Source organism: Rhizobium sp. G187, from assembly GCF_051549525.1.
Taxonomy (GTDB): domain Bacteria; phylum Pseudomonadota; class Alphaproteobacteria; order Rhizobiales; family Rhizobiaceae; genus Allorhizobium.
On the sequence record NZ_JBPUGM010000008.1, the window covers coordinates 112894 to 169602 of the forward strand.

A 56709-nucleotide genomic window follows, 5' to 3' on the forward strand; every position below is an offset into this window, starting at 1 on the left:
GCCTTCGGACTTGCGAACCAGCTGAGCATCGAGCGATCCGAAGCCGGCGACTACATCAAGAAGTATTTCGAACGCTTCCCCGGCATCAAGGATTACATGGAAGCGACAAAGGCCTTCGCCCGCGAAAACGGCTATGTCGAAACCATTTTCGGCCGCCGTGCACACTATCCGGAAATTAGGTCCTCGAACCCGTCTATGCGTGCCTTTAACGAGCGCGCCGCGATCAATGCGCCGATCCAGGGTTCCGCCGCCGATGTCATTCGCCGGGCGATGATCAAGATCGAGCCGGCTCTGTCCATGGCAGGTCTGGGCGAACGCGTCCGTATGCTGCTGCAGGTCCATGACGAACTGATCTTCGAGGTCGAGGACGAAGCAGTTGATCTCGCCTTGCCGGTCATCGTCGACGTCATGGAAAATGCCGCGATGCCGGCGGTCGACATGCGGGTGCCGCTGAAGGTCGATGCGCGTGCTGCCCACAATTGGGACGAGGCGCACTGACGCATTTCGAGCGGCCTTGCGCCGAGGAATGCGGAAATAAACAGAGATGGAGTGCAACGGTTGATCGGCTGATCGCCGCATGCGCTCAGAAACCAGACCACCACAGGAGATCTGCGCCTTGGCCTTCGCGACCATCAACGGCAATGTCATGCATTATGAACTGATCGGGGAGGCGAAAGCCAAGAACCTGATTGTCTTCTCGAATGGTCTCGGCACCGATTTTCGCATCTGGCTGCCCTTGTTCGATGAACTGGGCGAGGATGTCTCCGTGCTCCTTTACGATAGCCGTGGTCACGGTCTGTCGGGCGGTGCAGATAAGCCCTTCGGCATGGATGATCTGGTGTCGGATCTCGCCGAACTCTGCGATTTCCTCGATATCCGCAAGGCCACGTTCTGCGGCCTGTCGGTCGGTGGTCTCGTCTGCCAGGGGCTCTGGAAAAAGCGGCCGGACCTTTTCCGGAAGCTGGTGCTGTGTGACACGGCGCCGCGGATCGGTACGGCCGAAATCTGGGCCGAGCGGATGGCCGGCATCGAGAAGGGCGGACTGGAAAGTGCTGCCGACAATGCCATGCAGCGCTGGTTCACGCCGGCCTTCCACGAGGACCGTGCGGACGATCTTGCCGGCTATCGCCTGATGATGACCCGTCAGTCGGTAGCCGGCTATCTATCGACATGCGCTGCGCTGCGCGATGCTGATTTTTCCGATGTCTTGCCGACGGTCACCGTACCCACGCTCGTCGTCGTCGGAGACCAGGACGGCTCGACCCCGCCCGAAACAGTCCAGGCCGGGGCCGGTCTCATCCCAGGTGCGCGTTTCGAGGTGATTGAAGATTGCGCCCATCTTCCCTGCGTCGAGCAGCCGGAGGCGCTGGCCGAACTCATTCAAGGTTTCATGCGCAAGCAATAAGCACGACACTCAAGACACCAAAAGCAGGAAGCCGCCCGGAAAGGAGGCTTCTTTCATTTCAAGATTGCCTTGGACAGGGCCTTAATGCGCGCCGGACATGTCGCCGAGGACTTCCTTCGAAGCGACAGTCGAATCCGCATTCAGCTTGTAGACCATGGGAACGCCGGTCGCGAGGTTGACGCTGAGGATCTGTTCTTTGGTCAGCTTGTCGAGAACCATGACCAGCGAACGCAGCGAATTGCCATGCGCTGCGACCAGCACCTTCTCGCCACGCAGAACGCGCGGCAGAATCTCGGTCAGATAGTACGGCCAGACGCGGGCACCCGTGTCACGCAGGCTTTCGCCGCCCGGCGGTGGGACGTCATAGGAGCGGCGCCAGATATGCACCTGCTCCTCGCCCCATTTGGCGCGGGCATCGTCTTTGTTGAGGCCGGAAAGATCGCCGTAGTCACGCTCGTTCAGCGCCTCATCCTTGATCGTCTCGAGGCCGGTCTGGCCGACGTTTTCGAGGATGATGTTGCAGGTCTTCTGCGCGCGGGTCAAAACCGAAGTGAAGGCGATATCGAACTTGATGCCATAGTCGGCAAGCGCCTTGCCACCAGCATTGGCTTCCTGAACGCCGAGCTCTGTGAGATCAGGATCACGCCAGCCGGTAAACAGGTTTTTCAGGTTCCAGTCGCTCTGGCCATGGCGCACGAGCACGAGTGTACCGGTCATCGACAATTCCTCTCTTGACGATCAGGGGGTGGAGTTAAGCCCGAGCACGTCGAGCATGGTGTAACGGCCGGGCTTCTTGTCCCGGGCCCATGTGGCGGCCTTCAGCGCGCCACGGGCGAAAAGGGATCGGTCGCCTGCGCTGTGTGACAGAGTGACGGTCTCGCCTTCGGCGGCAAACAGCACCGAATGCTCGCCGATGACAGAGCCGCCGCGGAGCGTGGCAAAGCCGATCGAGCCTTCCTCGCGCGGCCCGGTATGGCCGTCACGAACACGCACGGAATGGTCGGCAAGATCAATCCCGCGCCCCTGAGCGGCCGCTTCACCGAGCAGAAGGGCTGTGCCGGAAGGTGCATCCACCTTGTGCTTGTGATGCATTTCGAGCACCTCGATATCCCAGCCGGAGGCTTCGAGCGCGCGAGCCGCCTGCTTGACGAGGACCGAGAGTACGTTGACGCCGAGGCTCATATTGCCAGACTTGACCACACGGGCGTGGCGGGCAGCGGCATCGATTTTGTCCTCATGCTCTGGAAGGCAGCCCGTCGTCCCGATGACGTGCACGATTCGCGCCTGTGCGGCGAGTGCCGCAAATTCCACGCTGGAGGCGGGAGAGGTGAAGTCGATCACACCGTCAGCATGCAGGAAGGCTTGTAGCGGGTCATCGGTAACAGTGACACCGAGCGGTCCAATCAAAGCGACATCACCGGCGTCCCGACCGATCGCTGCCGATCCGGCACGTTCGACAGCGGCATGCAGAACAACTCCTGGCGTGTCGTTGATCAAGCGGATCAGCGTCTGGCCCATCCGGCCGGCTGCCCCCACCACCACGAGCTTCATCGGGTTGTCCATCATGCGTCGTTCCTAGATCAGGTCCTGGCCGCCCGAGACGGTCTGGAGATTGTTAAGCCGAGCGTAGAGACCGCCCGATTGCTTCGCAAGGCTTTCATGCGTGCCTTGCTCGACCACCTGGCCGGCCTGCATCACGATGATCTTGTCGGCATTGACCACGGTGGAAAGCCGGTGGGCGATGACGATCACGGTTCGGCCGGCCATGGCCGCATCGAGCGCCTGTTGGACAAGCGCTTCCGATTCCGTGTCCAGCGCCGAGGTTGCCTCGTCGAGGAGAAGGATCGGCGCATTGCGCACCAGGGCGCGGGCAATCGACAGTCTCTGGCGCTGGCCTCCGGACAGGGTCACGCCATTTTCACCAACCGGCGTCTCGTAGCCCAGCGGCTGCTGCAGGATAAAGTCATGAGCATTGGCAAGCCTTGCGGCTTCTTCGATTTCGGCATCCGTGGCTTCAGGTCGGCCGTAGCGGATATTGTCTCGGATCGTGCCCTCGAACAGATAGGGCTGCTGCGAAACATAAGCGATGTGCTGCCGCAGCGATGTCTTTGTCACATCGGCAATATCCTGGTCATCGATCAGGATCTGACCCTCAACCGGATCATAGAAGCGCGGCACGAGTGTAATCACGGTGGACTTGCCAGCACCCGAGGGACCGACCAGTGCCGTCGTCTTGCCGCCTTCGGCAATAAAACTCACGTCTCGCAGAACTGGGCCAGTGTCACCATAGGAGAAGGTAACGTTGCGGAACTCGATCCTCGCCGGACCGACCTTGATCTGCCCGGCACCGGCCCTGTCGCGCTGATGCGGCTGCGTATCCAGGATCTCGTAGATCATCCGGGCATTGACGGCGGCACGCTCCATCTGAACCTGAAGGCGGGCAAGACGCTTTGCCGGCTCATAAGCCAGAAGCAAGGCCGTGACGAATGAGAAGAAGGCACCCGGCAACACGCCGCCATAGATCGCCTGATAGGCGGCATAGGCCATGACCCCGGCAATCGAAAGGCCTGCAAGCGATTCAGTCAGCGGGCCATTGCGTTCGCTCAGCCGCGCAATCCGGTTCGAGCGCTGTTCCGCGGCATTGATCGTCTTCTGGATCTTGCCGGCGAGCACTGGCTCCATGGTGAACGCCTTGACGATGGCAATGCCCTGAACCGTTTCCTGCATGGCGCCGAGGACATGTGCATTGAGAATGACGGCATCTTTGGTCACGCTGCGCAGGCGCTTTGAGATATAGCGCAGGCCGAGCAGCAGCGGGGGCGCGACGGTAAAGACGATCAGCGAGAGCACGATGTCCTGGTAGATCATCACCGCAAGCAACGAAATCAGAGTGACCAGATCACGGGCAAGCGACGTCACTGTCAAGTTCAGGACGTCGCGGACACCGTTGATATTCTGGTTCAGCTGGGCAGCGAGCCGACCGGAGCGGGCTTCGTTGAAATAGCCGATCGACAGTGTCATCAGATGGGCGAAGAGCCGGGTCTGGTACCGCGCCACGATATTGTTGCCGATCTTGGCGAGCGTAACGGCCTGGCCATATCCGGCAAACCCGCGCACCACAAATGCAACGAAGATCGAGCCGCAGATGATCCAGACGAGATCGGCGCGACGATTGGCGAAGGCCTCGTTGACGACGGACTCCATGATCCAGGCGGTAAAGGCGGTCGTCATCGCGACCGTCAGGAGACACAGGATCGCGAAGGCATAACCGCGCACATGTTCACGCCCATTTTCGGCGATCACCCGGCGTAGAATGTCTGTCACCTTCTCGCTGTCGGGTGTCTGCTGATCAGTGGCCTTGGCTTTCAAGAAAATCGTCCCTGCCGATTGCGCTCGCGGCGCCGTCCTTCGGCGCCGCCGCTCTATAGCCAGTCGCGGCCGGTTTGGCCATACCGGCAGCTTTGGGCGCTTCAGCGCCAGTGACGGCCCTCAGTCGCCAGACCAAAATCGGAAGGGGCGAGCGCATAGGCCGCCAATCCGTGCAGCGCGGCCTGCGGATGCGTAACCACGAAAGTCGGTATTCCGTGCAGCACAGCCTGATGCGGTGCCTTATCCTCGAAGGCCTCCCGGAATTCACCGCTTTGCAGGGCTGGCAGGATCTTCGGCGAGATCCCACCGGCGAGAAACACGCCGCCCTTCGCCATGAAGATCAGTGCGAGGTCACCCGCAACCCGCCCGAGATAGGTGGCAAACAGGCTGAGTGCCTCTCCTGCGAGTGCATCAGCGCCCGCAATGCCAGACGTAGAGACCTCTGCCGGGTCGTCATAGGCCGGTGTCCGGTTCCCTTCTGCCTTGCATAGCGCTCGATAGATATTCATGAGGCCGCGGCCAGACAGAAGCTCTTCGGCCGAGATCCGGCCGAGTTTGGCATGGGTGTCGCGCACGGGCGTCAGATGCGGCCAGATCTGGTGGTCGCGCGCCGTCCGCGGTCCAACATCCACATGTCCGCCTTCACCGGGAACCGGAAACCACATGTCGCGAGCCCTGACGAGACCCGCTACGCCGAGACCCGTGCCAGGACCGAGCACAACGCGGGACCCGAGGGGTGCCTCGCTGAGCGAGCCCAGAGGATGCCGGTCGGAGGGCTCAAGCGTTGCGGCTGCCAAGGCCTGTGCCTCGAAGTCATTCAGCAGCAGCACCTCGGCGAAACCAAGCTCCGCCATCAGCACCTTGGGGCGAACTATCCAGGGGAAGTTGGTGAGCGGAACTTCATCTCCCTTGATCGGTCCGGCGAGCGCCAGGATCAGCGAGCGAGGTTTATGGGATCCGGCTTCAAGCACGCTGACGCGGATAGCCTCGTCAATCGTTGCAAAGTCCTTGTTGACCACATTGGGAAAGCTGACGGTCTCGCCACTCTCGTCGACAATGATCGAGAACCGGGCATTGGTGCCGCCGATATCGCCGATGAGAATCGGGAAGGGGAGTTGCTGGTCGCGGAGTGTCTGGGCCATGGTGTGTCCGGTCTTGGCGCCGCTGCCTCAGGCAGTCAGGGTCTGGATCAGGATTTCGGCGGTTGCGAGGTTGAGTGCCATCGGGATGTCGTAAACAGTCGCGAGGCGCATCAACGCCTTGACGTCCACATCATGCGGCATGGGCGTCAAGGGATCGACGAAGAAGACGAGCATGTCGACTTCCCCGGTTGATATCAAGGCGCCAATCTGCTGATCGCCGCCGAGAGGCCCGCTTTTCAGTCGCGTTACATCAAGTTCGGGGCAGGCATCCTTGATCCGTCCGCCGGTCGTGCCGGTGGCGACAATCCGCCAGGGAAGAAGCTTCGCCTTGTGCCGCGTCGCGAAGCTGGCCATCTCGTCCTTCATCTGGTCGTGTGCGATCAGGGCAATGCAGGGGACGCGGGTCATGGCGGTTCGATGGCCTCTTTAAATCGATTTGATCAACCGTTTATCGCAGCCGATGCCGCTTGAAAAGGTCATCCGTTTGCGCCTCTCGCTTAGAAGCCAGCCGGCCGCGGTGGCGGGACCGGAACCCAGGCAGGCACGTTGAAGGCAGCGGAGCCATCGACGGACTGAGAGGGCGCGAAGGCCGAGGCCTGTGCTGCAAACGCACCGCCGCTCGGGCGGTAGGTCGCCTCCATTTCATCGCTGGGTGCCGGCTGGTTCAGCACGGTGGAGCAGGCGCGCGGCAGATCGGAAAGGCCCATGGCGCGTGGCGGCGGCGCAGGCTTTGCCTTCGGATCTTTCTTCGGCGCCGCCCAAGGCTCCTGTGTGAACCACCAGGCAAGCGACTTGTCACACCCGTCACCGGCGGCAACGGCAGCCTGCGGCTTGCAGCCGGTTGCCCCCTCCGGACATTTGATCCGGATGTGGAAATGCTCGTCATGGCCATAGATCGGGCGGATCTTGCCGAGCACGGCGCGATCGCCGGTCCATGTGTCGCAGAGTTTCTTCTTGATCGCCGGATTGACGAAGACGCGCTCCACCTGCGGATAACTCGCGGCCCGAACGACGACCTGTGCATGGGTTGGGGTCCAGCGCTTCTTGTCCACGGTCAGGAACTTGCTCTTGTCCAGCATCGAGGTGAACGGCATGTCCTCGCGCTGTTGCGGGCTGAGCGGCTGGGCTGGCTTTGGGGTAAACCAGATATCGGCATCGAGCCCGATCTGGTGCGAGGCATGCCCCGATAACATCGGCCCGCCGCGCGGCTGCGAGATGTCACCGATCAGGATGCCCGAACCCCAGCCGAGCGCTGCCGCATCGGTCGAAAACCGCTCCAGCAGCGATATCATTTGCGGATGGCCCCAGCGCCGGTTGCGAGAAAGGCGCATGGCCTGCCAGGTCGGTCCATCGGTCGGGATGGCAACAGCACCGGAGATGCAGCCCTTGGCATAGGATCCGTAAGGAGACGGCGCCGCCTTGCTCGGCAGTCGCATACCCCCGAAGAGTTCCTTGGCCGGGGGCGATTCTGCCATCGCCAGATCGCCCGTCGCGATCGAAAATGCCGCCGTCAGCATGACGGCCCGGGTAAAGCCGCGAGCCCAATTTGCCGCTGTCATCGTTATGCTTGTCCTCGATAGCCCGGCCCTCGGAGCCGCAGGAATCATCTGAAGATCTTATCTTGAAACCAAAATTTGGTGAATCTTCGAATGCCGACACACTCACATCTGTGTCAGCCGTCTGTATTTTGCCGTCATTTGCCCTATCCTGACCCAATGAAAACGAGGGGTATGGTGCATGAGAGCTGGTTTTTCCGCGATCGCAGAACGTTTGACTTGCTGGGCACTCGTCGGCGGGCTCGCGCTGTATGGCGCAGATGCGTCCGCGCAAGAACCGACGGAACCGTTCCGCCACGCCGTGGCGATCATTGGAGACCCGAAATATCCAGCGGATTTTGCGCATCTCGATTACGTGAACCCTCAGGCGCCGAAAGGTGGCGAGCTGCGCATGTCTTCGACAGGGACCTTCGATAGCTTCAACATCATCCTCGATCGTGGTGAGGTGGCGCCTGCGCTGGCTCTGGTCTATGACACGCTTCTGAAGGATGTCGATGACGAAATTTCCACGGCATATGGTCTTCTGGCCGAAGGCGTCTCCTTCCCGTCGGATTACTCTTCTGCCACCTTCAGACTCCGTGCTGAGGCGAAATTCTCCGACGGAAAGCCGGTCACGCCGGAGGATGTGATCTTCAGTTTCGAGAAGCTGAAGGAGCACAATCCGCTTTACACGAGCTATTACGGCCACGTGACGTCGGTGGAAAAGACCGGCGACCGGGACGTCACGTTCCGCTTCGATCAGAAGAACAATCGCGAACTGCCAATGATCCTCGGACAGTTCCCGGTCGTCCCGAAGCACTGGTGGGAAGAGGGGCGCGATGTGTCCCGCACCATGCTCGAGCCGCCTGTTGGATCAGGTCCCTACAGGATTGCCGATTTCCGTGCGGGGGCAACGATCCGATACGAACTCCGCGATGACTATTGGGGCAAGGACATCAACGTCAACGTCGGCCAAAACAATTTCCAGACGATCAGCTATACGATGTTCGGAGATCGAGATGTCGAGTTCGAGGCCTTCCGGTCCGGCAATACTGATTTCTGGACTGAGACGCGTGCCGCTCGATGGGCGACCGGCTTCGACTTCCCCGCAGTCAAGGACGGACGTGTCCGCAAGGAAGAATACGAGAACCCGTTCCGGGCAACCGGCGTCATGCAGGCACTGGTCCCGAACATGCGCCGTGACCTGTTCAAGGACCAGCGCGTTCGCCGCGCCCTGAACTATGCTCTCGACTTCGAGGAGTTGAACCGCACGGTGTTTTATGGCGCCTATCAACGTGTCGACAGCTTCTTTTTCGGTACTGAACTGGCCTCAAGAGGGCTCGCCCAGGGCGAGGAACTCGAACTTCTGAACGGACTGAAGGACAAGGTTCCGGCGGGGGTCTTCGATACGCCCTATGCAAATCCCGTCGGCGGTTCGCCTCAGGCCTCCCGCGACAACCTTCGCAAGGCTGTCGGATTGCTCAAGGAGGCCGGCTTCGAGTTGCGTGGCAATGCCATGGTGAATGCTGCAACGGGGCAGCCATTCCGTTTCGAGCTGCTGCTATCGAGCCCCCAGCTGGAAGTGGTCGCGGTGCCCTACCAGCAGCAGCTGCGCAAGATCGGCATCGACATGCAGATCCGCACTGTCGATGATGCCCAGTATACCAATAGGCTGCGGTCGTTTGACTACGACATGACTTGGAATGTCTGGGCGCAGACGTTGAATCCCGGCAACGAGCAGAGGGACTATTGGAGTTCGGCTGCCGTTGCGCGGGAGGGGTCGAAGAACTATGCGGGCATTGCCGATCCTGCCGTCGATGCGCTGATCGAGAAGATCATTTTCCCACGGGACCGTGATCAGCAGGTTGCAGCAACGAAAGCGATGGACCGTGTGCTGCTTGCCAACGATTATGTCATTCCGCTCTACTATGGCCAAACGGCTCGATACGCCTTCTGGGACAAGTTCGATCATCCCTCGGAGCTGCCGGCCTACAGTACCGGCTTTCCGGCCATATGGTGGGCGAAAACCCCGTGAGGCGTGCTCCGGGGTTTGCGCCGAGAGGCTGACGGTCTAGGAATGATGATTGACGAATCGCTCGAGCATGGAGGCGAACGGCTTGGCTGACGCAATGGGTGTGTGCCCGCAACGCAGATCACGGGTCGCGACGGAGCATCCGGCATGACCGCCTATATTCTGCGCCGCCTGCTTCTGATGGTCCCGACGATCATCGGCATCATGGGCATCTCCTTCGTCGTCGTGCAGTTTGCCCCGGGTGGCCCGGTCGAACAGGTCATCGCGCAGCTGAGTGGCCAGGGCGACAGCGCCGATGCCCGCCTGTCTGGCGGCGGCGACATGCTCGGTCAAACCAATGGCATGGACGAGGGCGGTTCCCGTTATCGCGGCGCTCAGGGGTTGGACCCTGACCTGATCGCCAAGCTTGAGAAGCAATTCGGTTTCGACAAGCCGCCGGCAGAGCGCTTCCTCGAAATGATGTGGAACTATATCCGTTTCGATTTCGGCGAGAGCTTCTTCCGCAACACCTCGGTCATCGACCTGATCATTGAAAAAATGCCAGTCTCGATCTCGCTCGGGGTCTGGGTCCTCTTGATATCCTATGCGATCTCCATCCCGCTCGGTATCCGCAAAGCCGTGAAGGATGGCTCCACTTTCGATGTGTGGACGTCGGGTATCATCGTTATCGGCTACGCCGTACCAAGCTTCCTGTTCGGCATCCTTCTGATCGTGCTGTTCGCCGGTGGCTCCTTCTTCGACTGGTTCCCTCTGCGCGGGCTGACCTCAGACAATTTCGCGGCACTCTCCTGGTGGGAGAAGATCCTGGATTACTTCTGGCATCTGGCCTTGCCGCTGACCGCCCTGATCCTGTCCGCCTTCGCCACCACCACGCTTCTCACCAAGAATTCTTTCATTGACGAGATCAAGAAGCAGTACGTCGTGACGGCGCGGGCGAAGGGGTTGGCCGAGCGCCAGGTTCTCTATGGCCACGTCTTCCGCAATGCGATGCTGATCGTGATCGCCGGCATGCCGGGCGCTTTCATCTCGGCCTTCTTCACCGGTTCGCTTCTGATCGAGAATATCTTCTCGCTCGATGGTCTCGGCCGCCTCGGTTACCTCGCCATTGTCAATCGCGACTATCCGATCGTTTTTGCCACGCTCTACATCTTCTCGCTGATGGGCCTCGTGATTAGCCTGGTTTCAGACCTCATCTACACCTGGATCGATCCCCGCATCGACTTCGAACGGAGGGACGTCTGATGTCCGCAGGCGAAGTCTCGACCGCATCCGCCCCCGTCAAGCGCCCCTTCCTTACGCCCACGAACAGGCGGCGGTTGGAAAACTTCAAGGCCAATCGACGCGGCTTCTGGTCTTTCTGGATCTTCATGCTGCTCTTCGTGCTCAGTCTTGGCGCGGAATTCATTGCCAACGACAAGCCGATCATTGCGGTCTACAAGGGCGAAGTCCTCTTCCCGGTCCTGGTAGACTATCCAGAGGAGAAGTTCGGTGGTTTTCTCGCGCTCACCGACTACCGCTCGTCCTTCATCTCCGACGAAATCAATGCCAATGGCTGGATGGTCTGGCCGCCGATCCGCTATTCCTATCGCACGGTGAACTCCGAAATCCCGCATTCGGCACCCACGGCACCCTTCTGGCTGATGGACAAGGACACCCGCTGCGCGGCCTATCCGCTGAAGGCGGAAGACCCCAATTGCGTGCTCGGCAACATGAACTGGCTGGGCACCGACGATCAGGCGCGCGATGTCACGGCCCGCATGATCTACGGCTTTCGTATCTCCATTCTCTTCGGATTGGCGCTGACCCTAACTTCAGCTCTGATCGGCGTCACGGCCGGAGCCGTGCAGGGATATTTCGGCGGCTGGACGGACCTGCTCATGCAGCGCTTCATCGAGATCTGGTCGTCCTTGCCCGTTCTCTACATTCTCCTGATCATCGCCTCGATCCTGCCGCCTGGCTTCTTCGTGTTGCTTGGCATCATGCTGCTCTTCTCCTGGGTGGGTTTCGTCGGCATCGTGCGGGCGGAATTCCTCCGCGCCCGCAATTTCGAATACGTCAATGCCGCACGCGCGCTTGGCGTGGGGAACTGGACCATCATGTTCCGCCACCTCCTGCCCAATGCCATGGTGGCAACCTTGACCTTTCTGCCGTTCATCCTGTCGGGCTCGATCACAACACTGACCTCTCTCGACTTCCTCGGCTTCGGCATGCCGCCCGGCTCCCCCTCGCTCGGCGAACTGATCGCCCAGGGCAAGCGTAACCTCCAGGCGCCCTGGTTGGGCCTCACCGCCTTCTTCACCATGTCGATCATGCTCTCACTGCTGATCTTCGTTGGCGAAGCGGTCCGCGACGCGTTTGACCCGCGAAAGACCTTTCGATGACAAGCAATCCGCTCCTCTCTGTTCGCGATCTTTCTGTCGCCTTCCATCAGGGCGGCCGCGAGAGCCTGGCCGTCGATCGCATTTCCTTCGACATCGGCAGGGGAGAGATCGTCGCCTTGGTCGGAGAATCCGGCTCTGGAAAATCCGTCTCAGCGGCATCGATCCTCAAGCTCCTTCCTTATCCGTCCGCCAGCCACCCGTCCGGCGAGATCCTGTTCGACGGGCAGAACCTGATGACGGCGAGCGAGCCGGAGTTGCGGCATGTGCGCGGCAACGACATCACCATGATCTTCCAGGAGCCGATGACCTCGCTCAATCCGCTCCACACGATCGAGCGACAGATTGGCGAAATCCTGGGCCTGCATCAGGGGATGACAGGGGCAGCGGCGCGCGCCAGAATTCTCGAACTGCTCCATCAGGTCGGTATTCGGGAACCGGAGAAACGCCTGAATGCCTTTCCGCACGAACTGTCAGGCGGTCAACGGCAACGCATCATGATCGCGATGGCCCTTGCCAACCGGCCAAAATTACTGGTCGCCGACGAGCCGACCACGGCGCTCGATGTTACTGTTCAGGCCCAGATCCTCGAGCTTTTGGGCAGGCTGAAGACCGAGCACGGCATGTCCATGCTGTTCATCACCCACGATCTCGGCATTGTGCGAAAATTCGCCGATCGGGTCTGCGTCATGACCAAGGGGCAGATCGTCGAAGCGGGCAGGGTTGAGGACATCTTCGAAAATCCGCAACACGACTATACCAAGAAGCTCCTCGGCTCTGAGCCCCGTGGCGAACCGCCCGTGGCGGACACGACGAAGCCTGTTGTCATGCAGGGCGAAGACATTCGCGTCTGGTTTCCGATCAAGGCAGGCTTTCTCCGCAGGACCGTGGATCATGTAAAGGCTGTCGACGGTGTCGATCTCGTGCTCCGCGCCGGGCAGACCCTGGGTGTCGTCGGCGAATCCGGTTCCGGCAAAACCACGCTCGGCCTTGCCCTTGCGCGTCTAATCTCATCGCGCGGGCGCATCAGCTTCATCGGCAAAGATATCGGTTCCTTCTCCTACAGCGATATGCGGCCTCTGCGAGACAAGCTGCAGATCGTCTTTCAGGATCCCTTCGGTTCGCTCAGCCCCCGAATGTCGATTGGTGAAATCATCGCTGAAGGATTGAAGGTGCACGAGAAACGCCTGTCGGCTGAAGAGCGGGATGCACGAGTCTGCTGGGCGCTTGAGGAAGTCGGGCTCGATCCCGCAACGCGCTGGCGCTATCCGCATGAATTCTCCGGTGGCCAGAGACAGCGCATCGCGATTGCCAGGGCCATGGTTCTGAAGCCTCGCTTCGTGATGCTTGACGAGCCGACGTCTGCACTCGATATGACCGTTCAAGCTCAGGTCGTTGACCTCCTTCGTGATCTGCAGGCGAGGCACGATCTCGCATATCTGTTCATCAGCCACGATCTCAAGGTGGTGAAGGCGCTCGCCAACGACCTGATTGTGATGCGGGCCGGAAAGGTTGTCGAGCAGGGGCCGGCGGCAGATGTCTTCGCTGCCCCGAAAGCAGACTATACCAAGGCGCTGATGGCCGCCGCCTTCAGCCTCGAAGCCGTTGAGACCGGCGGCATGCGCCAGTAGTGAAAGCGATCTTATGTCCGACCAGAACTCCATCATCGTCGATCTTAAGTTCGGCCGCGACGACGTGGCTAAAGCACTGAAGACAGCCTTCCCCGGACGCTCTGTGATCGATCTTGGCGATCCGACCCAGAAAGACATCGACCTCTCACAGGCGTCTTATGCCGTCGTGTGGAAGCCCGATCCGTCCCTGTTCAGCCGGGCGGCAAGTTTGAAGGCGATCTTTTCCGGGGGGGCAGGCGTCGACCATGTGCTGTCCGTCCCGGGACTACCCAACCTGCCTGTCGTGCGTTTCGTCGACCGCAGTCTGACGGACCGGATGAGCGAATGGGTGGTCTGGCAGTGCCTGCATCATCTGCGCCATGGGTTTGCCTATGCCCGGCAGCAGAGGGCGAAAACCTGGAACGAGATCGGCGGCCAGCCGGAAGCGAGAGACGTGACCGTCGGTGTCATGGGGTTGGGCGTTCTGGGGTCCGATGCCGCGCAGAAGCTGAAGACCATGGGCTTTAATGTCATCGGTTGGTCCCGCCGCAATAAGGAGATTGCGGGGGTCGAGACCTTCGATGTCGCGACACTCGATGATTTCCTCGCTCGCACCGACATACTGGTCGGCTTGTTGCCGCTGACGGCTGAGACGCATGGACTGTTCGATCGCGCGCTCTTCTCGAAACTTCGCCGCAATGGCGTCCTCGGCGGCCCGATCTTTCTCAATGCCGGCCGTGGCGGGAGCCAGGTGGAGGTCGACATTATCGACTGCCTTCGCGATGGCACACTGAGCGCGGCGTCTCTGGATGTCTTCGAGCGCGAGCCTCTGTCCACCGAAAGCCCTCTCTGGCAGATGGACAATCTCGTGATTACGCCCCATGCGGCTGCCGCGTCAGACGTTCGCGCCTTGTTTCGACATGTCGAAGAGCAAATTCAGAGGGTCGAAGCGGGGCAGCCGCTTCAGCATGTCGTCGACAGAAGCGTGGGTTACTGAAACCCGGCGGAACAATCCCATCCTGCTCCCGTTTGTCCATGGAGCCCACCTCTGCGGAGGTCGCGCACTGACAAACAAGGGAGCAAGCCATGAGCAGCCGCATCGACCTGCCCAATACGACGGATCGCAATACCAGAGGTCTCAAGCCCGAACCCATGACCGCAACGGACGCACGTCAGGGCTTTCGCGGTAAGCCAGTTCTGATCGTTCTGCTGGCAGGCCTGATCCTTGCCATGCTGGTCTGGATCCCTGCCGAGTGGTGGGGCAATTCGATTGCGCCCGACACCCCGACAAACCAGCCCTCGGTCGAGATCGCGCCTTCCCCTGCGGAAAACCAGTCTGGTACCACACCACAGTCCAATCCGACGCCGAGCGAGTAAGCTGATATCCCCGGCTGGACAATCGGCAATTGATTACCGATAACTCGCAAGGAAGACGGCCGAACCGTTTCGGCCGTTTGCCGCGGTTCGCCCGCGGAGGGAAGGCATCTGCCAATGACGAAGACTGATATCGCAACCAGGGTTTACAATCATGCCTGGAAGCTCGATCCAATTATCCGCAGTCTGATCGACACCGATTTCTACAAGCTTCTGATGTTGCAGATGATCTGGAAGCTTTATCCGGACGTCAACGCCACCTTCACCCTGATCAATCGCACAAAGACCGTGCGTCTTGCAGACGAGATCAACGAGCAGGAACTGCGAGACCAACTGGACCATGTCCGCTCGCTGCGCCTGACCAAGAAAGAACTGATTTGGCTCGCCGGCAACAGCTTCTACGGCCGCTCGCAGATCTTCGAGCCGGAATTTCTGACCTGGCTCTCCAACCTGCAGCTCCCGGAATACGAACTGACGACCCGAGACGGTCAATACGAGCTCACCTTCCACGGATCCTGGATGGAAACGACGCTGTGGGAAATTCCTGCACTCGCCATCATCAATGAGCTGCGTTCGCGCGCAGCCATGAAGTCGCTCGGATATTTCACTCTCGACGTGCTGTATGCCCGGGCCAAGGCCAAGATGTGGTCCAAGGTGGAACGCCTGCGCGAGCTGCCGGGTCTGCGCATTTCCGATTTCGGCACCCGTCGTCGACATAGTTTCCTTTGGCAGCGCTGGTGCGTCGAGGCGCTGAAGGAAGGTATCGGCCCGGCTTTTACCGGGACCAGCAACGTGCTGCTTGCCATGGATTCGGATCTTGAGGCCGTGGGCACCAACGCCCATGAGTTGCCCATGGTGATCGCGGCCCTCGCGCAGACAGACGAGGAATTGGCCACCGCGCCTTATCGGGTGCTGAAGGACTGGAACACGCTCTACGGCGGCAACCTCCTGATCGTTCTGCCTGACGCTTATGGAACGACCTCCTTTCTCCGCAACGCTCCGGAATGGGTTGCAGACTGGACAGGCTTTCGACCCGACAGCGCCCCGCCGATCGAGGGGGGCGAGAAGATCATCGAGTGGTGGCAGAAGATGGGTCGCGACCCCCGCAAGAAATTGCTGATCTTTTCCGATGGGCTCGATGTCGACGCCATCATCGACACCTACCGACACTTCGCAGGGCGTGTGCGGATGAGCTTCGGCTGGGGTACGAACCTCACCAATGACTTTGCTGGCTGCGCGCCGAGCGAGATCGCAGGCCTCAAGCCTATTTCGATCGTCTGCAAGGTTTCAGAGGCCAATGGGCGCCCCGCCGTCAAGCTTTCCGACAACCCGCGCAAGGCTACCGGTGATCCGCGCGAGGTGGAGCGCTATCTGCGCTTCTTTGGTTCCGAAGATCGCGTGGAGCAGGCTGTCCTCGTCTGAGGGCCGCAGCGCTTGCATCTCGTTCTGAAGGCATGCACTTTTATCGCTGGATGGGAGGGAGCCCGTCTGTCAGGGAGGAAGACGCATGGACATGCAGGGAAGTGAACGGATTGAAGCGCCGATTGAAACGGTGTGGAAGGCGTTGAACGATCCGGACATACTCCGACAAGCTATCCCTGGCTGTGAAATGCTTGAGAAGACAAGCGAAACCAGCATGACCGCGCTTGTTGTCCTGAAGATCGGACCAATCAAGGCAAAGTTCGAAGGATTGGTTGAACTGCAGAACCTTGATCCGCCGCATGCCTACACCATTTCCGGTGAAGGCAAGGGCGGCCTCGCCGGCTTCGCCAAGGGTGGAGCTGACGTGTCGCTGGCCGACGATGGAGAGAATGCCACCATACTCACCTATGTCGTTCGCGCGGAGGTCGGAGGCAAAATCGCTCAGCTCGGTAGCCGTCTGATCGAATCGACCTCAAAGAAGCTGGCAGGGGAGTTCTTCGCCAGTTTTCGCACAGTGGTGGAAGGACATGCCGATGTCACCGGTTGAATGCAGAAAGCCTTGCACAAGGCAACCATCAGATGCTCGACCTTACCCGAAATGATTCGGTGGGTAAGGGGACATGATGATGACCGAAGGACCGGACCAGTACTTTGAACAACAGGACATGGCGATCCAGCTCATGCTTCTGGAAAACAAGTCCGACGAATTGACCGATATCCTGGTGGAAGCTCTGCAGGACGCACTTGACCTGCTGCGCGACGAACTCGCGACCGTTCATTGACGGCCGAATACCTGGTCAGTTTTTCTGTCAGAACCGATCTGAAACAGAAATGCCGGCCGGGCCGAGAATGACTGCAACAAGCACGGGCAGGAAGAAGAGGATCATCGGAACCGTCAGTTTGGGCGGTAGAGCTGCAGCTTTCTTCTCCGCCTCGTTCATGCGTTCGTCACGGCCTTCCTGAGCCAGGACACGAAGGGCCTGAGCGACCGGTGTTCCGTAGCGGTCGGCCTGGATCAGGGCTTGGACGACGTTCTTGACGCTATCAAGCTGTGTGCGAGTACCGAGATTTTCCAGCGCCTGCCGGCGATCTGGCAAGAAGGAGAGTTCGGCCGTGGTCAGAACCATCTCCTCCGCCAGTTCCGCTGATTGCTCCGCAATTTCATCAGCGACGCGTCGCATGGCAGATTCGAGCGAAATACCGGATTCAACGCAGATCAGCATGAGGTCGAGAGCATCCGGCCAGGCGCGTTTGATCGATTGCTGACGCTTTGAAATCTTGTTCGAGACATAGATGTTGGGCAGATAAAAGCCCACATAGCCACCGACGATGACGGCGAGCAGCCGCATGGGCATACCCTTGTCGGCGAGGTTTCCCAGCAGGAAGACCCAGATGCCTGTCAGGGTCAACGTGGCGAATGGCAAGAGAAAGCGTGCAACGAGAAAGATGTTGAGCGCATTCTGCGAACGAAGGCCGGCGGCTTTCAGTTTGTCGACGGTCTTGTCGTCGACAAGCGCTTTGCGCAGATTGAAACGCTCGACGATCTGACGGACCGACTGGTTGTTCGTGGCGCGCAGCGACGCACGACCCTGTGATGCATCGGAATTCATTTTCGCGCGCTCGCGTGACCGGATCAGATCGCGCTCGGATGAAACAGCACGCATGCGCTTGTTCAGGTCGCCCTTCTCGAAAAGCGGCATGACCAGCGTGTAGAATGTCGCAAAGACCGCGAGAGACACGAGGACCGCGATGATCAGGGTCGGGTCCGTGACCTGTTTAGCCCATTGGTCGCTCATATCTGCCGTTCCCTAGATATCGAAATTGATCATGTTGCGCATGACGAGCAGACCGATGCTCATCCAGACGGCTGAGCCGCCGAGGATGAGATGGCCACGAGGATCCGTGAACAGGACCATGATGTATTCAGGCGAGGTCAGGTAAACGAGCAGCGCCACGATAAATGGCAGAGCCCCGATGATCGCAGCGGAAGCCTTGGCCTCCATGGACAAGGCCTGAACCTTGGCCTTCATCTTCTTTCGGTCACGCAGGACCCGTGACAGGTTGCTCAAGGCTTCCGAAAGATTGCCCCCTGCCTGACCCTGGATGGCAACAACGATCGCGAAGAAGCTGACTTCCGGCAGCGGCATCGATTGATGCATGCGGGCCACCGCATCCGGCACGCCAAGGCCCAATTGCTGCGATTCCACCACGCGGCGGAACTCCGTCTTCACCGGCTCCTGGCCGTCCGCCGAGATCATCCGGATTGCGTCGTTGAGCGGCAGGCCAGATCGGATAGAGCGGACCATCACATCGAGCGAATTTGGAAATTCCTCGAGGAACTGCTTCTGGCGACGTTTGATGAGAAAACCGATAACCCAGCGCGGAACGCCCAGCGAGGCAATAACCACGACTCCAAGCATGACCAGAGGCGAAAATCCGCCGAGGAAGCTGAAAATCAGCGCGAAAAGCCCGAAAGCAGCACTGAAGAGGTAAAACTGCGTGGGCGTAATCGAGAGATTGGCTTGTCCGAGCCGCGCCTTGAGGCTCAGCTCATTCCGCTTTTTGGTCCGTTCAGCCTGCTTCTTCTCCAGTTCCTTCAGCGAGTCCTGCACGGATTTACGCCGCTTGGAGATCTCCTGCACGCGGTCCCGCGCCGCCTTCACCTTGATGGTGTCGGTCTCGGCAGATTTGACCCGGCTGATCCTGTTCGTCGTCTTGCGATCGGTCTCGATCCGGGTATAGAGCGCGCCATAGGCAATGGCGCCCGTTGACAACGCAACGAGCAGGACGATTGCCAGGATTGTCGGATCTACACCGAACATCGCCTCACGCTCCCTTGGATTTCTGTTCCATCGCGTCGAGTGCCGCTGCGAGGCGTCGTTCTTCGTTGTAGTAGCGGGCCCGGTCCCAGAAATGCGGCTTGCCGATGCCAGTCGAGACATGCCGGCCAATAATGCGGCCGCTGGCATCTTCGCCCTCCATCTCGTAGCGAACGAGGTCCTGTGTGATGATCACGTCGCCTTCCATGCCGAGCACTTCCGTGATGTGCGTGATGCGGCGGGAACCGTCGCGCAGACGGGCGGCCTGGATGATGACGTCGATTGATCCGGAGATAATCTCGCGGACAGTCTTTGCCGGGAGCGAGAAACCGCCCATGGCAATCATCGATTCCATACGGTTCAGGCACTCGCGCGGCGTGTTGGCGTGGATGGTGCCCATTGAGCCGTCATGGCCGGTGTTCATTGCCTGGAGAAGGTCGAAAACCTCCGGTCCGCGCACTTCACCGACGATGATGCGTTCAGGGCGCATACGCAGGCAGTTCTTGACGAGATCACGCATCGTGATCTCGCCTTCGCCTTCGATGTTCGGCGGGCGGGTTTCGAGGCGCACGACATGCGGCTGCTGCAGCTGTAGTTCGGCGGTATCTTCGCAGGTGATGACGCGCTCGTCGAGGTCGATGTAACCTGTGAGGCAGTTGAGAAGCGTGGTCTTGCCCGAGCCCGTACCGCCTGAGATGACCACATTGCAGCGAACACGTCCGATGATCTGCAGGACCTCGGCGCCCTCGGGCGTAATTGCGCCGAACTTGACCAGCTGATCAAGCTTCAGCTTGTCTTTCTTGAACTTACGAATGGTCAGCGCCGGCCCATCGATTGCAAGCGGGGGAGCAATGACGTTGACACGGGAGCCGTCGGGCAGACGGGCGTCGCAAATTGGGCTGGATTCATCGACGCGACGGCCAACCTGGCTGACGATGCGCTGGCAGATCGACAAAAGCTGCGCATTGTCGCGGAAGCGGACGTCAGATTCGATCGTCTTGCCGGCCACTTCGATGAAGGTCTGTCCCGAGCCGTTGACCATGATGTCGGCGATGTCGTCGCGCGCCAGCAGCGGTTCGAGCGGACCATAGCCCAGCACGTCGTTGCAGATATCTTCGAGCAGTTCTTCCTGCTCGGAGATCGACATCGCGAAGTTCTTGATCGTGATGATGTCGTTGACGATATCGCGGATTTCTTCGCGCGCACTCTCGCCGTCCAGCTTGGCGAGCTGCGAGAGGTCGATCGTATCGATCAGCGCCGAAAAAACCTGGCTCTTCGTGTCGTAATACTCGTCCGTGCGCTGCGGTTTTTTCCGTTGCGGGGTCTGCATCGGTGGCGGCGTAACCTGCTGGCGTGCACTCGCCTCCGGACTGCCGGGCTCAAGCGGTGCGCTGCTAGGTCGCGCTGCGGGCACCGCAGGCGCAGCCTGCGGAGGTATCGTGCCAACGCCCGATCCACCCTTGCCGAAACCCTCGTTTCCGCGTTTGCCAAACATGAGCTCTACCCGTTCTTACACGTGTTATTTCTTGCGAAGCTTTTCGATCAGCGAGCCCAAGCCCGCCTTTTTCGGCTTTTTAATCGTTGCGCGGCCGGTCACCAGATGCGCGAGCTGTGAGAACGTCTCCGCGGTCGGTGCCTTTCCGTCGAGCTCCGAGATCATGCGCCCACTGTTTGCCGCAGTGCCGAAAAGCTGCGCATCGAAGGGGATGATCGCAACCGGCTCCATCTCGAGCGGCTCGAAAAAGTCGTTCGGGGCAATCTCGGGCCGCTTCGGCATGCCAACCTGATTGAGGATCAGATGCGGCGGCTTGTCGTTGGGACGCAGCTTTTTCAACGCGTCGAGCATGTTCTTCATGTTGCGCAGATTGGCGAGATCCGGTGCGCAGGTAATCACGATTTCGTCCGCGTCACCGAGGACAGCCCGGGTCCACTCGGCCCATGTATGCGGCAGGTCGAGCACGGTCATGGGTGTGCTGCGCTGGAGGAGATCAAGGATCGGCTGGAAGGCGCCGCGCTCGTAGTCATAACCCCGATCGAGCATTGACGGGGCGGCGAGCAGGGAGAGATTTTGTCCGCAATTGGTCAACAGGCGGTCAAGAAAGACTTCGTCTAGCCGCTCAGGCGCAAACACGGCCTCTGCCATGCCTTGGGTCGGATCCTGGTCGAAATCAATATTGGCCGTGCCGAACGGCAGGTCGAGATCCGCAAGGACGGTCTCGGTGGAAAACAATGACGCGATGCCGAAAGCGCAGTTGTGAGCGATGGTGGAAGAGCCGACGCCCCCCTTGGCCCCGATGAAGGCGATGGTCCGCCCAAGAGGTTCTGCGTCCGGGTCGACGAAGATCGAAGCGATCGCGCCCATGACATCGGCCATGGAAAAAGGCGCGACAATGTATTCCGAGATCCCGTTGCGAATAAGTTCGCGGTAGAGGGCAATATCGTTGTGCCGTCCAACGATGATGACACGGGTGCTCGGGTCACAGACTTCCGCCAGCGGCGCAAGCTCGTTCAAAAGGTCACGCGGCGCGGATTCGGTTTCCAGGATGATCAGGTTGGGTGTTGGCGTGGAGCCGAACATGCTGGCAGCAGCGGCAATGTTGCCATGCGTGATGCGGAGGCTGACACGTGCGAGCCGGCGATCGACCGCGCACTGGTCCATCACGCGGTGGAACGCGTCGGATACGCAGAATGCGTGGACGGAAATACGGGGGAGGGGGCGCAAGGCCTCAACATCGCCCGAGGCCACGGTTTCGGAATAACCGCGGCCAGGGGATGTTCCGGTGTCGAATTCGTAGTCGATCGCGCTCATGCTTCTGTTCCTGTCTTCAGCACCGGTTGCCTCAATCGCTCGATGTGTCTTCGCCGCTTCGATAAAGTCCGATCACCGTGGAGCGGCGTGCCGCATCGATCGGGGCTGCGTCGCGCGGCGTAACGAGATCCATCGGATTGGCAATCTGGGCGGCCAGGTTGCTCTGCGTCGCGCAGCCGAAATTGTGATAGTTGCGATTGCTGTAGGTGTTGTTCTGAAGATCCTCCGGCCATTCGCCACAAGGATTGGTAACAGCCGTGATCGCCACGTAGCTGAGGCGTACCGGAGCAGCATCTCCGGATGCGCCAGCCGGGTACGACGTTTCGATGATGCGGTTGGCCTGGACCCCACGGGTCGTAAGCACGTTGCGGATCTGCTTGCGCATACCGGCTGCGGCCCCGGCATTCGGGGAGCCATGCGGGAGCTGGATCTGGATTGTGCCCGTCGACGCTGCGAGATAGTCGGCCGCGAACCCGGCAATGGAATCCTGTACCCCGACAGTAAAGGCGCGGTCGCCGGAGGCAACGGGCACGTCCAGTGTATGCTCGACTTCGCTCAGCATGATCGGATGACGCGTGCGATAATCATCGGGGATGCCTGAGGTCGACATCTTGTCTTTGTTCGTACCACAGCCGGTCACCACCAGCGGGCAGCCTACAACGATGGCGGCGAGGAGTAGCGTGTGGATCGGACGACGTGCGAATGCCATGGTCTGGCGGCTTTCTCTGCTGTTGGGGCTGGTCTGTCTCATTCTCTTCAGAACCCCGCTCATTTGTAGATGAACCCGACGGCGCCATGATATTGGCCGGTCGGAGCTTCGGCTTCGCGTCGGCCGTAAACCTTGTTCACCTTGTTCAGGAAGAAGGTCGCGCCATCGTTTTCCGGGTTGAAGTTGTCGTCCGGCCGCGCAAGCGAGCCACGGGCTACAGGGCGAACCAGATAAGGTGTCGCAATGATCACCAACTCGGTTTCGTTGCGCTGGAAGTCTTTGCTGCGGAACAGGGTGCCAAGCACCGGCACCTTGGAAAGACCCGGCAGGCCGGACATGGCCTGGCGGATATTGTCCTGCACGAGGCCGGCGATCACGATCGAGCCACCCGATGGCAATTCCACCGTTGTGGACGCTTCACGGCGACGGATCGACATGAAGGTCGAGCCTGGAATGCTGAAGTTTGTTGTCTGTGTTCCGAGGAAGGTGTTGCCGGTAACCTGCGATCCCTCCCAGGTCGGCTCGGAAACATTCGTCTCGATTTTCAGACTGATGCGGCCAGGGGCCAGAACCACGGGTCGGAAGTTCAGCTCGATCCCGTAGTCGACACTGTTGATCGTCCGTTCGACGCCATCGTCAGTGACTTCCTGCTGCGCCGCAAGGCGGAATTCACCTCCGACATAGAACTTCGCGGCTTCGCCGGAAATCGCAGTCAGGCTCGGCTCTGCGAGCGTCCGCATGACGCCAGCCTGTTCCATGGCGTTGATATAGGCATTGACGCCGACGCCGCCCAGGCCGGCGCTGATGGTTGCCGTGCCCGTGGGGTCGATGGCATTGCCGAGATTGGAGGGGTTAGCATAGCTGATACCGGTGGACCCGTCAGACACACTGCCGGAAAAGCCGAGTTGCTTTAGGACTTGTCGGCTGACTTCGGCCACAGTGACCTTCAGCGTCACCTGGTCTTCGCCCTCGATCGTCAAGAGGTTGACGATCTGCGATTCCTGGCGGTCTTCGGCATAGATCGCAACCGCGCCATCGCCGCTGCTCTCGCTTGTCGCGGTCGTGTTGCGCGTCGTCGCTTCACCGCCCTTGAGGAAGGCTTCGGCAAGGCTTGCCGCCCGTGCCGCGTCTTGCGGCGTGCGCACAGTTCCCGTCAAGATGATGTTGTCGGAAACGATTTCGACGGTAATGTCCGACTGCGGGATGAAGCGCCGCAGATTGGTCTCAAGACCGGCAATATCGCGTTCGATCTCGATGTCGAGGCTGACAATCTCCTCGCCATTGGCGCCAAAGATGAAGATGTTGGTCTGGCCGACCATCTTGCCGAAAAGATAAATGCGGCGCGACGAACGCGTCACCGCGTCTGCCATGACGGGATCGGCAACGAGAATGTCATGCGCATCCTGGGGGAGATCAACAACGAGCGCCTTGTTCAGACCGAGTTTGACGGTGCGCCGCGTACCGGGGCCGGAATTGTTGATGCGAAGCACGCTCTCCTGTGCGGCCTGAACGGCCGGTACATCGAGGAATGTCTGCTTGAGCGGGTTTGCGGCACCCGAGAATGCAACCGCAAAGGCCAAGCCTCCGGTGAGGGATCTGCGAAAATTGGTGATCAACTTGCTCACGATGCGTCCCCACTCACTGCATGGTATCGGTGGCAGTGGCATTGACCACGGTGCCGGATTTGATGACTTGGATCGTCGGCTGGCCATCGCCGCCGCTGAGCAGATGATCTGCGGCGGAGGTATCTTCTTCCTGGGCATCGGCAACGGACCGCAGGGCAAGCGACAGACGATCCGCCATCTGCTGCGCAACGGTGATCACCTTCGTCTGGTCGGGTGTCAGCTCCAGCGTTGCGGTCGTGCCGACAACGGAGCGCGAACCATCAGGCGCTTCTTCAATCTGCTGGTCGATCGCAAGCACCCGGACGTTGGACAGGACGGTCTCTGTCAGGAAGCCTTCCTGCTCTCCCTTGCGCACCATGATCACGTCAACGCGGTCATTCGGCAGAATGAAGCCACCGGCCCCGGTTGCAACGGAAATCTCGGTCGAGACGGCACGTTTGCCGGAGGGGAGCAGTGCGGACAGAATACGGGAAGAGGAGTCCGCGACTTTCTCGCGGCGGAGAGGCTCGCCCTCGAAGAGCGGCAGCCGGACTACGGCACCCGTGAGCTCGCTCATGGCTTCAGGGCGTGTGGACGATGTGATGAAGCCGTCGACGACGCCGGATTGGGGCCATGCCATCCAGCGCATGGAGCTATCATCGAGACGCGAGCCGACCGGCAGGTTCTTCGCGATCACGAGCACGTCGACCGTCGGTTCTTTTTCGACGACGGCCTCCTGCACCACCACGGAACCGCCCCCGCTGAGACGCATTGCAAGGAGCCCGGCCGTCCCGGCGGCCACGACGGCGACTGCAAGTATGATGAGACGGGCGGGTTTCATGAACGATCCTCGGGCGACGCAGTGAATTCTGCCCTCAAGATTGATCAGGAATTGGTATACTTATGGTTAATGCAGTGCTTACAATTGTGGTTAATGACTGGTTTCTTGGTCGCTCAGAGTCCAAGTCCCTTGATGGTGGAAATCACCAGCGGCGCCTGCGGATAGCTGATCAGTCCTGCAGCACCGATGGCGATGGCGTAGGGTACTTTCTTTGCTGACATCAGCGTCTGAGGCAATGGAATGCCAATGGTGGCAAACTTTGCCCAGTTGGCGCGCAGAAGCAGGACTAGAACGGTCAGCACACCGCCGAAGTAGCCGGTGAAGACCAGGAACTCGAAAAGCGATGTGTTGAAACCGAACCAGACGGCCGAGGCGGTCAAAAGCTTGGCATCGCCCCCGCCCATTACATTCATCGCGAAAAGTCCGAAACAGACTGCGAAGACAACCAGAGCTGCCAGCAGGTGCCAGCCAATCTCGATCAGCGTCAGGCCGCTGAAAGGGGCGATGACTGCAAACGATAGGAGAAGGATGACCGGAATGCGATTTGGGATCGTCATTTCGAGAAAATCCGTCAGGGCTGCCAATGCGAGGCAGATCGGAAGAACGAGAAAGACAGTCGCCGCATACATGGTTGGATCCTCCTGCTGACCGCATTCTAGCATGCGAGCCCTTTCCAAATGGGAAATGGGTGCGAGAAAATTGCCAAAGTTTCAAACAAAAGAGCCGCCCAATGGGCGGCTCCTAAGTTTCCAATTGCGCAGGCGATTACTTGCCGGCGTTGGTCAGCTTGCCCGAGAGCGAAACGAACTGGTTGTTCAGAGCGCCGCCGAGGGTCGTTGCGCCAGCAATCAGGGCAACGGAGATGAGGGCGGCGATCAGGCCGTATTCGATAGCGGTTGCACCGGACTCGTCCTTGACGAAACGTGCGAAAATCTTGGTCATGGTATTCTCCTACTCGCGTGGTTGATCAGCACTGCCGGCAACTGTTCCCGTTGCTCGGATGACCAAAACCTAATCGCCAGCCTATTGCTATCGACTTAAGAAAGACGGTTAGCGGATCGTGAAAAGCTACAACACCTGTGTGTGGTAAATGAAGCCTTTGGAAGATCGCTCGAATTCGAGACGCTGCCTTTGATTTGATTGGATTTGTTTCACGGCTCCTCTCAAGGCAGTCAAAATCACTCCTGAAAAACCCTTGCATCTTCAGTGTTTAGGACCCATCCGGTATGGGCTCGATGATCGCCTGTTTGTCCTGGAACATGACATATCGACCCAAAGCGGGGATGGAGCCTTGCTCAGAACGCCTCTGCGAGCACGCTTAAGCATAGGCATTTTCTGCATCGTGTTTGCTCAATTGGGAGATTAAGCCTTCGTTCACCAAAAGGCGGCATCTTGTTGGGGATCCTCTCATACGCGCGGAACCTACAGGTATGTTTGCAATGCATCGTCGAACACTCGCAGTCATCGGTACGCTTGTCTGGGCGGCCGCTTCTGTCTTCGCGAGTTCCGCCGTTCTGGCCGACGATGGAGATATTCTGCGCGTCTATATGAACAGTGCCCGGATCCTGAAGCTGGATCGCCCGGTGAGCAAGGTCATCATCGGCAATTCCGATGTGGCAGATGCAACGGTTGCCGATGCACGCACCATTGTGGTGACCGGTCGTTCCTACGGCTCCACCAACATTGTTCTTTTGGACTCCGATGGAAACGCCCTTCTGGATGAGCGTATTGTTGTGTCTATCGACGAATCGAACACTGTGAGAGTGTTCAAGTCGACAGCGCGCACAGTATTGTCCTGCACCCCGAATTGCGAACAGCACGCCCAGGGCAGCGGCACGCCTTGATCTGTTCCAAGCGTCCACTTTCGGACACATGGAAGAATCTAAATATTCGCGCAACGGAAAATCAATACTTGACCCATATCGTCAATGTGACTGACGATATGGGCAAATGTAATGATGTGTTCCACGAGCGATAAGGATTCACGGCGCAGTGTGAAGCAGCGGTTGTCTCGAATCTGGAGGCGGCTTGCTCGCTCCCAGGACGGTTCCGCAGCAATCGAATTCGCGATACTCTCCGTACCGTATTTCATTATCATCTTCGCAATCGTCGAAACCTTCGTGGCTTTCACAGCGGAGCAGCTGATCACGAATGCCGTGAACAATCTCGGTCGGCAACTGCGGACAGGCGAGATCACTTATAATCTGGGTCGTACGACCGATATGACGGCTACGCAGTTCCGTCAGGCCTTCTGCGACGAAGTCAGCATCATCATCAAATGTTCAGCGGGCGAGGTCTCAACACCGAGCAAGCTCTACATCGACGCCCGCACGTTTACGTCTTTCGCTGCGATACCGACGACGATTCCACGTAAATCGACAGCGACATTTGCCGACATTGATCCGACCAGCTTCAAATTCACCCCTGGTGGTCCCGATACGATCAACATGCTGCGCGCCTATTACCGCTGGCAGGTGATCACGGACCTGGTCCGTCCCTACATCACCAATATCCGCCCGGACGACGGGTCGATGCCGAGCGACTTTCTGATCGTCGCCACCACCACGTTCAAGAACGAGAATTATCCGTGACCAGGGTTTCAGGATACAAGAACGCGATGTCCCCAATCAAAAGCTTTTCGTGGCGGGCTTGTTGCGACCGGCTCACGGATCTGTGGCGTGATCGCCAGGGTGTCGGCGCGGTCGAATTTGCCCTGATCGCTCCGATGCTTCTGGTCGTCTATCTGATGGCCTTCGAACTGACGATTGGGCTCAGCATTTCGAAAAAGACATCGATGGCCGCCAGCACCATCGGCGATCTGATCTCTCGGGAAGACAAGGTCACCAAGGTTTCCCTTGCAACCAGTTCTGATGTCGCCAAGGCGATGTTTGTCCCGTATCCCTCGAAGGACCTGCTGATCAAGATTACCGGCATCAAGATCGACGATAAGGAAGCCGCGACGGTTGCATGGTCATGGTCTTCGACGGGTGTCGCCCCTTATGTGGTCGGCTCCACGCCGACGATCCCTTCTGATCTGGTCGAGCCCAGCATTTTCCTCGTTCGCACCGAGCTCAGCGTCTCGCACGAACTGCTCATGTGGCTTCCGGGCTTGACCGGGTCGTCAACCAAGACGCTAACTCTGGGGCGCGAATTCTTCTTCCGCCAGCGTCTGAGCAAGGATATCGAGTGCAGTGACTGCTGACGCTCGGGCATTTGCCAAGGCATCGTCCAGACGTTATTGATCATGCCTTCCGCCGGCGCCGATAAAGGCACCGGCTTGAGGTCAAATGGCATGGCACGCGCGTTTCTTTTCGTTCTCGATTCCTTCGGCATTGGCGGTGCGCCGGATGCCCCCGCCTATGGCGATGACGGTTCCAACACGCTTGGTCATATCGCGGAATTCTGCGCCGCTGGTGCAGGTGACAGGAAGGGGCTGCGGCGCGGCCCACTGATGCTTCCCAACATGTCGGCGCTCGGCCTGATCGAAGCGGCTCGCTTGGCGACGGGCCGTCCGCCAGAGGGTATGCCCATCCCCGAAAGGGTCTTTGGCCTTCATGGTGCGGCAAGCGAAGTCTCGAAGGGCAAGGACACGCCCTCAGGCCATTGGGAGATCGCCGGCACGCCGGTCATGTTCGACTGGGGGTATTTTCCCCACGGCGAGGAAGCCTTTCCTGCAGAGCTTGTCGAGGCAATCTGCCGGGAGGCAGAGCTTCCGGGCATTCTTGGCAACTGCCATGCATCCGGCACCGACGTTCTCATCCGCTTTGGTGAAGAGCACATCCGGACGGGCAAGCCGATCTGCTACACGTCGACCGACTCCGTCTTCCAGATTGCGGCCCACGAGCGGCATTTCGGGTTGGAGCGCCTGCTGAAACTCTGCGAAATCGTGCGCAAGCTTGTCGATCCCTTGAATATCGGCCGAGTTATCGCGCGTCCCTTTGTCGGCGAGACAGCACAGACCTTCGAACGGACCGGCAACCGTCGCGACTATTCGGTCCTGCCGCCGGAGGCGACGCTGCTGGACCGCCTGGTTGCAGCGGGGCGCAAGGTCCATGCCGTCGGCAAGATCGCCGATATCTTCGCTCATCAGGGCGTGTCGCGCATGATCAAGGCCAATGGCAACATGGCGCTGATGGACGCTACCTTGAAGACCATGGAGGAGGCCGAGGACGGCGATCTCGTTTTCACCAACTTCGTGGATTTCGACATGCTTTTTGGCCATCGCCGCGATGTGCCCGGCTACGCCGCTGCTCTGGAGGCCTTTGATCGCCGTCTGCCCGAAGTCCATCGCAAGATGCGGCCGGGTGATATGGTGCTGATGACCGCCGATCACGGTTGCGATCCGACCTGGCGTGGTACCGATCATACGCGGGAGCGGGTGCCGATCATGTGTTTTGGCCCCGGAATCCGCTCGCGCAATATCGGGGTGCGCACCACCTATGCCGATATCGGCGAAACCATTGCTGCCCATCTCGGCATTGCGCCGGGTCACCATGGACGGAGTTTTCTGTGAGCTTGCATCTGAAGAAGGTCGAACTGCATTGCCATATCGAGGGTGCAGCGCCACCGGCACTCGCCCTGGCGCAAGCCGAGCGATACGGCATCGACCCCGCCACCTTCATGACGGACGGACGCTATGCCTGGACGGATTTTGCCGAGTTCATCGCAGCCTATGACAAGGTCGCGGCGCTTTTCCGCACCGAGGAGGACTATGCCCTCCTGACCGAGAGCTATCTTCTGGAACTCGCCGGTGTCGGTACGATCTACAGCGAACTGATCGTCTCGCCGGATCATGGTGATCGCATCGGTCTCGGCGCCGACACCTATCTCGCTGGCATCACCGCCGGCATCCATGCTGCGAAGGCGAAGACCGGTATCGAAGCCCGCATCATTGTCACAGGAGAACGCCATTTCGGCCCGGAAAGCGTCATTGCCGCAGCGGAGTATGCAGCCCGCACCGACAATCCGCTTGTCACGGGTTTCAACATGGCGGGGGAGGAGCGCATGGGCCGGGTGGCGGACTATGCGCGCGCCTTCGACATCGCCCGCGAGGCAGGTCTAGGCCTGACGATTCATGCGGGTGAGGTCTGCGGCGCGTTCTCGGTCGCGGACGCATTGGATCTCGTTCGTCCGGCCCGCATTGGTCACGGCGTCCGCGCAATCGAAGATGCTGATCTCGTCCGGCGGCTGGTCGATCTGGGAACCGTGCTTGAGGTCTGCCCCGGATCGAACATCGCGCTTTCGGTCTATCCGGACTTCCAAAGCCATCCGCTGCGCCGCTTCGTTGAAGCCGGTGTGCGTGTCTGCATCAACTCCGACGATCCACCCTTCTTTGATACATCGCTGGCCCGCGAATATGATCTTGCATCGACTGTGTTCGGCTTTTCCGACGCTGAGATCGACGCCATGACCAGAACGGCCATTGAAGCGGCTTTCGTCGATGAGGGCACTCGCGCGCAACTCCTGGCGAGACTTTGACGGCAGCCCTGTTGACGACGCGCTAAATTCCTCGTCTGCCCTTGCAGCCGCCTGCGAGAAAGTGAAAATAGGGGCAACCCGAAGACAAGAAGAAAAGAAGGTTTCACCATGGACGGCGTGACAGTCATCGATCATCCCCTCGTGCAGCACAAGCTGACGATCATGCGCCGCAAGGAGACTTCGACATCGAGTTTCCGGCGTCTTCTGCGCGAGATCTCGACGCTGCTCTGCTATGAGGTGACCCGCGATCTCGAGTTGACGATGGAAACCATCGAGACCCCGCTGACGGAGATGCAGTCGCCGATCCTCGAAGGCAAGAAGCTGGTTTTCGCCTCTATCCTGCGCGCCGGAAACGGCCTGCTTGAAGGCATGTTGGAACTGGTTCCGGCCGCGCGTGTCGCCCATGTCGGCGTCTACCGCGATCACGAAACGCTGCAAGCCGTTGAATACTATTTCAAGGCGCCTGAAGCCCTGGCCGAGCGCCTCATCATCGTCGTCGATCCGATGCTGGCCACCGGCAATTCCTCGATTGCCGCGATCGACAAGCTGAAGGAACGCGGCGCGAAAAACATCCGCTTCCTCTGCCTGCTTGCTGCCCCGGAAGGCATCCGGAACTTCCATGAAGTGCACCCGGATGTTCCGATCTTCACCGCCTCGATCGACAGCCACCTGAATGAGAAGGGTTACATCATGCCCGGTCTCGGTGACGCTGGTGACCGGATGTACGGCACGAAGTGATTTCTTAACCAGATCGCAAGGATTGACGGCCCGGTACGCGAGTTCCGGGCCGTTTTCATACCTGCGTTAGCCACTTGGTGATCAAGCGGTGCAAACGTCAGCGAAACGTTTCTAGCGGAGTGCCGATGTTCGCGCGGACCCTGTTCACTGTTCTGCTCCTCGCCATGTCGGCCACGCAATGGCCAACAATTGCGACGCATGTCCACGCCTATCTCGATCGGCGTGAGAGCAGGGAACAAACCGTGGTGCCCGCATCGACGTCAACCTCGGGCCAGACATTGCTGACCATGAGTAAGAATGGCCACTACTCCGGCACGTTCCGAATGAACGGGAAGGCCGTCGATGCCATGATCGATACCGGCGCATCCTTGGTCGCGATCAACGTGTCGACGGCCCGTCGTCTCGGTTTCCCGCCCTCGACCCTGGACTTCGAACACGCCGTGGACACCGCCAATGGCCAGATTGAAGCGGCGCACGTGGTGCTGGACAAGGTCGAAATCGGCAATGTCCGTGTCCGCGATGTCGACGCCTTCGTCCTGCCGGACAATGCGCTGTCATCAACGCTGATCGGGATGAGCTTTCTCAAGAAGCTGACATCCTACACGGCTGACAAGCGTGCCTTGCGTCTCATCCAGTGAATAAGACGCTTAAACCGCGCCGATCCTGAGGCCTATCGCCGGCGTTGTCGCCGGTCTTTCATCGGAAATCTGATAGCATCCGCGCACTGTCGTTGCAGCCTGCGCCGCGCTTGCCTCGTCATTCGCCTGAACGAATGCGATCGGCTCGCCCTTCATAACCCGTGTCCCCAGTGGCTTGAAACCGGATAGCCCCACGCCATGATCGATCGCGTCGCTCGGACGTTGCCGACCGCCGCCGAGCGTGACGACTGCAAGTCCCAGACTGCGGGTGTCGCATGCGGCGAGATAGCCATCGGCCGCAGCAGGCACCGGGATGTCAATCTTGGCGCGTGGCAGGTAGTGCTCCGCCCGCTCCATGAAATCGACCGGTCCGCCCAGTTCATGCACCATGCGGCCGAAGATATCGGCAGCCTCTCCGGAGGCGAGCACGGCAGCAGAGCGCTCAAGGGCCTTTACACTGTCTGATTCCACGCCGGCATTGACCAGCATTTCGGCTGCAAAGGCCAGGGTCACTTCTTCAAGCCGTGTGCCGGTTTTCGTGCCCTTGAGGAAATCCACGGCGTTCTGCACTTCGATCGCATTGCCCGCACAATCTGCCAGCGGCTCGTTCATGTCGGTCAGTAGCGCCGTGGTCCTGACGCCCGCACCATTCGCCACCCGCACCAGCGAGCGCGCCAGCGCCTCAGCATCCTCGGTTTTGGCCATGAAGGCACCATTGCCAAACTTGACGTCCAGCACCAAGCTTTCAAGCCCAGCGGCCAATTTCTTCGACAGAATCGAGGCTGTGATCAGGGGAATGGATTCGACTGTCGCCGTCACGTCGCGGATCGCATAGAGACGTTTGTCGGCGGGTGCCAGATCGCCCGTCTGGCCAATGATGGCGCAACCGGCCCGGTCGACGGTTCGACGGAAGGTCGCATTGTCCGGCATCACATCATAGCCGGGGATCGATTGCAGCTTGTCCAGTGTGCCGCCGGTATGACCCAGACCGCGTCCCGAAATCATCGGAACGGCAAGCCCGCAGGCAGCGACAATCGGCGCGAGCATCAGCGAGACATTGTCGCCCACGCCGCCGGTGGAGTGCTTGTCGGCGACTGGTTTGCCAACGCCTGCCCAGGACAGGACATCGCCGGAATCGCGCATGGCAAGCGTCAGCGCCACGATTTCGTCAGGTGTCATGCCCTGGAAGAAGACGGCCATGGCAAAGGCCGCCACCTGGCCCTCGGAAATTGTCTCGTTCGACAGGCCCTCAATAAACCCGGAGATTTCCTCGGCGGTCAGCACACCGCCGTCACGCTTTCGACGGATGATTTCCTGGGGTAACATCTCTCAATATCCGGAAGCCGCAACCGCGGAGCGCTCACCGGAAAGAACGGCAAGAATGTCGTCCAGCAGGCCGGAAGCGCCGAAGCGGAAGGTCGACGGCATGACCCAGTCTTCGCCCATGATAGTGTCCGCAAGTCTCAGGTAGAGAGCGGCATCGGCAACCGTGGAGATGCCACCGGCAGGCTTGAAGCCGACTTTCTTGCGGCTGTCCCGAATGGACTGCAACATGATGTCCGCAGCCTCCAGAGTGGCATTGACGCTCACCTTGCCCGTGGATGTCTTGACGAAATCTGCGCCGGCTGCGATCGCAAGGTCGGACGCCTTCCGGATCAGGTTCTTGTCCTTCAACTCGCCGGTTTCGAGGATGGTCTTCAGGACGGCCGGTCCGGAGGCCGCCTTCACGGCTGAAACCATGGCGCTCACAGCCGTCTCGTCGCCGGCCATCAGGGCGCGGTAGGGTATGACGAGATCCACGTCATCCGCGCCATCGGCAACGGCATCGCGCGTTTCGGCCAGGACGTCTTCGATCTTCATTTCGCCGGATGGGAAATTCACCACCGTAGCAATGCGAATGGGGCTCGATGGACCGAGGAGGGTGCGAGCCTGCATGACGAAGCGTGGCCAGATGCAGATCGCAGCCGTCGGGCCGAATGCGGTCTGTGCCTTTCCACAAAGGGTCACGATCTGCTCGGGCGTGCAGTCGTCCTTGAGGTTGGTGAGATCGAGAAGCGACAGCGCCTTCGTGGCCACCGCACGCAGTTCCTGATTATCCAATGTCTTCTCCTCCGCCGATCATCCGTTTGAGGATGCTCGCAAGACGTTTGCCACCGATCGGGGCCATGTCCTTGGTTTCCTCGTGGCTGAGTTCGCCACCGGTCATGCCGGCTCCATAATTGGTGATCACGGAGGCTGCTGCAACCCTCAGGCCGAAGAAGCGGGCCAGAATAACCTCCGGCACAGTCGACATGCCCACGGCATCGGCCCCCAGAATGCGCGCCATACGGATTTCCGCCGGCGTTTCGAAACTTGGTCCGGAGAACCACATGTAAACGCCTTGGGCGAGGGGAACGCCTTCGGCGATCGCAGCGCGCTGCATGGCAGCGGAGAGGGTCGCGTCATAGGCTGATGTCATGCCGACGAAGCGGCCGTCGCTGCTTTCGCCGATCAGCGGGTTCTTACCGGAGAAATTGATATGGTCGGTAATCTGCATGACGCTGCCGGGTGGCATATCCTCGCGTAGCGAGCCCGCCGCGTTGGTCAGGATCAGGGATTTGACCCCGAGCCCTACCAGAACCTCAAGAGGCTTGCGCATGGCATTGGGGTCGCCGTGCTCGTAGTAATGCATGCGCCCTGCGAGCATGATCACCGCCGTGCGTCCGAGATAGCCGGCAACCAGTTCCCCCGCATGACCGGACACACCACTGAGCGGGAAGCCCGGCAGGTCCGAATAGGAAATGCGGATTGGATCGCGGACTTCCTCTACCAAAGAACCAAGGCCCGATCCCAGAACGATACCGTAGCGCGGCATCAAGCCGTTGAGGCGTTCGACAAGGAGATCGACAGCCGCCTTCATCCGATGACATCCGTCTTGAAGCTAAGCGGCAGAAGTTCGTCCATCGTCATTGTCTTTTGCACGCCGACTTCATCGCACAGATAGATCTTCGTATCGGCCGAAGCAAATTCCGAAATCTTCTGCCGGCAGCCGCCACAGGGCGGGCAGAGCGCCAGCTTTTCGGCAATCACGGCCATTTCGACAATTCGTCGACCACCGCCCATGATCATGCAGCCGATCGCGGTCGGCTCCGCACACCATCCTTGCGGAAACGAGAGGTTCTCGATGTTCGCCCCGGTATAGATTCGGCCGTCGTCGGCGCGGATCGCAGCGCCGACCGGGAACTTGGAGTAGGGCGCATGCGCAAAACTCATGGCGTCACGAGCGGCTTCAAAGAGATCATGAGCCATGGATTAACGCTCCTTGGAATAGGCCACGCCGCCGGCCTTCGGCGGATTGGCAGCACCGATGAAGCCTGCGAGCAGGATGCAGGTGAGGATATAGGGCAGTGCCTGAAAAATCTGCACAGGCACTTCGCCGATCCCTGGGATCGACTTGCCCTGCATGAAGTTGGCCAGCGCGTCGAGGAAGCCGAACAGCAGGCAGGCGAACATGACAGGCACCGGCTTCCATTTGGCGAAGATCAGTGCTGCAAGCGCGATGAAGCCCTTGCCGGCCGACATGTCCTTGATGAAGGCGGCCGATTGCGCGATCGCGAGATAGGTTCCGGCAATGCCGCAGAGCAGGCCAGCCATGAGGACCGCCCGGTACCGCAGGAAGGCCACCGAAATTCCAGCCGTGTCCACGGCACCCGGGTTCTCGCCAACGGCTCGCAACCGCAGACCGAAACGGGTGCGATAGAGGATCCACCAGGAAATCGGCACCGCCAGGAAGGCGATGTAGGTGAGAATATTGTTGCCGGAAATCACGTTCGCATAGAGCGGGCCGATAAACGGCACGTCGCGCATCGTCTCTGCACCCGGCAGAATGATCGGCGAGAAGCGGGCCTCACCCGACACCTGCGGCGTCCGTCCCCCTTGGCCGAACCAGGCTTGACCAAGAACAACGGTCAAGCCTGCCGCCACGAAGTTGAGGGCAACCCCGGAAATGATCTGGTTGCCTCGGGTGGTGATCGAGGCGAAGCCGTGGATCAGCGAGAACGCCAGCGACACGGCGATACCGGCGAACAGCCCGAGCCATGCGGAGCCGGTCAAATAGGCAACACAGGCCGCAGCAAAGGCGGCGGCCAGCATCTTGCCTTCAAGGCCGATGTCGAAGACGCCGGCGCGCTCTGAGTAAAGCCCAGCCAGTGCCGCAAGGATCAACGGGATCGACAGGCGGATCGTCGAGCCGAGGATGCTGATGAGCATGTCGAAAGAATCCATGGTCTCGTCCTCAGGCTTTCGTCAGTTTCTGGTAAACACGCACGATCATCGGGCGGAACATGAATTCCAGTCCCCCGGCGAACAGGATGACGAGGCCCTGGATGACCACGATCATCTCGCGGGTAATGTTGGGCATGTCGAAGGAGAGCCAGGCTCCACCCTGATAGAGTACGCCGAACAGGATGGCCGCGAGCAGGATGCCCAGCGGATGATTTCGACCCATCAGCGACACAGCGATCCCGACAAAACCGGCGCCGCCGACAAATTCCACCTGCAGGCGCGCTGAGGCACCGAGAACGGGGTTCAGCGCCATCATCCCGGCAAGGCCGCCGGAAATCAGCATCGTGATCAGAACGATCTTGACATAGGGAATCCCGGCATAGGCCGCCGCCGACCGGCTGATACCCAATGTCCGCATCTCAAAACCGAGTTTGGTGCGCCAGATCAGGACCCACACGACCACACACATCACGAGCGCAATGATGAAGGACACGTTGAATGGCGCAGGCCCCAGCTTGCCGCCAAACATCGCAATCAGCCAATCAAGCTTCGGCAGCTGACCGCCCTCGAGGAATGTCCGGGTTTCCGGCGCCATCTTGCCAGGAACGATGAGAACGTTGACCAGAAGATACACCATCAGCGCCGCGCCGATGAAATTGAACATGATCGTCGTGATAACGATATGGCTGCCGCGCTTGGCCTGCAGCCAGGCCGGAATGAGGGCCCAGGCGGCCCCGAAGAAAGCCGCCGCGATAATCGCGAATGGCATGGTCACATACCACGGCACATACTGATCGAGCGACAGGGCAGCAAGTGCGGCCCCGAGGCCGCCGAGATAGGCCTGACCTTCCGAGCCGATGTTGAACAGGCCGGCATGATAGGCAACGGCCACCGAAAGGCCGGTGAAAATGAAGCTGGTGGCGTAAAACAGCGTGAAACCTATGCCTTCACCGCTCCCAAGCGCGCCCTCCAGCATCAGCTTCAGGGCTTCCCAGGGATTTTCTCCGATGATCCAGACCACGAGGCCCGACACAAGAAAGGCAAGCGTCAGGTTGATCAGCGGCAGCAGTGCGTAGTTGATCCAGTTCGGAAGGGGTACGGATGCAGTGCTCATCAAAACCTCAAGCGGCAATGCCGGCCATCATCAGGCCGAGTGTCTGTTCGCCAGTGTCCGGCGTCTTCTCGCCGACGACCTTGCCGGCGAACATCACCAGGATTCGGTCTGAGAGCGAGCGGATCTCGTCGAGTTCGACCGACACGAGCAGCACGGCCTTGCCGGCATCCCGCGTCTCCACGATCCGCTTGTGAATGAATTCGATGGCGCCGATATCGACGCCGCGCGTCGGCTGCCCGACGACCAGAAGTTTCGGATCACGCTCGATCTCGCGCGCAACGACGATCTTCTGCTGGTTGCCACCCGAGAAATTGGCCGTTTTCAGTCGTGGGTTCGGCGGGCGGATATCGTATTTCGCAATCTCGTCTTCGGCCGCCTTGCGAATAAGATCGGGATCGAGGAACGGGCCACGTCCATAGCGCTCGTCGCGGTGATAGCCGAGAATGGCGTTCTGGCTCTCTTCGAATGGCAGTACGAGGCCCATGTGATGACGGTCTTCGGGAATGTGTGCGACGCCGATACCGCGCAGTTCCGCAGGATCCAGACCTGCCACATTCTGCCCGTTGATCCAGATCTCGCCCGATGTCGGTTTGCGGATCCCGGTAATGGCTTCCAGCAACTCGCTCTGGCCGTTGCCGGCGACGCCCGCGATGCCGACGATCTCGCCTGCCTTTACGTCGAAGGAGACATTGTCGACCATCACGACGCCACGACTGTCTTTGACCGTGAGGTTGCGCACGGAGAGGAAAACCTCGCCCGGATTGGCCGGCTTCTTCTCGACATGCAGGAGAACCCGGCGGCCGACCATCAGCTCAGCCAGTTCCTCGACGGTTGTTTCGGTCGTTTTGCGTGTCGCAACGATCTCGCCACGCCGCATGACGGAGACCGTATCGGTGATCGCCATGATTTCGCGGAGCTTGTGGGTGATCAGGATGACAGTCTTGCCCTGGTCGCGCAGTACGCCAAGGATCTTGAAAAGATGATCGGCCTCGGCTGGTGTCAGCACGCCTGTTGGCTCGTCGAGGATCAGGATCTCGGCGCCACGATAGAGAGCTTTGAGGATTTCCACGCGCTGCTGTAGACCGACAGGAAGCTCCTCGACCACCGCGTCGGGATCGACCTCGAGTTCATAGTCCTCTTCAAGCTTCTTCAGCCCGTTGCGGACGGCATCCGTGCCTTTGCCGAGCAAAGCGCCACCTTCGGCGCCGAGCATCAGGTTCTCCAGCACGGTAAAATTCTCGACTAGCATGAAGTGCTGATGGACCATGCCAATGCCGGCATGAATGGCTGTCTGGCTGTCCTTGATGGTAATCGGTCGGCCGGCAATCTGGATGGATCCGCTGTCGGCCTGATAAAAGCCGTAGAGGATCGACATCAGCGTCGATTTTCCCGCACCGTTTTCGCCGATGATGCCGTGGATCGAGCCCTTGGCAACCGTCAGGTTGATATTCTTGTTGGCGTGCACCGCACCGAACTTCTTATCGATGCCGATCAGTTCGATCGCCGGCGCCTGGCTCTGAGCGTTCATTCCATTTCCCCGGACATAAAAAAGGCGCAGGACGGCGCACTTGCCGCCCTGCGCCCGGAATTCAGATCACTTCGGGCAGGAATTGTCCGACATGTAATCATGCACCTTCACGGTGCCGGAGATGATGTCGGCCTTTGCCTTTTCGACGGCGGCCTTCATGTCTTCGGTCACCAGCTTGGCGTTATTGTCGTCGAGTGCGTAGGAGACGCCGTCTTCCGCAACGCCGAGAGCCTGCAGACCAGGGGTGAACTTGTCAGCCTTGGAATCGGCATAGGCGTTATACACAGCGAGGTCGACGCGCTTGACCATCGAGGTGAGGATAGAGCCCGGATGCAGATGGTTCTGGTTGGAGTCGACGCCGATCGAGAGCTTGCCGTTGTCGGTTGCGGTCTGGAGAACGCCGAGACCGGTAGCGCCAGCTGCCGCGTAAATTACGTCGGCACCCTGGTCGATCTGGTTCTTGGTCAGTTCACCGCCGCGAACCGGGTCGTTCCAGGCAGCACCCGTGGTGCCGGTCATGTTCTGGAACACTTCGATCTTGGCGTTGGCTGCCCGTGCGCCCTGCTCGTAGCCGCAGGCGAACTTGCGAATGAGCGGGATGTCCATGCCGCCGACGAAGCCGACCTTGCCGCTCTTCGAGGCGAGACCGGCGAGCAGGCCAACGAGGTAGGAACCCTCATGCTCCTTGTAGACGACCGAACGGACATTCGGCTTGTCGACAACCGAGTCAACGATCACGAACTGTGTGTCCGGGAATTCGCCGGCGACCTTTTCAACGGCCGATGTCCAGGCGAAGGAGACGGCGACGACCGGGTTAAAGCCGCGCGAGGCGAAGTTGCGGATCGCCTGTTCGCCCTGGGTGTCGCTGGTCGGCTCGAAATCGCGATAGTCGATGCCGGTTTCGGTCTTGAACTTCTCTGCGCCGGCATAGGCTGCTTCGTTGAACGACTTGTCGAACTTGCCGCCAGTGCCATAGACCAGAGCCGGCTTGACGTCGGCCGCAAGCGCGGTTGCCGACATCGCAGCCAAGGCAAAGAGACTGAGGAGGGTTTTCTTCATGGTGCAGCCCTGTTGTTGCTATTGATCTTGTTGGGTCCTCCCGCAAGCCCTCCCTGACGAAGAGCATGTCTGCGGAACCGCCGCCTCCTTATCCGGAGGTCCAGGCTGGTTGCATCCTTGCATGGCTCGTACGAAAATTCACCAGATTTTTTTCATCTGGTAAAGATTCACAAGCTGGCCAGATCTTCGGCGTCAAACGCCGAAAATCTAGTCAGATCAATAGGATTTATGCCGTCGGTTTGAGCAGATGCTCTCAGGCTGCGGGTTCGATCGGGCAGGAGACCCCTGTTCCGCGCAGACCGCAATAACCGTTCGGATTTTTCGCCAGATACTGCTGGTGATAGTCCTCGGCAAAGTAGAAGGGCCCCGCCTGAGCGATTTCTGTCGTGATCCTGCTGCTTCGCCCGGCCTTTTCGAGAGCCGCCTGGAAGCGGTCCCGGACAGACAGGGCAAGTGCCATGTCCTCCTCGTTCTCCACATAAATCGCCGAGCGATAGGTCGTGCCGATATCGTTGCCCTGTCGCATGCCCTGTGTCGGGTCATGCGCTTCGAAAAAGATCTTCAGGAGGGCTTCAAGCGTGATCTTCGAAGGGTCGTAGATCACCTTGACGACTTCGGTGTGGCCGGTCAGGCCCGTTACGGTCTCCTGATAGGTTGGATTGGGGGTGATCCCGCCCTGATAACCTGCAGCCGTTACATAGACGCCAGGCGTCTGCCAGAGCAGGCGTTCGGCACCCCAGAAGCAGCCCATGCCGAGATAGATGGTCCTGAACCCAGGAGGGTAGGGGCCCTTGAGCGGCAGGCCGGAAACGAAATGGATGTCGGCCGTAGCCAGCGGTTCGGGGCGTCCGGGCAGCGCGCTCTCGACGGTCGGCATGACGGTCTTCTTGTTGAACATGTCGATGAGGAACATTGGCAATCTCCTCTTTGTGGGGCGGCCAGCCCCGTTTTCCTTGTCCCTAATGTGGTCAACTGGAACAGGAACGACAAGTGGCGGCCTGGCCGGCCCCAGGAATTTGGCGCCAGGCGACATGCCGGAAGTAGGCGGCTGATATAAAAAGACCGTTCAGGCCGCAAAGCGCCCGGCCGGCTGTGGCCGCTTGTAGCCGATCATCCACAGTGCAAGGGACAGGCCGAGAAAAATCACAAATGCCGGCTGCGGCAGGATGCTGTTCTGGAATGCGGTCCATGCCGCCGGCCCCACGCGCATCTCCACCAGCGCCTGCAGGGCTGGAAGGGACTGAGGCGCAACATCGCTCCATGCCGCCTCCAACGGTGTCAGAAGCACGCGAGAGGCGGAAACAGAAGCGATCGAATCGACGGTCGCTGCGACGACACCGACGCAGAGCGCCGAAAAACTCAAGACCCTGAACAAGAGTCGCACCATGAAACACTCCGGCTAACAGAGAAGGGCCGCCGCACCCGCTTCCGCATTATCACTGCTCGATTAAGAATTGTTCTTGAATGTCAAAATTGTGATAGAATTGGGTTGATCCCTCAGAATTCCTCGGTATATATCCGCCCCGACCAACACGGTGACATTTTCGCACCGTGACCCCCCTGGACAGGTGGCCGAGTGGTTTAAGGCGCACGCCTGGAACGCGTGTGTGCGTGAAAGCGTACCGTGGGTTCGAATCCCACCCTGTCCGCCATCTACAGTCTTTCCAGACTGGCTTCCCATATCCTTTGCCTTGTTCAGCCGTGTGTATCGGTGCGACCGAATTGGTTCGGTTTTTCTTCCTGGCTATGGCCTTCGGTCCCTTTGCTGTGAGGGCTGTTTGATGGGCCGCAGCGGTGTAAATAGAAATCCGCCTTAGATCGGTATGGGCAGTCACGGCTTGATCACGTCACCGCTGATTACGCCTTCAACCATGCCCCGAGCCGCCGCTTTGCGCAGCCGCGGGAGGTCGGGCTAGGCCGGGTCTGGTCGAGCGCAGACCCGGCCGATACCGCTCCGCTGCTGCAAACGCCGTCCTGTCGACGTGGGGACTATTAATGCGCGGTATGGTTGTATTTCAAGGAGTTGTAGGAGTTTCTCGACGATCAAGAGGGTTGATCTGCTGATCCGGTCGTGTTTTGAACGCGCCCTGGCGATGGCAGGAAGATAGCAGCTTCAATGGCAGAACAGTTTGACATGTTTTCAGAACAGGCGCCTCGTCGCCGGGGTGTCGGGTCTGTCGCGCCGAAGCTTGCCCAACCTGAAGCGCAGGTTATCCCCTTGAGCGAAGACGAAATGGTCGACCATCTGTCCGGGACCGGTCGATACCGCATCCTGCGCAAGCTTGAGCCACGCGCAATCGCATCGGTTCTGCGCCCGGAATATCCTCTCAAGGGTGTTATCCTCGACACTGAAACCACGGGACTGAGCGCTCGCAAGGATGAGATCATCGAGATTGGCGCTATTGCCTTCACCTTCGATGCGCATGGTGCCATCGGCGACATAACTGGGATTTACGGCGGCCTTCGGCAGCCGAGCGTCGCGATACCGGCCGAGATCACGCGCATCACCGGCATCACGGATGATATGGTGTCCGGCCAGTCGATTGACCTTGCAGCCTTGCAGGCGCTGATCGAACCGGCGGACCTGCTGATCGCCCATAATGCGGGTTTCGACCGACCCTTTTGCGAAGCCTTTTCTCCGCTGTTCTCGGACAAGGCCTGGGCGTGTTCCAATTCCGAGATCGCCTGGGTTTCCCGTGGCTATGAAGGCACCAAGCTGGCTTATCTGATCGGCCAGGCCGGGTACTTTCACGATGGTCACCGCGCCGTGGATGACTGTTTTGCCCTGTTGGAGGTCCTCGCCCGAAACGACGACGGAGCAGCGTCCACCGCCTTTGCCGAGCTTTACCAGGCAAGCCAGCGATCGCGGGTCCGGATCTTCGCCGAGAGCAGCCCCTTTGACATGAAGGATCACCTGAAGGCGCGCGGCTATCGCTGGTCTGACGGCAGCGACGGCCGTCCGAAATCCTGGTGGATCGAAGTGGGGGAGGAAGCCCTTGACGAAGAACTGCGCTACCTCAGGGCCGAAATCTACCGCTCTCAGGATGCCGATCCGCCGATCAGGCGCCTGACGGCCTTTGATCGCTTTCGCGGCTGATCTCTGCTTCCGTGTGGTCTGGACGGAGAGGTATACTCCCATCGCATGAGGCGCCTGCATGCTTCTGGCTCTACACGCGTCCCGAATTTGATTTTTCGAAAATGGGCAATGCGTTTTCTGCATAGCTGCAGTGCAGCAATGCCTCTTTATTCTGCGGGGATTTGGGTTATCTTCAAATCATCGAAGTGATGCACCTCCTCCCGCAGAGCTTCGAATTCAGGCGGCCTTTATCCTCCTCCCAAAGGACGCCTGTCGGAACAGCGGCACTCCTCCTCCCAGCCGTTGTTCACTTATTCGAAAAGCCTGCCGCACCTCCTCCCGCGGCAGGCTTTTTCGTTTTCTGGCGCATCGGCGTTAGCGTCCGATCTGCATCCGGGAGAAATCCAAACCGACGATCTCGACTGGGTGTTTGTTGCCACCAGATCGGTGTCACTCCGGCGTCCGTCCGCGATGCCGCGACAGGAAGCGCTCGATTTCGCGCGGCTCTGCGCGCGTACCGGTAAAGATCTCGATATACTGCGGGATGCGCTGCAGGCGCAGCTCCAGGTCCTCGCGGCTCTGCATCGAGATATAGCCGATCTGCACCAGATACACCGTTCGGGCCCGGACGTCGGCGGCCACCGGGTCGAAGCCATACCGCGTGAACATTTGCGATAGCGCCTCCAGCCGGGTCTGGTCGGCTGCCTGGACGGCGGCCAGAATGTCGGCCGATTGCAGCGACCAGCTCCGCACCGCAAACTCGAAAGGTGCGTCGAACAGGTCCCGGTCAAGCCAGCAATCGAAGACGTTGAGCGTCGCCTCCGCAATCGTCTCGGCATAGGCCTCTGCCTGTGTCACGAGATTGCCGGTATTCTTTTCCCGCCAGCGTTGGAGGAGTGCGGAGAGAAGTTCGTCGCGGTCCTTGAAGAACCAGTAGAAGCTGGTCCGCGACAGCTTGAGCCTATTCGCAAGCGGCAGGATCTTCACCGCATCGACGCCACCGTCCAGCAGTGCTTCATAGGCGGCCTCGAGCCACCCCTCGAGGGACCCGCGCCAGCCGCTATCGTTTCCGCCTTGATCCATGCGCCTCTCCTAACCCGGCAAGGGACGGCCCGCAATCCCGTGAAGTCTCCAGGAATATACAGGAGCGTCGAGTAAATTGACAGTACTGTACATTATGCTAGATTTTTCGCCGAAACCTGATGCGCGGAGCCCTGCCATGTCGAACGATCCCCTGCTGCAACCCTTTCAGCTCAAGCATTTGACGCTCAAGAACCGCATCATCGTGACCTCCCACGAACCGGCCTATCCGGAGGATGGGATGCCGAAGGAGCGATACCGCGCCTACACGGTCGAGCGTGCAAAAGGCGGCGTGGCGCTGACGATGACGGCGGGGTCTGCGGCCGTCTCCAAGGACAGCCCGCCGGTCTTCAACAATCTGCTCGCCTACAAGGACGAGATCGTTCCCTGGATCCGGGAAATGACGGACGCTGTTCATGAGGCAGGCTCGGCAATCATGATCCAGCTCACCCATCTCGGCCGTCGCACCCGCTGGGACAAGGGCGACTGGCTGCCGGTGGTGGCGCCCTCGCATCACCGCGAAGCAGCGCACCGCGCATTCCCGAAGAAGATCGAGGATTGGGATATCGAGCGCATCATCAAGGATTTCGCCGATGCGGCTGAGCGCATGAAGGCTGGCGGCATGGATGGCGTCGAGCTGGAGGCCTATGGTCACCTGATCGACCAGTTCGTCTCACCGCTGACCAATGAGCTCGATGGCCCCTATGGCGGCGATCTCGACAACCGCATGCGCTTCTGTCTGGACGTTTTTACGGCCATCCGAAAACGCGTCGGCGACGATTTCATTCTCGGTGTGCGCTACACTGCCGATGAGAACCTGGCGGGTGGCACCGACAAGGCGGAAGGCCTGGAAATCTCGCGGCGCCTGAAGGCCAGCGGCCTGATCGACTACCTGAACGTCGTGCGCGGCCATATCGATACCGATCCAGGCCTGACCGACCTCATCCCGATCCAGGGCATGGCCAATGCGCCGCATCTGGATTTCGCCGGTGAAATCCGGGCCGCGACCCAGTTCCCCACCTTCCACGCCGCCAAGATTCCGGATGTCGCGACGGCCCGCCATGCGATCGCGTCCGGCAAGGTCGATATGGTCGGCATGACCCGCGCCCACATGACCGACCCGCATATCGTCCGCAAGATCATCGAAAAGCGCGAGGAGGACATCCGCCCCTGCGTCGGGGCCAATTACTGTCTGGACCGCATCTATCAGGGCGGTGCTGCCTATTGCATCCACAATGCCGCGACCGGTCGCGAAGAGACCATGCCACATGTGCTGGACCGGGCGCCAGCCTGCAAGAAAGTGGTGATCGTCGGGGCAGGGCCAGCCGGCCTCGAAGCCGCACGTGTCGCCGGTGAGCGCGGCCATGATGTCGTCGTCTTCGAAGCTGCCAATCAGCCCGGTGGCCAGATCCGTCTCACAGCGCGCAGCCCAAGGCGGCGGGAGATGATGAGCATCATCGACTGGCGCATGGCCCAGTGCGAGAAATACGGCGTCACCTTCCGCTTCAACACCTGGGCCGATGCAACGGCAATCGAGGCGGAAAACCCCGATGTCGTGGTTGTCGCAACCGGCGGCTTCCCCAGCACCGAGATCCTCTCTTCCGGCAATGATCTCGTGGTCTCCTCCTGGGATATCATTTCCGGCGATGTGAAGCCCGGCACCAATGTGCTCGTCTTCGATGACGCCGGTGATCACGCCGGCCTGCAGGCGGCGGATATCCTGGCGGCGGCTGGCGCCAAGGTGGAGATCATGACGCCGGACCGCAGCTTTGCCCCGGAGGTTATGGCGATGAACCTCGTGCCCTATATGCGCAGCCTGCAGAAGCAGGACGTCACCTTCACCGTCACCTATCGCCTCGAAGGCATCGAACGACAGGGCAACGGCCTCCTCGCGCATATCGGCAGCGATTACGGCGGCGTCTCGAAGGAGCGCATCGTCGATCAGGTCGTGATCAATCACGGCACGATCCCGCTGGACGAACTTTACTTCGATCTGAAGCCGAACTCGTCCAACCTTGGCGAAGTGGATTACGACGCCTTGATTGGCGGCGAAAGCCAGGAGATCGCGCGCAATCCGGCGGGACGGTTCCAGCTCTTCCGCATCGGTGACGCGGTTGCCGCCCGCAACACCCACGCGGCAATCTACGATGCTCTGCGCCTGATGAAGACTGTCTGAGCCAGGGTTGAGGGCAAAAAGAAGGGCGCCGGCTGGCCGGCGCCCTGAAGGTCACTGCTTGGGAGATGATCGGCCGACGCTACCGGTCGACGACGAGGTCGCTCAAAGGCTTGGAACAGCAGGGCAGGAAAAAGCCGGCATCGATTTCCCGCTGCCTGATCCCGCCGTCATGCTGCATATCGACCGTGCCGCTGACGAGTTTCGACTTGCAGGTCCCGCAAATGCCGTTGGCGCAGGACGAGGGAATGCGCAGCCCCGCCTTCTTGGCCTGGGAAAGCACGGTCTGGTCGCTGCAGACGGCAATCGCCTTGCCCTGCTTGGCAAACCGAACCTCGAAGCTTTTGGCGGCGACAGCCTCCATAGCCGGTGCCGGCGCATCCTCGATCACGGCTGCGTCGAAGCTTTCTTCGATATAGCGGTCCTCGCTGACACCGAGAGAGGTGCAGATCGTCCGGGCCGCCGCCATGAAGGGGGCCGGTCCGCAGCACATCACCACCCGCTCGGCAATGTCGGGAATGGCGAGTGCCATCAGCTCTCGCGAAATCCGCCCGCTGAACCCATGCCAGGCCCTGTCCGTGGAAATCTCCTCGGGCAGGAACAGCAGCCGCACGCCCTTCATCCGGCGCGCCAGCAGCGCCAGCTCCTCGCGAAACACCAGGTCCTTCGGGCTGCGGCCCGCATGCAGAAACACGACATCTGTCGGCTCCGCCCGATCCGCAATCTCCCGCAGCATGGACATGACAGGCGTGATGCCCGAACCACCGGACAGGAAGACATAGCCCTTCGCCGCCGGTCGGATGAAACGCCCCATCGGGCCGCTCGCCTTGATCTGCATGCCGGCCCGCAGGGTATCGTGCATCCAGTTCGACACTTTGCCGCCCGCCACCCGTTTTGTCGTCACGGTGATGGCATTCGGCCTCAGCGGGGAAGACGAGATGCTGTAGCAGCGGCCATTGTCCTTGCCATCGATATCAGGCTCGAACAGGAAGTATTGCCCTGCCGCGAACCGGATCGCCTTGCCCTGCGGCGAGACGAAGGTGAAGCTTTTCACGTCATGGGTTTCATCGTGAACATCGATGCAGATAAGCGCGTCATCCACCTCAGGATCCCACCATGATCCGGCGCTCTGGGCAATACCTGCCTGCTGCATTTCAGTAGCCATGGGCGCGCAGCCGGTCGATATACCAGGTGGCAAAGTCATCAAGCGCCCGCTCGCTGAAGGGCGAATAGACGCCCGGCTCATAGGCCGGGTCAGACACGCCGGCATGTGACCGCTCGACAAGTCCGGCATCCTGCTCGGTTGTCTCGATCCAGACATGGGTCAGCTTGTGCAGGTCGTAATCGACCCCTTCCACGGCATCCTTGTGAACGAGCCACTTGGTGCGCACCAGCGTTCGGTCTGCGGAGAGCGGAATGACCATGGCGGTCACGGCATGGTCGCCCATGAAATGGTTCCAGGCATTGTGGCCCCACAGATGCGTGTCGCCCAGGTCCTTGCGTGTCATGTGGCCGAGCAGCTTGGACGAGGCGGCGGTCGCATCCTCGGTCTGGGATTCGCCTGCCCCCGCGATGATCAGCCGCTGGGTTCGGAAGTTCGTCGCGCAGTCCCGCGTCTGCTCAACCGTCTGCGACGGAAAACCGTCCGCCTCCCAACTTTGGGTGCGCGCCTCGTACATGGCGAAATGCGTTTCGGCCATCTTCAGGTCGTCGGCGCTCAGGCTCTCCGGGTCGAAGCCGAAATCGAGGTCGATGAAGGACACGCAGAGTTCCGGATGGTTGGCCGAACAATGGTAGCACTCCCGATTGTTCTCCATCGTCAGCTTCCAGTTGCCCTCTTCGATCACGTCGACCTGATGGGCAACCTTGGCATTGCGGATGTCATAGGGTGCGAGCCGCGGCTCCATCACCTCTTCAAGCCTGTTGATATCTTCAGGCGGTTCGTCCGAAAGACAGACATAGATCAGCCCGCCGATGGAACGGAAATGCACAGGCTTCAGACTGCGACAGCTCTTGTCAAAATCCTTGCCCATATGCGGCGCATAGGAGAGCTCGCCGGAAAGCTCGTAGGTCCACTGGTGATAGGGACAGACCAGTTTCGAGATGATGCTCGGCCCGGCATCGAGCAGGCGTGCGCCGCGATGACGACAGACATTCCGAACCACGCGGATCGCATTGTCGTCGTCGCGGAGAATGATGATGCTTGCAGGCCCGATATCGAGCGTAATCGCATCGCCGGCCTCCGGCACTTCGCATTCCAGGCCCACATAGATCCAGTGCTTGGCAAAGAAGACATCGAGATCCGCTTGGAAAACGTCCTCGCGGGTGTAGAGACCGGCCGGGAGGGAGCACCCAGCAGCGCGCTGGTCAAGAAGGCTCGAAATGGGGGAGGAGAAGCTGTTCAGCATGATGCGCCCTGATCATTGGAGAACCCCGATGATCGCAGCCCGCGGGCGCTTTTCAACTCTACAAATAAGCTGCGTTGACATTACCAGAAGTAATGCGAAGCTGGTCCCGGCAAACGGGGTTTTGAAGTCTGATGAAAAGCTTGCGCAGAACGCTGCCACCCCTGACGGCACTGACCGTTTTCGAGGCTGCGGCAAGGCTCGGCAGCTTCACCCGTGCAGCCGCAGAGCTCGGTGTCACCCAGGCCGCCGTCAGCCGCCAGATCCATGCGCTTGAGCTGGATTTCGGCACTGCCCTTTTTCACCGCCATCATCGCAAGGTGGTCCTCACCGACAAGGGGCGCATTCTGGCAACGGCGACAAGCCAGGCCTTTTCCCTGCTTTCGGAGGCCACCGCCGAACTGCGCAAGGACGAGGCGGAAGATGAACTCGCGATCTCCGCAACGGTTGCCTTCTCGCAGTTCTGGCTGCTCCCGCGTATCTCGCATTTTGCCCGTGCTTATCCGGAAATCCGCCTGCGGATCGTCTCGCAGGATGCAATGCCTTCGCTCGACGAAGGCGAAGTCGATCTTGCCATCCGCTTCGGCGATAGGGCATGGCCGAATTGTGAGGCGGAACGCCTGTTTACCGACGAGGTCTTCCCCGTCTGCCATCCCGATTTTCTGGCCGAGCCTGAGCGGCTGACGGCGCCCGGCGACCTTCTCTCCTATCCCTTGATCGCCGATCAGACGGATGATCCGCTGTGGATTGGCTGGCCAGACTGGCTGTCTGAATTCGGGGTTTCCACGCCGCGCAAGATCCGGGGCTTTCGCTGCAGTTTCTATACGGAAGCGATCCACGCTGCTCTGAACGGGCAGGGGATCGCACTCGGCTGGAAACAGCTGGTTGATGATCTCCTGGTGCAGAAGCGATTGATCCGGCTCACCGAGATGTCGTTGACACCAAAAGGGGCCTATTATGTCGTCGTGCCCCTCCGCCGAAAACGCAAGCGCGCCGTGGATGTCTTTCTCGGCTGGCTTCGCGAGACGATCGAGACCGGCTGACCGCCCTGCGAGATATGGGCCGAGAGCCCCGGAGCGGTGACGACAACGCTTGCAGAGCGCACCACGTACCAGTCGGTTGGCGCTTTGCCTTGCGACAGTTTCGCGCTCTTGTGAACCGCAAGAGCCAATGCTATCGCTCGACGGGATCAAGGGGATAGGCATGGCCGCATGGGTCAGCAAAAACAGGCTTGAACACGCGATACGCATGCTCTGCGTCGTCGCGCTTGTCCTGTTGGGGCTCGCCCATCGCCCGGCAGGAACTGTCGAAACATCCTTTTCCCCCGCCGAAATCGCCGCGCTCACCCTGCCTGATGGCACAGTGCCCGAGCTCTGCCTGCCGGGCACGGATGCAGACGGCAAGGTCAAGCCGCATGTGGCGAAATCTGATTGCGAAGCCTGCCGTATAAGCGCAACGGCCCTGTTGCCCGAGCCGTCGGACACCGTCGGCATTCGCCTCGCCGCAGCCGGCGAAATCATTCTGCCAAAGCCCGCAGAGGCGCACTACCGCCAGCTCTTCCCGCCCAGCAGCGCTCCTCGCGCACCACCCGTCATCGCCTGACCGACCGTTCGGCCGCACTTGTTGCGGTCATTCGTCAATCAGGCCGGGATGCGTGCAGCTGATGCATGTCCGGTCACCATCGGATGTGAACCATGTTGCAGATGCCCGTCCATGCCGGGGAGGTGCCGATCGCGCCTCTACCCGCACTCCTTCGCAATGCCGACCGGCCGTTCCACAAGGATGCCACCGGTTCGCTTCTGCCGCCCCGCACCGTCGTCTTCCTCGAAGGCTTCGCCCGCTCGCCGCGTTATCGTGTGGTGGATGGCTGCGTCGCCACGTTTCAGACCCTCTCGGATGGTCGCCGGCAGGTGATCGATCTGGTCGGACCGGGTCGCATCATTGGTCTTGGTGCCGGTGATCGCAATCGTCACTCGGCGGAAACCCTCGGCTTCACCCGGCTTGAGGTCGTCGCGGAGCCTTTGGCTGCAAGCGATCTCGAAGTCGCGCTCACCGAAACCCTCGCCCGCTCACAGGCGCTCGCCATGCTGCTCGGTCGCAAGACCGCGCCCGAGCGCGTCGCCTCCGCCGTCCTTGATCTTGCCGGCCAGTTCGGTCGCCCGGCGCGGCAGAAAAAGCGCGGCGCCGTGACCTTCCATCTTTACCCCACCCGGACCGATCTGGCCGATTGGCTCGGCCTGACCGTCGAGACGGTTAGCCGCTGCTTCACCCGGCTCAAAAAGGCCGGGCTCATCGACATCCAGCACAACGATCTCGTCACGCTTCTCGAGCCTGCCAATCTGGCTCGGGTCGCAGCCGGCGATCGCGCGCTGTCCTGATTTTTCACCGACCCCAATACAAAGGTTATTCAATGTCCGTCGTTACCGACCACTCCGCTTCACCGGCGCAGGCTGCAGGCATGGCCCGCCGCTTCTATATCACCGCCTGGCGCTGGCATTTCTATGCCGGCCTCTATGTCGCGCCCTTCCTGATCATGCTCGCCGTCACCGGCCTGATCATGCTCTGGACGGCGACGATCTATGGTCGAGACGGTGAGAAGACCTTTACAATCGAGCCGCAGACAACCATCGCTGCCACCTCGCTTCAGGCCGAGGCCGCAGTGCGCGAAATCCCCGGCCAGATCGTGCAATACATTGCACCGCGCACGGAAACCGGCGCCGCTATCTTCCGTGTTAATCAGGGCGAAGCCTCGTTCATGGTCGCGATCGACCCTTACAAGGCCGAGGTCCTCGGCAGTTGGGAGCGTCGCAATGGCCTCTACGATCTCGCCGACACGATCCATGGCACGCTCCTGATCGGTGATCTCGGCGACCGCCTGATCGAGATTGCCGCCGGCTTCGGCATCATGCTTGTCGTCACTGGCCTTTACCTGTGGTGGCCGCGTGATGGTCGTGGCTTCGGCTCGGTGCTGGTTCCGCAATTCTCGGCCAAGGGCCGCCAGCTGTGGAAGTCGCTGCATCTGTCGATCGGCTTCTATGCCTCGCTGCTGCTTGTCGTCTTCCTCCTCTCCGGCCTCACCTGGGCCGGCATCTGGGGCGAGAAGTTCACCCAGGCCTGGAGCACCTTCCCGGCAGAAAAGTGGGATAATGTTCCGCTCTCGGACAAGACCCATGCCAGCATGAATCACGGCGGCATCAAGGATGTCCCATGGACGCTGGAACAGACGCCGATGCCCGCCTCCGGCTCTGATGCTGGTGTGACCGGCACACCGGAAGGCCAGCCCGTCACCCTCGATGCCATCGTCACGCTCGCCCGCAGCCTCGGCTTCGACCAGCGTTTCCAGCTGGCTTTCCCGGGTGATGAGACGGCCGTCTGGACAATCGCCCGCGACACGATGAGCAATGACAGCGCCAATCCCTTGATGGACCGCACCGTGCATGTCGACCAGTATACCGGCCGCATCCTGGCCGATGTCGGCTTTGCCGATTACGGCGTCGCCGGCAAGGCCATGGCCGCCGGCATCGCTTTCCACGAAGGGGACATGGGTCTCTGGAACCTGATCCTGGTCACCGTCTTCTGTCTGTCGATCATCTTCCTGTCGGTCAGTGGCTTTGTCATGTGGTGGAAGCGTCGTCCCAAGGGCGCCACCCGCCTTGTAGCACCAACCGTCCCCGAGCCTGGTCCGCTGTGGAAGACCGGCGCCATCGTCATGCTGGCGGTCTCGCTGCTCTTCCCGCTGTCCGGCGCTGTGCTGGTGGCGGTCCTGCTGCTCGACCTGCTCGTCCTTCGCCATGTCGCGCCGCTGAAAAAGGCGCTGAGCTAATCCGGCATCGGAGGCCTCGTCTCTGAGGACTCCGGTCACCCTGCAATTCCAACCGAGGTATTGTCATGAAAAAGCTTATCCTCGCCACGGCCATGATCGCCCTTGCGATCCAGATCCCGGCACACGCCAATTCCGGCCATAAGCATACCCAGCCGACCGCGCATTCGACGGATGCTGCACCGACGCCAACGGGCGATGCAACGGCTGACATTACCGCAAAACTCAAGGCCATCTTCGAGACGCAGGACCGCCCGCTCACTGTCGAGCCAGTTGTTTCCGCTGGCGATTGGGCGATTGCCGGATGGACGCAAGGTGGCAAAGGCGGTCGGGCGCTGTTGAAGCGCAAGGGCGAAGGCTGGAGCATCCACCTCTGCAGCGGCGATAGCCTGAAAGATGCTGCGGTGCTGCAGAAGATCGGCGTTCCCGAAGGCGATGCCGGTCACCTGGCCCATCATGTTGCCGAGGCGGAGGCGTCTCTTGCGCCGGAGACCCTCGCCCTCTTTGCAAGCTTTGAGGGGACCGTTCTGGTCGAGAGCGCCGAAGACGGAACGGGACATACAGAAGGGCACGGTCATCAAGGTCACGGCGCGCACAAGCCGTAAGCCTGCCGCGTCAGCGCTCCGCATCCACCAAAGGCGATCGGCGCTGCCCCCCCCCCCAGAAATTTTGGAACAATGGAACCCGTCGGCCATTAGCCGAATGCGTGTCCGTCGCAACCCGGATCGAAACCGGGGCGACGGCACCTTTCGTTTAATCGTCCAACGGAGGTTTCAGCCAAGTTCATGTGTGGCATTTGTGGAGAAGTGAGATTCGACGGGGCGTCCCCGTCGGTGGCAGCCGTTTCGATCATGGCGGATGTGCTTGCACCGCGCGGGCCGGACTCGGCCGGTGTTGTGGTCAGGGGCAATGTCGGCCTTGGTCATCGACGATTGCGCATTCTCGATCTCTCCGACAAGTCGCAGCAGCCGATGATCGATCCGGATCTCGGCCTCTCGCTGGTCTTCAACGGTTGCATCTACAATTTCCGCGAGTTGCGCGCCGAACTGCAGGCCAAGGGCTACCGCTTCTTCTCCGACGGCGATACCGAGGTCATCCTTAAGGCCTGGCATGCCTGGGGCACGGATTGCGTCTCACGCTTCCACGGCATGTTCGCCTTCGTCATTCATGAACGCGAAACCGGCCGCCTCGTCATGGCCCGCGACCGCTTCGGCATCAAGCCGCTCTACCTCGCCGAGGTTTCCGGCGGTCTGCGCTTCGCCTCGTCGCTTCCAGCCATCGTCAAGGCGGGCGGTGTCGATACGTCGATCGATGTCGCAGCGCTTCACAATTACATGAGCTTCCACGCCGTCGTGCCGCCCCCGCGCACCATCTATGCCGGGGTTCGCAAGCTGCCACCGGCAACCATCCGCGTCTATGAACAGGATGGAAGCTTCACGGAAACCCGCTACTGGGACACGCCCTATACGCGTCGGCCTGAGGATCGCTCGGTCACCCGCGAGGAGTGGCAGGAGCGTCTGCTCGATGCGCTCCGGCTCGCCGTCAAGCGCCGGATGATCGCGGATGTGCCGGTCGGTGTGCTTCTGTCAGGCGGCGTCGATTCCAGCCTCATTGTCGGCCTTTTGGCCGAGGCCGGCCAGACCGGGCTGATGAGCTTTTCCGTCGGCTTCGAGGAAGCCAATGGCGAGAAGGGCGACGAATTCGGCTATTCAGACTTGATCGCGAAACGTTTCGGCACCGATCACCACAAGATCTTCGTGCCCTCCGCAGACCTGATGGAGGCCTTGCCGGGCACCATCGCCGCCATGTCCGAACCCATGGTCTCCTACGATAATGTCGGCTTCTATCTTCTGTCCAAGGAAGTCTCGAAGCACATCAAGGTCGTGCAATCGGGCCAGGGTGCTGACGAGGTCTTCGGCGGTTACCACTGGTACCCTCCGCTGGTCGGCTCCAGGGACGTCGTGACAGACTATGGTCGCGCTTTCCGTGATCGCTCGCACGAAACCTTGAAGACACAACTCCAGGACCACTGGATCGGCGAGGATGTCAGCGGCGAGTTGTTGCGCGAGCATCTGCTGCGCGAAGGCGCCGATACGCCCGTCGATCAGGCCCTCCGCCTCGACAGCTCCGTTATGCTGGTCGATGATCCGGTCAAGCGCGTGGACAACATGACCATGGCCTGGGGTCTGGAAGCGCGCGTTCCCTTCCTCGATCACGAACTGGTTGAGCTCGCCGCCCGCATGCCCCCGGAAGAGAAACTGCGCGATGGCGGCAAGGGCATCCTGAAGGATGTCGCCCGCAAGGTCATCCCCTCCGAGGTCATCGACCGCAAGAAGGGCTACTTCCCGGTGCCGCAGCTCAAATACATCGCCGGGCCCTATCTCGACATGCTGCGCGACGCCCTCTCGTCGAGTGCTGCCCGCGAGCGCGGCCTGTTCCAGAAGACCTATATCGACCGCCTGATCGCCGACCCGGCATCGCATATCACCCCACTGCAGGGGTCTGAACTGTGGCAGGCGGGCCTACTTGAAATGTGGCTACAGGCCCAGGAGGTTTGACGTGAACAATGCGCAGAAGAAAGCAGCGACCGCGCCGCGCAAGCCAAGGCGCGGCAGCGCACTCTCCCATCGCCTCACCCGGCTGAGATCGCCCGGCGACGGCGGTTTCAGTCAGGCCGGACGGAGTGTTGAGGCGGCTGATGCACCGGGCCGCAATATCGCGCTTGATTGCGGCTGGGGACGTCTGCTCTTCACCCAGACCTTTGATCGTTACGAAGACCTCCTCCATGCGCTGCGCGAAGAAGCGCCCGATGCGCGGGATATCGCCTTCCATGTCCGCGACCCGCATGTGCTGCTTGCCCAGGCACCGCAGGAAATCTTTCTTGATCCGTCACACACGTTTCGCCTCGATCTTTCCACCTATCGCGCCGGCGGCCGTCGCCCGCGTGGCGTCACCATTCGCAGGCTGGCATCCGAGGCAGATGCCGCCGGCATCAATGCCGTCTATGCCTCTTGCGGCATGATCCAGGTGCGCGAGGACTTCTTCGCCGGGGATCGCGACAGCCGCCCCGTCACCTATTTCGTCGCCCAGGACGATGCGACCGGCCAGATCATCGGCACCGTCACCGGTATTGACCATCAGCGCCTGTTCGATGATCCCGAGCGCGGTGCTTCACTGTGGTGCCTCGCCGTCCATCCGCAGGCCCGCCAGCCGGGCATCGGTGAGGGGCTGGTGCGCACGCTCGCCGAACATTACCAGGCCCGCGGCATCGCCTATGTCGATCTCTCGGTTCTGCACGACAATAAAAAGGCGATCGGCCTTTATGAAAAGCTCGCCTTCCGTCGCGTGCCGCTCTTTGCTGTCAAACGTAAGAACGCCATCAACGAGAAGTTCTTCGCCCAGCCCGTGGAAGGCTATGAGAGCCTCAACCCCTATGCGCGGCTGATTGTCGACGAGGCGCTGCGTCGCGGCATCCATGTTGAGGTGACAGACGCCGAAGGCGGCTTCTTCCGCCTGATCCATGGCGGGCGCACGATTCATTGCCGCGAAAGCCTCTCGGATCTGACTTCGTCGGTCGCCATGTCGATCTGCGATGACAAGGCAGTGACCCGCCGCTTTGCCGAGGCAGCCAGCCTTAGCGTCCCGCAGCAGCTCTCGGCCGACGCGTCGGACGAAGACAAGCGCGCCTTTCTCGAAACCCATGGCAAGCTGGTAGTCAAGCCGGCCCGCGGCGAGCAGGGACGGGGCATCTCGGTCGGCATATCCTCGATGGACGCGCTCCAGGCCGCCATCCGCCAGGCTCGCCAGGTGTCAGACCGCGTGCTGCTTGAAGCTTGCTTCGAAGGCGAGGACCTGCGCCTGGTTGTCATCGATTACAAACTCGTCGCCGCTGCTGTCCGTCGCCCGCCACGCGTCATGGGCGATGGTCGGTCCTCGATCCGCAAGCTGATTGAGCAGCAATCCCGCCGCCGCGCCGCCGCGACCGGGGGCGAGAGCCGTATTCCGGTGGATGCCGAGACGAAGCGTTGCCTCGCTGAGCAGGATCTCGACCTAGAGACCATCCTCGATGAGGGGCGCGAGATCACCGTCCGCAAGGCTGCCAATCTCCACACGGGCGGCACAATCCATGATGTCACCGCAACCGTGCATCCGGATCTTGTCGATGCCGCCTGTCGGGCAGCGAGGGCCATCAAGATCCCGGTCGTCGGCATCGATTTCATGGTCCGCGATCCCGCGGACGCCGATTATGTCTTCATCGAAGCCAATGAACGCCCGGGTCTTGCCAACC

The 56709-nt window shown here is 60.3% G+C and carries 55 protein-coding genes and 1 tRNA gene (2 of these 56 cut by a window edge); 28 read left to right on the top strand and 28 right to left on the bottom strand.

The features are described 5' to 3' along the window. Both polA and pcaD read left to right on the top strand, forming a co-directional pair. Positions 1-498, top strand: partial view of a DNA polymerase I gene (polA, locus tag ACSV9I_RS19815; protein ID WP_438330493.1) — the end only. Its footprint begins 2490 nt before the window's first position; only the last 498 of its 2988 coding nucleotides appear in the window; its start codon lies off the left edge, out of view; it ends in the stop codon at positions 496-498. A 118-nt stretch (positions 499-616) separates the two neighbouring features. Continuing rightward, positions 617-1405 (top strand): 3-oxoadipate enol-lactonase, encoded by a 789-nt coding sequence (pcaD, locus tag ACSV9I_RS19820; protein WP_438330494.1) that lies wholly within the window; start codon positions 617-619, stop codon positions 1403-1405. Between the two features lie 81 nt (positions 1406-1486). Here the strand turns inward: pcaD and ACSV9I_RS19825 are convergent, their stop codons facing one another. From ACSV9I_RS19825 to mepA, 6 genes are all read right to left on the bottom strand, one after another. Further along, positions 1487-2122: a 2,3-bisphosphoglycerate-dependent phosphoglycerate mutase gene (locus tag ACSV9I_RS19825; RefSeq protein ID WP_438330495.1), complete on the bottom strand. Its 636-nt coding sequence runs from the start codon at positions 2120-2122 to the stop codon at positions 1487-1489. 21 nt (positions 2123-2143) lie between these two features. Then, on the bottom strand, positions 2144-2971 hold the full coding sequence (dapB, locus tag ACSV9I_RS19830) for a 4-hydroxy-tetrahydrodipicolinate reductase (RefSeq protein WP_438330496.1): 828 nt from the start codon (positions 2969-2971) through the stop codon (positions 2144-2146). Between the two features lie 9 nt (positions 2972-2980). Then, on the bottom strand, positions 2981-4774 hold the full coding sequence (locus tag ACSV9I_RS19835; protein WP_438330497.1) for an ABC transporter ATP-binding protein: 1794 nt from the start codon (positions 4772-4774) through the stop codon (positions 2981-2983). Between the two features lie 101 nt (positions 4775-4875). Then, positions 4876-5916 (bottom strand): glucokinase, encoded by a 1041-nt coding sequence (locus ACSV9I_RS19840; protein ID WP_438330498.1) that lies wholly within the window; start codon positions 5914-5916, stop codon positions 4876-4878. A gap of 27 nt (positions 5917-5943) precedes the next feature. After that, complete coding sequence (locus tag ACSV9I_RS19845) at positions 5944-6324, bottom strand: methylglyoxal synthase (protein ID WP_438330499.1); 381 nt, start codon at positions 6322-6324, stop codon at positions 5944-5946. Between the two features lie 89 nt (positions 6325-6413). Beyond that, positions 6414-7475, bottom strand: coding sequence for a penicillin-insensitive murein endopeptidase (gene mepA, locus ACSV9I_RS19850; protein ID WP_438330500.1), 1062 nt, complete (start codon positions 7473-7475; stop codon positions 6414-6416). A 178-nt stretch (positions 7476-7653) separates the two neighbouring features. Here mepA and ACSV9I_RS19855 point away from each other — a divergent pair, with 178 nt between their 5' ends. The 9 genes from ACSV9I_RS19855 to ACSV9I_RS19895 all read left to right on the top strand — a co-directional run bounded on the left by ACSV9I_RS19855 (position 7654) and on the right by ACSV9I_RS19895 (position 17049). After that, positions 7654-9486: an extracellular solute-binding protein gene (locus tag ACSV9I_RS19855; protein WP_438330501.1), complete on the top strand. Its 1833-nt coding sequence runs from the start codon at positions 7654-7656 to the stop codon at positions 9484-9486. 144 nt (positions 9487-9630) lie between these two features. Then, positions 9631-10725, top strand: coding sequence for a microcin C ABC transporter permease YejB (locus tag ACSV9I_RS19860; protein WP_438330502.1), 1095 nt, complete (start codon positions 9631-9633; stop codon positions 10723-10725). Continuing rightward, positions 10725-11864 (top strand): ABC transporter permease, encoded by a 1140-nt coding sequence (locus ACSV9I_RS19865; RefSeq protein ID WP_438330503.1) that lies wholly within the window; start codon positions 10725-10727, stop codon positions 11862-11864. Before ACSV9I_RS19860 ends, ACSV9I_RS19865 begins: the two co-directional genes overlap by 1 nt. Beyond that, the gene (locus ACSV9I_RS19870) at positions 11861-13492 is read left to right on the top strand and encodes an ABC transporter ATP-binding protein (RefSeq protein ID WP_438330504.1); all 1632 of its coding nucleotides are present in this window, start codon (positions 11861-11863) and stop codon (positions 13490-13492) included. Before ACSV9I_RS19865 ends, ACSV9I_RS19870 begins: the two co-directional genes overlap by 4 nt. Before the next feature lie 13 nt (positions 13493-13505). After that, positions 13506-14468, top strand: a complete 963-nt coding sequence (locus ACSV9I_RS19875; protein WP_438330505.1) for a 2-hydroxyacid dehydrogenase — start codon at positions 13506-13508, stop codon at positions 14466-14468. Positions 14469-14557: 89 nt separating this feature from the next. Continuing rightward, positions 14558-14848 carry a hypothetical protein gene (locus ACSV9I_RS19880; protein ID WP_438330506.1) on the top strand — a complete coding sequence of 97 codons (291 nt, stop codon included), beginning with the start codon at positions 14558-14560 and terminating at the stop codon, positions 14846-14848. Between the two features lie 114 nt (positions 14849-14962). Next, the gene (gene pncB, locus ACSV9I_RS19885; RefSeq protein WP_054158211.1) at positions 14963-16267 is read left to right on the top strand and encodes a nicotinate phosphoribosyltransferase; all 1305 of its coding nucleotides are present in this window, start codon (positions 14963-14965) and stop codon (positions 16265-16267) included. 85 nt (positions 16268-16352) lie between these two features. Next, the gene (locus ACSV9I_RS19890) at positions 16353-16814 is read left to right on the top strand and encodes a CoxG family protein (protein WP_438330507.1); all 462 of its coding nucleotides are present in this window, start codon (positions 16353-16355) and stop codon (positions 16812-16814) included. A gap of 73 nt (positions 16815-16887) precedes the next feature. Then, on the top strand, positions 16888-17049 hold the full coding sequence (locus ACSV9I_RS19895) for a hypothetical protein (protein ID WP_438330553.1): 162 nt from the start codon (positions 16888-16890) through the stop codon (positions 17047-17049). A 27-nt stretch (positions 17050-17076) separates the two neighbouring features. Here the strand turns inward: ACSV9I_RS19895 and ACSV9I_RS19900 are convergent, their stop codons facing one another. From ACSV9I_RS19900 to ACSV9I_RS19940, 9 genes are all read right to left on the bottom strand, one after another. After that, entirely contained in the window at positions 17077-18063 is a 987-nt protein-coding gene (locus tag ACSV9I_RS19900) for a type II secretion system F family protein (protein ID WP_438330508.1), read from the bottom strand. 12 nt (positions 18064-18075) lie between these two features. Beyond that, a complete protein-coding gene (locus ACSV9I_RS19905) occupies positions 18076-19089 on the bottom strand; it encodes a type II secretion system F family protein (RefSeq protein WP_438330509.1) in 1014 nt (337 codons plus the stop codon). 4 nt (positions 19090-19093) lie between these two features. Further along, positions 19094-20581, bottom strand: a complete 1488-nt coding sequence (locus ACSV9I_RS19910) for a CpaF family protein (protein ID WP_438330510.1) — start codon at positions 20579-20581, stop codon at positions 19094-19096. A gap of 24 nt (positions 20582-20605) precedes the next feature. After that, positions 20606-21895: a CtpF protein gene (locus ACSV9I_RS19915; protein WP_054158206.1), complete on the bottom strand. Its 1290-nt coding sequence runs from the start codon at positions 21893-21895 to the stop codon at positions 20606-20608. 31 nt (positions 21896-21926) lie between these two features. Beyond that, positions 21927-22604 (bottom strand): CpaD family pilus assembly protein, encoded by a 678-nt coding sequence (locus ACSV9I_RS19920; RefSeq protein ID WP_054158324.1) that lies wholly within the window; start codon positions 22602-22604, stop codon positions 21927-21929. 59 nt (positions 22605-22663) lie between these two features. Next, entirely contained in the window at positions 22664-24229 is a 1566-nt protein-coding gene (locus tag ACSV9I_RS19925; protein ID WP_438330511.1) for a type II and III secretion system protein family protein, read from the bottom strand. Between the two features lie 13 nt (positions 24230-24242). Further along, a complete protein-coding gene (cpaB, locus tag ACSV9I_RS19930) occupies positions 24243-25049 on the bottom strand; it encodes a Flp pilus assembly protein CpaB (RefSeq protein ID WP_054158204.1) in 807 nt (268 codons plus the stop codon). A gap of 113 nt (positions 25050-25162) precedes the next feature. After that, the gene (locus ACSV9I_RS19935; protein ID WP_438330512.1) at positions 25163-25678 is read right to left on the bottom strand and encodes an A24 family peptidase; all 516 of its coding nucleotides are present in this window, start codon (positions 25676-25678) and stop codon (positions 25163-25165) included. 136 nt (positions 25679-25814) lie between these two features. Next, positions 25815-25991, bottom strand: a complete 177-nt coding sequence (locus tag ACSV9I_RS19940; RefSeq protein WP_438330513.1) for a Flp family type IVb pilin — start codon at positions 25989-25991, stop codon at positions 25815-25817. Positions 25992-26488: 497 nt separating this feature from the next. Here ACSV9I_RS19940 and ACSV9I_RS19945 point away from each other — a divergent pair, with 497 nt between their 5' ends. The 7 genes from ACSV9I_RS19945 to ACSV9I_RS19975 all read left to right on the top strand — a co-directional run bounded on the left by ACSV9I_RS19945 (position 26489) and on the right by ACSV9I_RS19975 (position 31903). Then, positions 26489-26893 (top strand): pilus assembly protein N-terminal domain-containing protein, encoded by a 405-nt coding sequence (locus ACSV9I_RS19945; protein ID WP_438330514.1) that lies wholly within the window; start codon positions 26489-26491, stop codon positions 26891-26893. A 114-nt stretch (positions 26894-27007) separates the two neighbouring features. Next, on the top strand, positions 27008-27640 hold the full coding sequence (locus tag ACSV9I_RS19950) for a TadE/TadG family type IV pilus assembly protein (protein WP_438330552.1): 633 nt from the start codon (positions 27008-27010) through the stop codon (positions 27638-27640). Positions 27641-27666: 26 nt separating this feature from the next. Beyond that, positions 27667-28251, top strand: coding sequence for a TadE/TadG family type IV pilus assembly protein (locus ACSV9I_RS19955; RefSeq protein ID WP_438330515.1), 585 nt, complete (start codon positions 27667-27669; stop codon positions 28249-28251). Between the two features lie 90 nt (positions 28252-28341). Then, positions 28342-29562 carry a phosphopentomutase gene (locus ACSV9I_RS19960; protein WP_438330516.1) on the top strand — a complete coding sequence of 407 codons (1221 nt, stop codon included), beginning with the start codon at positions 28342-28344 and terminating at the stop codon, positions 29560-29562. Continuing rightward, complete coding sequence (locus ACSV9I_RS19965; RefSeq protein ID WP_438330517.1) at positions 29559-30527, top strand: adenosine deaminase; 969 nt, start codon at positions 29559-29561, stop codon at positions 30525-30527. Before ACSV9I_RS19960 ends, ACSV9I_RS19965 begins: the two co-directional genes overlap by 4 nt. Before the next feature lie 108 nt (positions 30528-30635). Then, the gene (gene upp / locus ACSV9I_RS19970) at positions 30636-31265 is read left to right on the top strand and encodes a uracil phosphoribosyltransferase (protein ID WP_054158199.1); all 630 of its coding nucleotides are present in this window, start codon (positions 30636-30638) and stop codon (positions 31263-31265) included. Between the two features lie 125 nt (positions 31266-31390). Then, the gene (locus ACSV9I_RS19975; RefSeq protein WP_438330518.1) at positions 31391-31903 is read left to right on the top strand and encodes a TIGR02281 family clan AA aspartic protease; all 513 of its coding nucleotides are present in this window, start codon (positions 31391-31393) and stop codon (positions 31901-31903) included. Between the two features lie 9 nt (positions 31904-31912). Here the strand turns inward: ACSV9I_RS19975 and deoA are convergent, their stop codons facing one another. The 10 genes from deoA to ACSV9I_RS20025 form a co-directional block, all read right to left on the bottom strand. Next, the gene (deoA, locus tag ACSV9I_RS19980) at positions 31913-33229 is read right to left on the bottom strand and encodes a thymidine phosphorylase (protein ID WP_438330519.1); all 1317 of its coding nucleotides are present in this window, start codon (positions 33227-33229) and stop codon (positions 31913-31915) included. 3 nt (positions 33230-33232) lie between these two features. Next, complete coding sequence (gene deoC, locus ACSV9I_RS19985) at positions 33233-34003, bottom strand: deoxyribose-phosphate aldolase (protein WP_438330520.1); 771 nt, start codon at positions 34001-34003, stop codon at positions 33233-33235. Continuing rightward, on the bottom strand, positions 33996-34802 hold the full coding sequence (locus ACSV9I_RS19990) for a purine-nucleoside phosphorylase (protein WP_054158195.1): 807 nt from the start codon (positions 34800-34802) through the stop codon (positions 33996-33998). The genes deoC and ACSV9I_RS19990 overlap by 8 nt, the downstream gene beginning before the upstream one ends. Further along, on the bottom strand, positions 34799-35191 hold the full coding sequence (locus tag ACSV9I_RS19995; RefSeq protein ID WP_054158194.1) for a cytidine deaminase: 393 nt from the start codon (positions 35189-35191) through the stop codon (positions 34799-34801). Before ACSV9I_RS19995 ends, ACSV9I_RS19990 begins: the two co-directional genes overlap by 4 nt. A 3-nt stretch (positions 35192-35194) precedes the next feature. Further along, positions 35195-36166 carry an ABC transporter permease gene (locus tag ACSV9I_RS20000; protein ID WP_054158193.1) on the bottom strand — a complete coding sequence of 324 codons (972 nt, stop codon included), beginning with the start codon at positions 36164-36166 and terminating at the stop codon, positions 35195-35197. A 10-nt stretch (positions 36167-36176) separates the two neighbouring features. Beyond that, the gene (locus ACSV9I_RS20005; protein WP_054158192.1) at positions 36177-37280 is read right to left on the bottom strand and encodes an ABC transporter permease; all 1104 of its coding nucleotides are present in this window, start codon (positions 37278-37280) and stop codon (positions 36177-36179) included. Positions 37281-37287: 7 nt separating this feature from the next. Then, positions 37288-38808, bottom strand: coding sequence for an ABC transporter ATP-binding protein (locus ACSV9I_RS20010; protein WP_054158191.1), 1521 nt, complete (start codon positions 38806-38808; stop codon positions 37288-37290). 66 nt (positions 38809-38874) lie between these two features. Next, complete coding sequence (locus ACSV9I_RS20015) at positions 38875-39867, bottom strand: BMP family lipoprotein (RefSeq protein WP_054158190.1); 993 nt, start codon at positions 39865-39867, stop codon at positions 38875-38877. A gap of 253 nt (positions 39868-40120) precedes the next feature. Beyond that, the gene (msrA, locus tag ACSV9I_RS20020; RefSeq protein ID WP_054158189.1) at positions 40121-40780 is read right to left on the bottom strand and encodes a peptide-methionine (S)-S-oxide reductase MsrA; all 660 of its coding nucleotides are present in this window, start codon (positions 40778-40780) and stop codon (positions 40121-40123) included. Positions 40781-40933: 153 nt separating this feature from the next. After that, entirely contained in the window at positions 40934-41254 is a 321-nt protein-coding gene (locus ACSV9I_RS20025) for a hypothetical protein (protein ID WP_438330521.1), read from the bottom strand. A 175-nt stretch (positions 41255-41429) separates the two neighbouring features. On the opposite strand from ACSV9I_RS20025, the gene ACSV9I_RS20030 reads away from it, so the two are divergent. Together ACSV9I_RS20030 and ACSV9I_RS20035 are read left to right on the top strand one after the other, a co-directional pair. Continuing rightward, positions 41430-41519 (top strand) — tRNA-Ser (locus ACSV9I_RS20030). Positions 41520-41983: 464 nt separating this feature from the next. Beyond that, positions 41984-42964 carry a 3'-5' exonuclease gene (locus ACSV9I_RS20035; protein ID WP_438330522.1) on the top strand — a complete coding sequence of 327 codons (981 nt, stop codon included), beginning with the start codon at positions 41984-41986 and terminating at the stop codon, positions 42962-42964. 429 nt (positions 42965-43393) lie between these two features. Here the strand turns inward: ACSV9I_RS20035 and ACSV9I_RS20040 are convergent, their stop codons facing one another. Further along, positions 43394-44026 carry a TetR/AcrR family transcriptional regulator gene (locus tag ACSV9I_RS20040; protein ID WP_438330523.1) on the bottom strand — a complete coding sequence of 211 codons (633 nt, stop codon included), beginning with the start codon at positions 44024-44026 and terminating at the stop codon, positions 43394-43396. Between the two features lie 136 nt (positions 44027-44162). Between ACSV9I_RS20040 and ACSV9I_RS20045 the strand changes: the two genes are divergently transcribed. After that, entirely contained in the window at positions 44163-46199 is a 2037-nt protein-coding gene (locus tag ACSV9I_RS20045; RefSeq protein WP_438330524.1) for an FAD-dependent oxidoreductase, read from the top strand. Positions 46200-46278: 79 nt separating this feature from the next. Here ACSV9I_RS20045 and ACSV9I_RS20050 read toward each other — a convergent pair whose 3' ends face one another. Both ACSV9I_RS20050 and ACSV9I_RS20055 read right to left on the bottom strand, forming a co-directional pair. Further along, a complete protein-coding gene (locus tag ACSV9I_RS20050) occupies positions 46279-47361 on the bottom strand; it encodes an FAD-binding oxidoreductase (protein WP_438330525.1) in 1083 nt (360 codons plus the stop codon). Further along, positions 47351-48604: an aromatic ring-hydroxylating oxygenase subunit alpha gene (locus ACSV9I_RS20055; RefSeq protein WP_438330526.1), complete on the bottom strand. Its 1254-nt coding sequence runs from the start codon at positions 48602-48604 to the stop codon at positions 47351-47353. Before ACSV9I_RS20055 ends, ACSV9I_RS20050 begins: the two co-directional genes overlap by 11 nt. A gap of 131 nt (positions 48605-48735) precedes the next feature. Between ACSV9I_RS20055 and ACSV9I_RS20060 the strand changes: the two genes are divergently transcribed. From ACSV9I_RS20060 to ngg, 7 genes are all read left to right on the top strand, one after another. Continuing rightward, positions 48736-49644, top strand: a complete 909-nt coding sequence (locus ACSV9I_RS20060; RefSeq protein ID WP_438330527.1) for a LysR substrate-binding domain-containing protein — start codon at positions 48736-48738, stop codon at positions 49642-49644. A gap of 160 nt (positions 49645-49804) precedes the next feature. Continuing rightward, a complete protein-coding gene (locus ACSV9I_RS20065; protein ID WP_438330528.1) occupies positions 49805-50203 on the top strand; it encodes a hypothetical protein in 399 nt (132 codons plus the stop codon). 92 nt (positions 50204-50295) lie between these two features. After that, positions 50296-50979 (top strand): helix-turn-helix domain-containing protein, encoded by a 684-nt coding sequence (locus ACSV9I_RS20070; protein ID WP_438330529.1) that lies wholly within the window; start codon positions 50296-50298, stop codon positions 50977-50979. A gap of 32 nt (positions 50980-51011) precedes the next feature. Continuing rightward, entirely contained in the window at positions 51012-52424 is a 1413-nt protein-coding gene (locus tag ACSV9I_RS20075; protein ID WP_438330530.1) for a PepSY-associated TM helix domain-containing protein, read from the top strand. 65 nt (positions 52425-52489) lie between these two features. Then, a complete protein-coding gene (locus tag ACSV9I_RS20080; protein ID WP_438330531.1) occupies positions 52490-53026 on the top strand; it encodes a copper uptake system-associated protein in 537 nt (178 codons plus the stop codon). A 180-nt stretch (positions 53027-53206) separates the two neighbouring features. Continuing rightward, complete coding sequence (locus ACSV9I_RS20085) at positions 53207-54979, top strand: N-acetylglutaminylglutamine amidotransferase (protein WP_438330532.1); 1773 nt, start codon at positions 53207-53209, stop codon at positions 54977-54979. A 1-nt stretch (position 54980) separates the two neighbouring features. Continuing rightward, a protein-coding gene (ngg, locus tag ACSV9I_RS20090; RefSeq protein ID WP_438330533.1) for an N-acetylglutaminylglutamine synthetase crosses the window boundary here: on the top strand, positions 54981-56709 show its 5' portion. The gene runs 77 nt beyond the window's last position; only the first 1729 of its 1806 coding nucleotides appear in the window; the start codon lies at positions 54981-54983; its stop codon lies beyond the right edge, outside the window.

Coding starts and splice junctions, on each gene's coding strand:
- ACSV9I_RS19960 (WP_438330516.1), top strand. CDS start 28,342: ATGGCACGCGCGTTTCTTTTCGTTCTCGATTCCTTCGGCATTGGCGGT.
- ACSV9I_RS20075 (WP_438330530.1), top strand. CDS start 51,012: ATGTCCGTCGTTACCGACCACTCCGCTTCACCGGCGCAGGCTGCAGGC.
- ACSV9I_RS19920 (WP_054158324.1), bottom strand. CDS start 22,604: ATGGCATTCGCACGTCGTCCGATCCACACGCTACTCCTCGCCGCCATC.
- ACSV9I_RS19895 (WP_438330553.1), top strand. CDS start 16,888: ATGATGATGACCGAAGGACCGGACCAGTACTTTGAACAACAGGACATG.
- ACSV9I_RS19875 (WP_438330505.1), top strand. CDS start 13,506: ATGTCCGACCAGAACTCCATCATCGTCGATCTTAAGTTCGGCCGCGAC.
- ACSV9I_RS19975 (WP_438330518.1), top strand. CDS start 31,391: ATGTTCGCGCGGACCCTGTTCACTGTTCTGCTCCTCGCCATGTCGGCC.
- ACSV9I_RS19945 (WP_438330514.1), top strand. CDS start 26,489: ATGCATCGTCGAACACTCGCAGTCATCGGTACGCTTGTCTGGGCGGCC.
- ACSV9I_RS20015 (WP_054158190.1), bottom strand. CDS start 39,867: ATGAAGAAAACCCTCCTCAGTCTCTTTGCCTTGGCTGCGATGTCGGCA.
- ACSV9I_RS19990 (WP_054158195.1), bottom strand. CDS start 34,802: ATGAAGGCGGCTGTCGATCTCCTTGTCGAACGCCTCAACGGCTTGATG.
- ACSV9I_RS19825 (WP_438330495.1), bottom strand. CDS start 2,122: ATGACCGGTACACTCGTGCTCGTGCGCCATGGCCAGAGCGACTGGAAC.
- ACSV9I_RS20010 (WP_054158191.1), bottom strand. CDS start 38,808: ATGAACGCTCAGAGCCAGGCGCCGGCGATCGAACTGATCGGCATCGAT.
- ACSV9I_RS19840 (WP_438330498.1), bottom strand. CDS start 5,916: ATGGCCCAGACACTCCGCGACCAGCAACTCCCCTTCCCGATTCTCATC.
- ACSV9I_RS19940 (WP_438330513.1), bottom strand. CDS start 25,991: ATGACCAAGATTTTCGCACGTTTCGTCAAGGACGAGTCCGGTGCAACC.
- ACSV9I_RS20005 (WP_054158192.1), bottom strand. CDS start 37,280: ATGAGCACTGCATCCGTACCCCTTCCGAACTGGATCAACTACGCACTG.
- ACSV9I_RS20065 (WP_438330528.1), top strand. CDS start 49,805: ATGGCCGCATGGGTCAGCAAAAACAGGCTTGAACACGCGATACGCATG.
- ACSV9I_RS19900 (WP_438330508.1), bottom strand. CDS start 18,063: ATGAGCGACCAATGGGCTAAACAGGTCACGGACCCGACCCTGATCATC.
- ACSV9I_RS20085 (WP_438330532.1), top strand. CDS start 53,207: ATGTGTGGCATTTGTGGAGAAGTGAGATTCGACGGGGCGTCCCCGTCG.
- pncB (WP_054158211.1), top strand. CDS start 14,963: ATGACGAAGACTGATATCGCAACCAGGGTTTACAATCATGCCTGGAAG.
- ACSV9I_RS19855 (WP_438330501.1), top strand. CDS start 7,654: ATGAGAGCTGGTTTTTCCGCGATCGCAGAACGTTTGACTTGCTGGGCA.
- ACSV9I_RS19915 (WP_054158206.1), bottom strand. CDS start 21,895: ATGAGCGCGATCGACTACGAATTCGACACCGGAACATCCCCTGGCCGC.
- ACSV9I_RS19865 (WP_438330503.1), top strand. CDS start 10,725: ATGTCCGCAGGCGAAGTCTCGACCGCATCCGCCCCCGTCAAGCGCCCC.
- dapB (WP_438330496.1), bottom strand. CDS start 2,971: ATGATGGACAACCCGATGAAGCTCGTGGTGGTGGGGGCAGCCGGCCGG.
- ACSV9I_RS19955 (WP_438330515.1), top strand. CDS start 27,667: ATGTCCCCAATCAAAAGCTTTTCGTGGCGGGCTTGTTGCGACCGGCTC.
- ACSV9I_RS20050 (WP_438330525.1), bottom strand. CDS start 47,361: ATGGCTACTGAAATGCAGCAGGCAGGTATTGCCCAGAGCGCCGGATCA.
- ACSV9I_RS20025 (WP_438330521.1), bottom strand. CDS start 41,254: ATGGTGCGACTCTTGTTCAGGGTCTTGAGTTTTTCGGCGCTCTGCGTC.
- ACSV9I_RS20000 (WP_054158193.1), bottom strand. CDS start 36,166: ATGGATTCTTTCGACATGCTCATCAGCATCCTCGGCTCGACGATCCGC.
- ACSV9I_RS19880 (WP_438330506.1), top strand. CDS start 14,558: ATGAGCAGCCGCATCGACCTGCCCAATACGACGGATCGCAATACCAGA.
- upp (WP_054158199.1), top strand. CDS start 30,636: ATGGACGGCGTGACAGTCATCGATCATCCCCTCGTGCAGCACAAGCTG.
- ACSV9I_RS20055 (WP_438330526.1), bottom strand. CDS start 48,604: ATGCTGAACAGCTTCTCCTCCCCCATTTCGAGCCTTCTTGACCAGCGC.
- ACSV9I_RS19845 (WP_438330499.1), bottom strand. CDS start 6,324: ATGACCCGCGTCCCCTGCATTGCCCTGATCGCACACGACCAGATGAAG.
- ACSV9I_RS19905 (WP_438330509.1), bottom strand. CDS start 19,089: ATGTTCGGTGTAGATCCGACAATCCTGGCAATCGTCCTGCTCGTTGCG.
- ACSV9I_RS19950 (WP_438330552.1), top strand. CDS start 27,008: ATGTGTTCCACGAGCGATAAGGATTCACGGCGCAGTGTGAAGCAGCGG.
- ACSV9I_RS20040 (WP_438330523.1), bottom strand. CDS start 44,026: ATGGATCAAGGCGGAAACGATAGCGGCTGGCGCGGGTCCCTCGAGGGG.
- ACSV9I_RS20045 (WP_438330524.1), top strand. CDS start 44,163: ATGTCGAACGATCCCCTGCTGCAACCCTTTCAGCTCAAGCATTTGACG.
- ACSV9I_RS19910 (WP_438330510.1), bottom strand. CDS start 20,581: ATGTTTGGCAAACGCGGAAACGAGGGTTTCGGCAAGGGTGGATCGGGC.
- ACSV9I_RS19860 (WP_438330502.1), top strand. CDS start 9,631: ATGACCGCCTATATTCTGCGCCGCCTGCTTCTGATGGTCCCGACGATC.
- msrA (WP_054158189.1), bottom strand. CDS start 40,780: ATGTTCCTCATCGACATGTTCAACAAGAAGACCGTCATGCCGACCGTC.
- ACSV9I_RS19890 (WP_438330507.1), top strand. CDS start 16,353: ATGGACATGCAGGGAAGTGAACGGATTGAAGCGCCGATTGAAACGGTG.
- ACSV9I_RS19935 (WP_438330512.1), bottom strand. CDS start 25,678: ATGTATGCGGCGACTGTCTTTCTCGTTCTTCCGATCTGCCTCGCATTG.
- ACSV9I_RS20080 (WP_438330531.1), top strand. CDS start 52,490: ATGAAAAAGCTTATCCTCGCCACGGCCATGATCGCCCTTGCGATCCAG.
- ACSV9I_RS20070 (WP_438330529.1), top strand. CDS start 50,296: ATGTTGCAGATGCCCGTCCATGCCGGGGAGGTGCCGATCGCGCCTCTA.
- ACSV9I_RS20035 (WP_438330522.1), top strand. CDS start 41,984: ATGGCAGAACAGTTTGACATGTTTTCAGAACAGGCGCCTCGTCGCCGG.
- ACSV9I_RS19870 (WP_438330504.1), top strand. CDS start 11,861: ATGACAAGCAATCCGCTCCTCTCTGTTCGCGATCTTTCTGTCGCCTTC.
- ACSV9I_RS19995 (WP_054158194.1), bottom strand. CDS start 35,191: ATGGCTCATGATCTCTTTGAAGCCGCTCGTGACGCCATGAGTTTTGCG.
- mepA (WP_438330500.1), bottom strand. CDS start 7,475: ATGACAGCGGCAAATTGGGCTCGCGGCTTTACCCGGGCCGTCATGCTG.
- cpaB (WP_054158204.1), bottom strand. CDS start 25,049: ATGAAACCCGCCCGTCTCATCATACTTGCAGTCGCCGTCGTGGCCGCC.
- ACSV9I_RS20060 (WP_438330527.1), top strand. CDS start 48,736: ATGAAAAGCTTGCGCAGAACGCTGCCACCCCTGACGGCACTGACCGTT.
- deoA (WP_438330519.1), bottom strand. CDS start 33,229: ATGTTACCCCAGGAAATCATCCGTCGAAAGCGTGACGGCGGTGTGCTG.